At 28.6% G+C, this 57,671-nt stretch carries 54 protein-coding genes, 1 riboswitch and 1 other annotated feature; of the genes, 3 read left to right on the top strand and 51 right to left on the bottom strand.

All coding sequences use genetic code 11. The features are described from left to right. Positions 1-22: 22 nt before the first annotated feature. A riboswitch (TPP riboswitch) is annotated at positions 23-126 on the bottom strand. A gap of 25 nt (positions 127-151) precedes the next feature. From rpe to CLPU_RS06415, 16 genes are all read right to left on the bottom strand, one after another. After that, positions 152-799, bottom strand: a complete 648-nt coding sequence (rpe, locus tag CLPU_RS06490) for a ribulose-phosphate 3-epimerase (RefSeq protein ID WP_050354849.1) — start codon at positions 797-799, stop codon at positions 152-154. 2 nt (positions 800-801) lie between these two features. Further along, the gene (gene rsgA, locus CLPU_RS06485) at positions 802-1,674 is read right to left on the bottom strand and encodes a ribosome small subunit-dependent GTPase A (RefSeq protein WP_050354848.1); all 873 of its coding nucleotides are present in this window, start codon (positions 1,672-1,674) and stop codon (positions 802-804) included. A gap of 86 nt (positions 1,675-1,760) precedes the next feature. Then, positions 1,761-3,686 (bottom strand): Stk1 family PASTA domain-containing Ser/Thr kinase, encoded by a 1,926-nt coding sequence (pknB, locus tag CLPU_RS06480; RefSeq protein ID WP_082154107.1) that lies wholly within the window; start codon positions 3,684-3,686, stop codon positions 1,761-1,763. A 16-nt stretch (positions 3,687-3,702) separates the two neighbouring features. Continuing rightward, a complete protein-coding gene (locus CLPU_RS06475; protein ID WP_050354847.1) occupies positions 3,703-4,437 on the bottom strand; it encodes a Stp1/IreP family PP2C-type Ser/Thr phosphatase in 735 nt (244 codons plus the stop codon). 45 nt (positions 4,438-4,482) lie between these two features. Next, entirely contained in the window at positions 4,483-5,520 is a 1,038-nt protein-coding gene (rlmN, locus tag CLPU_RS06470; protein WP_050354846.1) for a dual-specificity RNA methyltransferase RlmN, read from the bottom strand. Between the two features lie 70 nt (positions 5,521-5,590). Next, positions 5,591-6,928 (bottom strand): 16S rRNA (cytosine(967)-C(5))-methyltransferase RsmB, encoded by a 1,338-nt coding sequence (rsmB, locus tag CLPU_RS06465; protein ID WP_050354845.1) that lies wholly within the window; start codon positions 6,926-6,928, stop codon positions 5,591-5,593. A 314-nt stretch (positions 6,929-7,242) separates the two neighbouring features. Continuing rightward, on the bottom strand, positions 7,243-7,947 hold the full coding sequence (locus CLPU_RS06460) for a zinc metallopeptidase (RefSeq protein ID WP_050354844.1): 705 nt from the start codon (positions 7,945-7,947) through the stop codon (positions 7,243-7,245). A gap of 2 nt (positions 7,948-7,949) precedes the next feature. Further along, positions 7,950-8,705 carry a DUF116 domain-containing protein gene (locus CLPU_RS06455; RefSeq protein WP_050354843.1) on the bottom strand — a complete coding sequence of 252 codons (756 nt, stop codon included), beginning with the start codon at positions 8,703-8,705 and terminating at the stop codon, positions 7,950-7,952. Between the two features lie 17 nt (positions 8,706-8,722). Continuing rightward, positions 8,723-9,652, bottom strand: a complete 930-nt coding sequence (fmt, locus tag CLPU_RS06450) for a methionyl-tRNA formyltransferase (RefSeq protein ID WP_050354842.1) — start codon at positions 9,650-9,652, stop codon at positions 8,723-8,725. Between the two features lie 10 nt (positions 9,653-9,662). Continuing rightward, entirely contained in the window at positions 9,663-10,112 is a 450-nt protein-coding gene (gene def, locus CLPU_RS06445) for a peptide deformylase (protein WP_050354841.1), read from the bottom strand. A gap of 11 nt (positions 10,113-10,123) precedes the next feature. Further along, the gene (gene priA / locus CLPU_RS06440; RefSeq protein ID WP_050354840.1) at positions 10,124-12,610 is read right to left on the bottom strand and encodes a primosomal protein N'; all 2,487 of its coding nucleotides are present in this window, start codon (positions 12,608-12,610) and stop codon (positions 10,124-10,126) included. Between the two features lie 126 nt (positions 12,611-12,736). Then, the gene (coaBC, locus tag CLPU_RS06435; RefSeq protein WP_050354839.1) at positions 12,737-13,927 is read right to left on the bottom strand and encodes a bifunctional phosphopantothenoylcysteine decarboxylase/phosphopantothenate--cysteine ligase CoaBC; all 1,191 of its coding nucleotides are present in this window, start codon (positions 13,925-13,927) and stop codon (positions 12,737-12,739) included. Between the two features lie 13 nt (positions 13,928-13,940). Next, on the bottom strand, positions 13,941-14,150 hold the full coding sequence (gene rpoZ, locus CLPU_RS06430) for a DNA-directed RNA polymerase subunit omega (protein ID WP_050354838.1): 210 nt from the start codon (positions 14,148-14,150) through the stop codon (positions 13,941-13,943). Between the two features lie 13 nt (positions 14,151-14,163). Next, positions 14,164-14,760: a guanylate kinase gene (gmk, locus tag CLPU_RS06425; protein WP_050354837.1), complete on the bottom strand. Its 597-nt coding sequence runs from the start codon at positions 14,758-14,760 to the stop codon at positions 14,164-14,166. A 28-nt stretch (positions 14,761-14,788) separates the two neighbouring features. Further along, positions 14,789-15,052 (bottom strand): extracellular matrix/biofilm regulator RemA, encoded by a 264-nt coding sequence (gene remA, locus CLPU_RS06420; protein ID WP_050354836.1) that lies wholly within the window; start codon positions 15,050-15,052, stop codon positions 14,789-14,791. 13 nt (positions 15,053-15,065) lie between these two features. Beyond that, entirely contained in the window at positions 15,066-15,956 is an 891-nt protein-coding gene (locus tag CLPU_RS06415) for a YicC/YloC family endoribonuclease (protein ID WP_235436122.1), read from the bottom strand. A 429-nt stretch (positions 15,957-16,385) separates the two neighbouring features. Between CLPU_RS06415 and CLPU_RS06410 the strand changes: the two genes are divergently transcribed. Beyond that, on the top strand, positions 16,386-18,161 hold the full coding sequence (locus CLPU_RS06410) for an Rqc2 family fibronectin-binding protein (protein ID WP_050354834.1): 1,776 nt from the start codon (positions 16,386-16,388) through the stop codon (positions 18,159-18,161). A gap of 343 nt (positions 18,162-18,504) precedes the next feature. On the opposite strand, the gene CLPU_RS06405 is transcribed toward CLPU_RS06410, so the two are convergent. From CLPU_RS06405 to CLPU_RS06305, 21 genes are all read right to left on the bottom strand, one after another. Continuing rightward, complete coding sequence (locus CLPU_RS06405; RefSeq protein ID WP_050354833.1) at positions 18,505-19,779, bottom strand: uracil-xanthine permease family protein; 1,275 nt, start codon at positions 19,777-19,779, stop codon at positions 18,505-18,507. Positions 19,780-19,863: 84 nt separating this feature from the next. Further along, positions 19,864-20,400 carry a bifunctional pyr operon transcriptional regulator/uracil phosphoribosyltransferase PyrR gene (gene pyrR, locus CLPU_RS06400; RefSeq protein WP_050354832.1) on the bottom strand — a complete coding sequence of 179 codons (537 nt, stop codon included), beginning with the start codon at positions 20,398-20,400 and terminating at the stop codon, positions 19,864-19,866. A 201-nt stretch (positions 20,401-20,601) separates the two neighbouring features. Then, positions 20,602-21,513: an RluA family pseudouridine synthase gene (locus CLPU_RS06395; RefSeq protein ID WP_050354831.1), complete on the bottom strand. Its 912-nt coding sequence runs from the start codon at positions 21,511-21,513 to the stop codon at positions 20,602-20,604. Between the two features lie 13 nt (positions 21,514-21,526). Then, a complete protein-coding gene (gene lspA, locus CLPU_RS06390; RefSeq protein ID WP_050354830.1) occupies positions 21,527-21,976 on the bottom strand; it encodes a signal peptidase II in 450 nt (149 codons plus the stop codon). 119 nt (positions 21,977-22,095) lie between these two features. Continuing rightward, positions 22,096-22,722 (bottom strand): TraR/DksA C4-type zinc finger protein, encoded by a 627-nt coding sequence (locus CLPU_RS06385; RefSeq protein WP_050354829.1) that lies wholly within the window; start codon positions 22,720-22,722, stop codon positions 22,096-22,098. A 10-nt stretch (positions 22,723-22,732) separates the two neighbouring features. After that, positions 22,733-23,011 (bottom strand): DUF5665 domain-containing protein, encoded by a 279-nt coding sequence (locus CLPU_RS06380; RefSeq protein ID WP_050354828.1) that lies wholly within the window; start codon positions 23,009-23,011, stop codon positions 22,733-22,735. Positions 23,012-23,278: 267 nt separating this feature from the next. Further along, positions 23,279-23,791, bottom strand: coding sequence for a DivIVA domain-containing protein (locus CLPU_RS06375; protein ID WP_050354827.1), 513 nt, complete (start codon positions 23,789-23,791; stop codon positions 23,279-23,281). Between the two features lie 15 nt (positions 23,792-23,806). After that, positions 23,807-24,595, bottom strand: coding sequence for a YlmH family RNA-binding protein (locus tag CLPU_RS06370; RefSeq protein ID WP_050354826.1), 789 nt, complete (start codon positions 24,593-24,595; stop codon positions 23,807-23,809). Positions 24,596-24,619: 24 nt separating this feature from the next. Further along, positions 24,620-24,871 carry a YggT family protein gene (locus tag CLPU_RS06365; protein WP_157857706.1) on the bottom strand — a complete coding sequence of 84 codons (252 nt, stop codon included), beginning with the start codon at positions 24,869-24,871 and terminating at the stop codon, positions 24,620-24,622. 16 nt (positions 24,872-24,887) lie between these two features. Continuing rightward, positions 24,888-25,331, bottom strand: a complete 444-nt coding sequence (locus CLPU_RS06360; RefSeq protein WP_235436121.1) for a cell division protein SepF — start codon at positions 25,329-25,331, stop codon at positions 24,888-24,890. 21 nt (positions 25,332-25,352) lie between these two features. Beyond that, positions 25,353-26,036: a YggS family pyridoxal phosphate-dependent enzyme gene (locus tag CLPU_RS06355; protein ID WP_200898519.1), complete on the bottom strand. Its 684-nt coding sequence runs from the start codon at positions 26,034-26,036 to the stop codon at positions 25,353-25,355. A gap of 31 nt (positions 26,037-26,067) precedes the next feature. Beyond that, complete coding sequence (locus CLPU_RS06350; RefSeq protein ID WP_479691161.1) at positions 26,068-27,180, bottom strand: biotin/lipoyl attachment domain-containing protein; 1,113 nt, start codon at positions 27,178-27,180, stop codon at positions 26,068-26,070. A 343-nt stretch (positions 27,181-27,523) separates the two neighbouring features. Continuing rightward, positions 27,524-27,907: a hypothetical protein gene (locus CLPU_RS06345; RefSeq protein WP_050354822.1), complete on the bottom strand. Its 384-nt coding sequence runs from the start codon at positions 27,905-27,907 to the stop codon at positions 27,524-27,526. A 246-nt stretch (positions 27,908-28,153) separates the two neighbouring features. Beyond that, positions 28,154-29,632 carry a stage IV sporulation protein A gene (spoIVA, locus tag CLPU_RS06340; RefSeq protein WP_050354821.1) on the bottom strand — a complete coding sequence of 493 codons (1,479 nt, stop codon included), beginning with the start codon at positions 29,630-29,632 and terminating at the stop codon, positions 28,154-28,156. A 155-nt stretch (positions 29,633-29,787) separates the two neighbouring features. After that, positions 29,788-30,813 (bottom strand): NAD(P)H-dependent glycerol-3-phosphate dehydrogenase, encoded by a 1,026-nt coding sequence (locus CLPU_RS06335; protein ID WP_050354820.1) that lies wholly within the window; start codon positions 30,811-30,813, stop codon positions 29,788-29,790. A 16-nt stretch (positions 30,814-30,829) separates the two neighbouring features. Next, positions 30,830-31,429, bottom strand: a complete 600-nt coding sequence (gene plsY / locus CLPU_RS06330) for a glycerol-3-phosphate 1-O-acyltransferase PlsY (RefSeq protein ID WP_050354819.1) — start codon at positions 31,427-31,429, stop codon at positions 30,830-30,832. A gap of 1 nt (position 31,430) precedes the next feature. Next, positions 31,431-32,750, bottom strand: a complete 1,320-nt coding sequence (gene der / locus CLPU_RS06325) for a ribosome biogenesis GTPase Der (protein ID WP_050354818.1) — start codon at positions 32,748-32,750, stop codon at positions 31,431-31,433. Positions 32,751-32,764: 14 nt separating this feature from the next. After that, positions 32,765-34,093, bottom strand: a complete 1,329-nt coding sequence (locus CLPU_RS06320) for a DUF512 domain-containing protein (protein ID WP_050354817.1) — start codon at positions 34,091-34,093, stop codon at positions 32,765-32,767. Between the two features lie 238 nt (positions 34,094-34,331). Continuing rightward, positions 34,332-34,526, bottom strand: a complete 195-nt coding sequence (locus CLPU_RS06315) for a capping complex subunit for YIEGIA (RefSeq protein ID WP_050354816.1) — start codon at positions 34,524-34,526, stop codon at positions 34,332-34,334. Between the two features lie 11 nt (positions 34,527-34,537). Continuing rightward, positions 34,538-35,455, bottom strand: a complete 918-nt coding sequence (locus CLPU_RS06310) for a YIEGIA family protein (RefSeq protein ID WP_050354815.1) — start codon at positions 35,453-35,455, stop codon at positions 34,538-34,540. Between the two features lie 413 nt (positions 35,456-35,868). Beyond that, on the bottom strand, positions 35,869-37,095 hold the full coding sequence (locus CLPU_RS06305) for a serine hydroxymethyltransferase (RefSeq protein WP_050354814.1): 1,227 nt from the start codon (positions 37,093-37,095) through the stop codon (positions 35,869-35,871). A 394-nt stretch (positions 37,096-37,489) separates the two neighbouring features. On the opposite strand from CLPU_RS06305, the gene CLPU_RS06300 reads away from it, so the two are divergent. Both CLPU_RS06300 and CLPU_RS06295 read left to right on the top strand, forming a co-directional pair. Next, positions 37,490-38,254: a threonine/serine exporter family protein gene (locus CLPU_RS06300; RefSeq protein WP_082154106.1), complete on the top strand. Its 765-nt coding sequence runs from the start codon at positions 37,490-37,492 to the stop codon at positions 38,252-38,254. Between the two features lie 11 nt (positions 38,255-38,265). Beyond that, positions 38,266-38,739, top strand: coding sequence for a threonine/serine exporter family protein (locus CLPU_RS06295; RefSeq protein WP_235436120.1), 474 nt, complete (start codon positions 38,266-38,268; stop codon positions 38,737-38,739). Between the two features lie 16 nt (positions 38,740-38,755). Here the strand turns inward: CLPU_RS06295 and CLPU_RS06290 are convergent, their stop codons facing one another. The 14 genes from CLPU_RS06290 to CLPU_RS06225 all read right to left on the bottom strand — a co-directional run bounded on the left by CLPU_RS06290 (position 38,756) and on the right by CLPU_RS06225 (position 57,472). After that, the gene (locus CLPU_RS06290; protein WP_050354813.1) at positions 38,756-39,190 is read right to left on the bottom strand and encodes a SoxR reducing system RseC family protein; all 435 of its coding nucleotides are present in this window, start codon (positions 39,188-39,190) and stop codon (positions 38,756-38,758) included. A gap of 33 nt (positions 39,191-39,223) precedes the next feature. After that, the gene (locus CLPU_RS06285; RefSeq protein ID WP_050354812.1) at positions 39,224-39,994 is read right to left on the bottom strand and encodes a tRNA threonylcarbamoyladenosine dehydratase; all 771 of its coding nucleotides are present in this window, start codon (positions 39,992-39,994) and stop codon (positions 39,224-39,226) included. A 547-nt stretch (positions 39,995-40,541) separates the two neighbouring features. Next, a complete protein-coding gene (aspS, locus tag CLPU_RS06280) occupies positions 40,542-42,335 on the bottom strand; it encodes an aspartate--tRNA ligase (RefSeq protein ID WP_050354811.1) in 1,794 nt (597 codons plus the stop codon). Between the two features lie 4 nt (positions 42,336-42,339). Beyond that, positions 42,340-43,605: a histidine--tRNA ligase gene (gene hisS / locus CLPU_RS06275; protein ID WP_050354810.1), complete on the bottom strand. Its 1,266-nt coding sequence runs from the start codon at positions 43,603-43,605 to the stop codon at positions 42,340-42,342. Positions 43,606-43,703: 98 nt separating this feature from the next. Beyond that, positions 43,704-43,938 (bottom strand) — a binding site (T-box leader). 53 nt (positions 43,939-43,991) lie between these two features. Beyond that, complete coding sequence (gene hemZ / locus CLPU_RS06270; RefSeq protein ID WP_050354809.1) at positions 43,992-45,464, bottom strand: coproporphyrinogen dehydrogenase HemZ; 1,473 nt, start codon at positions 45,462-45,464, stop codon at positions 43,992-43,994. Positions 45,465-45,476: 12 nt separating this feature from the next. Next, on the bottom strand, positions 45,477-45,656 hold the full coding sequence (locus CLPU_RS06265; RefSeq protein WP_050354808.1) for a hypothetical protein: 180 nt from the start codon (positions 45,654-45,656) through the stop codon (positions 45,477-45,479). 61 nt (positions 45,657-45,717) lie between these two features. Then, a complete protein-coding gene (locus CLPU_RS06260; protein ID WP_050354807.1) occupies positions 45,718-46,335 on the bottom strand; it encodes an MBL fold metallo-hydrolase in 618 nt (205 codons plus the stop codon). A gap of 10 nt (positions 46,336-46,345) precedes the next feature. Further along, entirely contained in the window at positions 46,346-46,798 is a 453-nt protein-coding gene (gene dtd, locus CLPU_RS06255) for a D-aminoacyl-tRNA deacylase (RefSeq protein WP_050354806.1), read from the bottom strand. Positions 46,799-46,811: 13 nt separating this feature from the next. Next, positions 46,812-48,968, bottom strand: coding sequence for a RelA/SpoT family protein (locus CLPU_RS06250; protein WP_050354805.1), 2,157 nt, complete (start codon positions 48,966-48,968; stop codon positions 46,812-46,814). Between the two features lie 98 nt (positions 48,969-49,066). After that, a complete protein-coding gene (locus CLPU_RS06245; protein ID WP_050354804.1) occupies positions 49,067-49,579 on the bottom strand; it encodes an adenine phosphoribosyltransferase in 513 nt (170 codons plus the stop codon). Positions 49,580-49,589: 10 nt separating this feature from the next. Continuing rightward, positions 49,590-52,097: a single-stranded-DNA-specific exonuclease RecJ gene (gene recJ / locus CLPU_RS06240; RefSeq protein WP_050354803.1), complete on the bottom strand. Its 2,508-nt coding sequence runs from the start codon at positions 52,095-52,097 to the stop codon at positions 49,590-49,592. Positions 52,098-52,205: 108 nt separating this feature from the next. Next, the gene (locus tag CLPU_RS06235) at positions 52,206-53,882 is read right to left on the bottom strand and encodes an ABC1 kinase family protein (RefSeq protein ID WP_050354802.1); all 1,677 of its coding nucleotides are present in this window, start codon (positions 53,880-53,882) and stop codon (positions 52,206-52,208) included. A gap of 1,068 nt (positions 53,883-54,950) precedes the next feature. Beyond that, complete coding sequence (locus CLPU_RS06230) at positions 54,951-56,552, bottom strand: DUF4489 domain-containing protein (protein WP_050354801.1); 1,602 nt, start codon at positions 56,550-56,552, stop codon at positions 54,951-54,953. A 383-nt stretch (positions 56,553-56,935) separates the two neighbouring features. After that, on the bottom strand, positions 56,936-57,472 hold the full coding sequence (locus tag CLPU_RS06225; protein WP_050354800.1) for a DUF4489 domain-containing protein: 537 nt from the start codon (positions 57,470-57,472) through the stop codon (positions 56,936-56,938). Positions 57,473-57,671: the final 199 nt, after the last annotated feature.

Below are 57,671 nucleotides of genomic sequence, written 5' to 3'. Positions count from 1 at the left end.
ATTTAATTTGGGAGGCTAATTGCATGAAAATATTACACTTCCCTCCGCTAGTACTAACTAGATCAGGTTATAGGGTCGAAATTTAAGTAATTTCCTCTCAGCAGATTAGCTCCCCTAGTGAATTTTTAATTTATATTAATTTGTAATAATTTTATATACTCTTAAACTTTTTAGTAGTATCTATAATATTATCTGTACCAAATATTGCTGAACCTGCTACAAAAACATTTGCTCCACAATCTATTACTTCTTTTATATTGTCTAACTTGATTCCACCATCAACTTGAATATCTATATCAAGCTTTTTAGAATCAATCCATTTTCTTAACTCTTTTATTTTTTCTTTCATTTGAGGAATAAATGATTGTCCTCCAAAACCAGGATTAACAGTCATTATTAATACCATATCTAAATCATCAATTACATGTTTTATAGTTTCTAATGGTGTAGATGGATTTAAAGCAACTGATGCTTTTATGCCATAGCTTTTTATTTGCTGTATTGTACGATGTAAATGTAGAGTTGATTCTTGATGTACAGTAATTATATCTGCTCCTGCATCTACAAATTCTTTTATATATCTCTCTGGTCTATCTATCATTAAATGTACATCAAAAGGTAAGTCCGTAACTCTTCTAATATTTTTTATAACAGGAGGTCCAAAAGTTATATTTGGAACAAACTGCCCATCCATTACATCTAAATGTACTAAATCTGCTCCACCTTTATCTATTTTTTGTATCTGTTCTTCTAAATTGCTAAAATCTGCTGATAAAATTGATGGTGCTATTTTTATCATTACTAATACCTCCTATTGTCCATGGTTTCTTTTAAAAAGAGTAAATAATTATTGTATCTAGATCTACTAATTTCTCCATTTTCTACTGATTCTTTTACCGCACATTGAGGTTCTTTGTCATGTTTACATCCTGTAAATTTACATAAATGACTTTTTTCATATATATCATTAAAATATATTTGCAAATTTTCTTCGTCTAAAAAATCAATATCTAAAGAGCTAAAGCCAGGAGTATCTAATACCCATCCGCCCATTTCTAACTCTATTAATTCAACGTGCCTTGTAGTATGCTTTCCTCTACTAGTTTTTTGACTGATTTCTCCAGTCTTTAATTGTAAGTTAGATTGTATATTATTGAGCAATGTAGATTTACCAACTCCTGAAGGTCCTGCAAATACACTTATCTTATCCTTAAGAGTCTCTCTTAGTTCATCTATACCTTTATTTTCTTTACAACTGGTTGTAATTACTTTATACCCAGCTTTTGTGTAATCCTCAATAAGATGCTTAACCTCTTCATTTACTAAGTCTATTTTATTAAAGCATATTACAACATCTAACCCTTGATAAGATGCTAGAAGTAGGAATCTATCTAATAACCATAAATTAGGATCTGGATTTTTAACTGCAAAAACAATTATAGCTTGATTTACATTTGAAACTGGTGGTCTGATAAGTTCAGTTTTTCTTTCAAATATTTTTTCCACATAGCCAGTTTTATCATTTTCATTAGCTCTTATTAAAACTCTATCACCTACTAAAGGTTTGGTTTTTTCTTTACGAAAAACTCCTCTCGCTCTACACTCATATAAATCATCTTTTACTTTTACGTAGTAAAATCCACCTATCCCCTTAATAATTGTTCCTTCTAGCATTATTAATCCTCCTAAAATTACTTATACATCAAATTTATGAGATTTTTTTAATTTTTATATTAATTCAGTTTAGTATACTATATATTTTAGTTTTCAGGTGTTACGCTAGGAGGATTTGTTCCTTGATTTCCTCCCGGATTTGTTCCTTGATTCCCTCCCGGGTTTGTTCCTTGATTTCCTCCTGGATTCGTTCCTTGATTTCCTCCTGGATTTCCTCCTGGATTTGTTCCTTGGTTTCCTCCTGAATTGTTATTTTGATTATTACCAGAATTAGAATTAGATCCATTATTATTTTGATTATTACCATTATTCGTATTATTGTTATTATGATTATTATTCTGATTATTGTTTTGGTTATTGTTCTGATTATTATTTACATTATTATTTGAGTTGTTATCATTTCTATCATTACTGTTATCATTATTTTTGTCATTATTTGAATCTTTGTTTGAGTTCTTATTGTAATTATTGTATTTATTTGGTTTAGTATATTCTTTACGACCTTTACTAACTACTAAATTTACTGTAGTTCCCCTAGAAACCTCATCTGATGGCTCTGGGTCCTGTTCTATTACTGTACCTTCTGGTAATTTACTATATTCGTATTCAACGTCTCCTTTTTCTAATCCTGCTTCTTCTAATAACTCTGTAGCTGCATCTATATCTTTGTTTATCAACTTCGGTACTTTTACATTTTCTTTCCCTTTACTTATAACAGCCCTTATAGTAAATCCTTCTTTTACTTTCTGTCCTTCTTCTTCACTCTGTCTTATTACATCGCCTTCATTATACTCGTCACTATATTCCTTACTGGTGACTTCAAATTTTAGTCCCCTATCTTCTACTTTCTTTTTAGCTGTTTCTTCTTGAAGTCCAACTATATTTGGAACTTGCACCTCTTTAGCTCCTAATAGTCCTTTTGAACCTAAAACTGCTAAAGCAACACCACATACTGTTAGGAATGCTAATATTATAGCAATAAAAGTTAACAGTTTATTAGATTTTCTTTTCTTAGGCTTCTTGTCTTTTTTAGAAGGTGCTTTTGTATTTTTAGCCTTTCTAGGTTTGATCTTAACATCTGATTCACCATCGATATCTCCATTAATATTATCTATCATATCATCATTAACTATAGGCATAACTTGAGTTGGAGAATCGCTAGAGTTATATGGCTCCTTTACTTGAGTATCTCCATGAATCTTAAATTCTTTTAGATCTCTTAGTAATTCTTTGATATTACTGTATCTCAACGTTTGATCTTTTTCTATGCATTTCATTATTATTTTCTCTAATCCTTTTGGAACAGAGCTATTTATTTCACTAGGTAATTTTGGTTGTTCTTGTATATGTCTTATTGCTACTGTTATAGGACTTTCTCCTTCAAAAGGAACAGTTCCTGTTATCATCTCATACATTACTATTCCTAAAGAGTATATATCAGATTTTTCATCTATATATCCTCCTCTAGCCTGTTCAGGTGAAAAGTAATGAGCGGATCCTATTATACTATTTGTATTAGTTATCGTAGTGCTGGTAGCAGCTCTTGCAATTCCAAAGTCTGTAACCTTTACTCTTCCATCCTCTGTAACCATTATATTATGAGGTTTTATATCCCTGTGAATTATTCCATTTTCATGAGCATTTCCTATAGCATCTGCTATATCCATACTTATATTTAACGTTTCTTCTATACTTAGTCCATTTTTTTCTTTTATAAGCTCTTTTAACGTTTTCCCCTTAATATACTCCATAACTATATAATGGATATTCTTATCCTCAAGACCTACATCATATACACTTACTATATTAGGGTGAGATAAACTAGCAGCAGCTTGAGATTCTCTTTTAAATTTAGTTATGAACTCTTCATCATTTACAAATTCTTCTCTTAGTATTTTTACAGCAACATATCTATTTAGGAGAGTACACTTTGCTTTATATACTAAAGCCATGCCTCCATCTCCAATTTTCTCTAAAATTTCATACCTATTACCTAATACTTTTCCTATCACTTATATCACCTCTATTCTATCCTACTTTTAAAACCATAACAGTAGTATTATCGATTCCACCAAGTTCATTTGCTGTATTAGCTAATACTGTACAAACATCTGTAAGATTAGATGAATTAAGTATTATTTCCTTAATCCTAGGATTACTTACCATATTAGTTAGTCCATCTGTACACAATAGGATAATATCCCCTTCTAAAAGCTCCCTAGTGACAATATCTGCCTCAACTTCTTTATCTGTACCTAAAGCCCTAGTTATAATATTTTTTTGAGGATGTACAATAGCCTCTTCTTCTGTTATAGTTCCTGCTCTAACTAATTCTGCTACTAATGAATGATCATGTGTGATCTGAACTAGCTCTTTGTTTCTTAATAGATATGCCCTACTATCTCCTACATGTCCAATGTATATTTCTTTTTCAAATACTATTCCCATAGTTAAAGTAGTTCCCATTCCTTTAAAACTAGGTTCTTTCTCAGCTTCACTTCGTATTTCTTCATTCGCTCTTTTTATTGATTCATTAATAAATTGAGCAATTTCTACTTCTTTGTTTAATATTTTTTCTTTATACTTTTCGTAAACTTCTTTCACCGCTCTAAGTGATGAATTGCTAGCAATCTCTCCAGCTTTATGCCCTCCCATACCGTCAGCTACTATAAAGATAGGAAGTTTTTCATCATCTAAATAATAATACGCATCTTGATTTATTTCTCTCATTTTTCCTATATCTGAACAAGCACAGATAAACATATTTACACCTCGCATTCTTTTACAACTATAAAAGCTAATTAGTTCTTATTTAGAAGATATGTAGTCTCTTCTTAATTGTCCACAAGCAGCATTTATGTCTGAGCCCATCTCTCTTCTAATTGTAGTAGCTACACCACCTTTTTCAAGTATGCTTTTGAACTCTTTAATTGATTTATCAATTGATTTTTTATGTTTAAACTCTTTTATAGGATTTAAAGGTATCAAATTGACATGGCACAACATACCTTTAAGAAGTCTTGTAAGTTCATTAGCATATTCTTGCTTATCATTAACATCCTTTATTAATGTATATTCAAATGTGACTCTTCTATTTGTCTTTTTAATATAATATTTACATGCATCTAGTATCTCAGATATCTTATATCTATTAGCTACAGGCATGATTTTTTTTCTTTCCTCGTCAAACGGTGAATGAAGGGATATAGATAAATTTATAGGTATTTCTTCATCTGCTAGTTGGTACATCTTTGGAACCAATCCACATGTAGAAAGAGTTATATGTCTATAGCTTAGATTTTGTCCTTTCTCATTGTGTATTATTTCTAAAAATTTTTTAACATTTTCATAGTTATCTAAAGGCTCTCCACTTCCCATGAGAACCACATTACTAATTTTGTTTCCTATATCTCTTTGTACAGAGTAAAACTGATCCAGTATTTCCCCAGGTGTAAGATTTCTAACTAGTCCATCCTTGGTTGAAGCACAGAAAGAACATCCCATCCTACAACCTACCTGAGTAGATATACAAATAGATATACCATGTTTATATTTCATCATCACACTTTCAATAATATTATCATCTTCTAGCAGAAAGAGATATTTTTTAGTTTCGTCAATATTTGAATCATATCTTTTTAATAGTTTTAGGCTCATTATATTACAGTCTTTATTTAGCTTGTCCCTTAGGTCTGTAGACAGTACAGTAATATCATCTATAGACTGTACTAGTTTATCATGTATCCATTTAAAAGTCTGCTCTCCCCTAAAGGCTTTTTCATTCATATCTAAGAACAATTGCTTTAGCTGATTTATTTCCATTGACTTTAAATCTATTTTTTTCAAAGAATCCCTCCTATGAAATATAAACACTATAATATTATATCATAATAATTAAAGGGTAAAGTTCAGATAATTACATTTTTATAAGTTTTGCTATGAAAAATCCATCTGTAGCATGAACATTTGGAAATAACTCTATATATCCTTCTTTAGGAGTTATTTTCTCAGAATTTTGAATCAAGTCGCTAAAATCTAACAATTTGAATTCAGTATTATTATCCAAAAATTTAGTTATTACATTTAAATTTTCTTCTTTATTTATAGTACATGTACTATAAATTAATATTCCTCCCTTTTTTAAGTATTTACTAGTGTTTTTTAATATTTGGTATTGTAGACGGCTAATTTCATCTATATTACCTTCTTCTTTTCTCCATTTTATATCAGGCTTTCTTCTAATAAGTCCTAGTCCTGTACAAGGAGCATCTACCAAGCAATAATCTGCCTTGTTTATAAGTGACTCATCTATATGTAATGCATCAAATTTTTGGGCGTTGATTATATTTATACCTAGTCTACTGGCATTTTCGTTTATAAGCTTTACTTTATGTTCATGTATATCTCTTGATATAATTTTTCCTTCATTATTCATTTTTTGAGCTATATGAGTAGATTTGCCACCTGGAGCACTACAGACATCTATTATAACACTATTTTTTTTAGGATTCATAATCTGAGCTACTAACATTGAACTCTCATCTTGAATCTGAAAGAGACCTTTCTTGAATTCTTCTGTTTCTGTTATATTTTGTGGCGAATTAACTACTATACCGTCTTCTGCATAATAGGTTTTTATAGCATTCATATTTTTTTCGTTTAATTTATTTAGGAGTTCATCTCTACTTATTTTTAATGTATTAACTCTTATGTTTAGTTTAGGTTTATCATTATTAGCTTTACACAGTTCTTCTGTAAATTCAAGTCCAAAGTCTTCAATCCATTTATTTATCATCCAAATTGGATGTGAATACTTTATTGACAAATATTTCTTAATGTCTTTTGATTTATCTGGTAATTTTATATCATTTTTATTTCTAACTATAGTTCTTAATATTCCATTTATAAAACCTTGAGCTCCTTTATTACTATATTTTTTACTTATCTTAACACACTCATTAACAGCTGCACTATCTGGAACTTTGTCCATAAACAATATTTGATATATTCCTATTCTAATAATTTCTTTAACAGTATTATTTATTTTTTTCAACTTAATTTTAGAAAAGCTTTCAATAACCCAATCTATATAGAGCTTGTTTTCTATAACTCCATATACTATTTCTCTTATGAAAGAAGAATCTCTATAATCCATACCATGTGTTTTTTTATTTATAGATAAATTGGAATATGCCTCTTTTTCATTTATTTCTATTAAAATCTTCAATGCTACTTCTCTTAGGTTTTTACTCATACGTATTCCTCCAGAACTAAAAACTATTATATTTATTATAGACAAAATAATCTTTTCTAATAGTATCTTTAAATGATTAAAATAGCAAAACTTTTTTTAGTATTCTAATTATATTAGTTTAAATTTTTAGTTATAAATTATAGTAGTTAATTTTTTAATAATTATATTTTTAAATAACTCTAATTTAATGTTGTGAATCCTATTGTATCATAAAATTACACTAAACTTGATTACTAATCTTTATTTAAAATCATTCTCCTATTTAAAAATTATACAATAAAAAAGGGCTAAAGCCCTTTTTATACAATTTCTTATTAATCTCTTCTATTAGACATAGATATAAGTCTAAACAATTGTGCAAGTGCAACTAGTGTAGCTGCAACATAAGTCATAGCTGCCGCACTTAGTACTTTTTTTGTAGGAGCTATTTCCTGCGGACTCAATATTCCCTGCTCTAAGTTAGCCATAGCTCTATTACTAGCATCAAATTCAACTGGTAATGTTATTATCTGAAATGCTACTATTGCAGCATAAAGTATGATTCCTACTTTAACTAATGGAGATGATGCTATTATTAATCCTAAAAATATAATCACCCACACAAATCTTGAACTAAACATTACTACAGGTACTATAGCATTTCTAATAGTAAGTGGTGCATATTCTTTAGAATGTTGTATAGCATGACCTACCTCATGTGCTGCTACTCCTAATGATGCCACTGATGTTCCATTATACACCTCTTGTGATAATCTTAAAACTCTTTTACTTGGATCATAATGATCTGTTAGCTTTCCAGGAGTCATTTCTATAGGAATATTATACAGACCATTTCTGTCTAGTATCTTTCTAGCAACTTCTGCCCCAGTATAACCTGACATACTTCTAACTTTTAAATATTTGTTAAATGTACCTTGAACTTTCGCTTGAGCATATAATGAAAACATTATGGCTATCATTAATATTAGAAATGCCATATTAAATCCTCCGCCATAAATACCGTAAAAACCAGGACTCATTTTTATACATCCTCCTTTAGAAAGAACTTGATTGCCTCTTCAAGTTTATCTATACTTACTTTAGTATTAAAACATGAACCATTTGGTCTATCATTTATTATACCCAAAACAGGTATTTTTTTCACATCATTTATGCCACTTGACAAATCTCTTTCGCATGCCACTGCTATTATACATTTTGGTTTGATTCTCTTTATCCATTCTCTAGCAAGAGTTCCTCCTGTAGCTACTATAACTTTTACATTATACTTTCTACTAACTTCTAAAATTTTCTCTATATCACATTTACCACATAATTTACAGTTATTTATGTCATGTGTTATTTTTACTTTACAATTAGAATCTTGTAAACAATGAGGAAGTAAAATTAAAATATCTTTGTTAGTCACCTCCACAGGATTAGCTGTTACTAGCAAATTATTTACTCTAGCATGTACCCTTCTTATACTATCTTTATCTTTTTTCATAACTTTAGCTACGAATAACAATAGTGGATAAATTGCTCCCATTATCTTACTTAGAAATCTATAGCTGAATCTTGAAATTTTTTTATTATTAGCTATTCTATGCAAAATAAATAAACTTAATACTATACTTATAGTATAACTTAAAGCTAAAATTATAACTATCAGCAAAATTATTTGTAGTGTTATGATACTTTTATTAACTATAAACATGATTCCTACTATACTGAGTAATAATAGCGATAGAATTATAAGGTTAGCAGTTACTATGAATACTTTTTCATCATTTTTCATTTATTTCACTTCCATTATTATTTTAAAGAAATTCCACACTCAAACTTATTTCCTCTTAAAAATTCTTCTATACTCATAGCTTTTTTCCCTGGAAATTGTATACGCTTTATTATCACACATTTATCTTCAACATTTACAAAAATACCATCTTTATTTACTTTGACGATTTCACCATTTTTTCCTTCTTTAAATTTATTATCAACATCAACTTCTAGTATCTTTACATTTTTGCCTTCATATTCAAAAAAAGATCCTGGCCAAGGTTGAGTTCCTCTAACTAGGTTTTTTATCTCACTTCCACATTTATCCCAGTTTATTTTACCTAAAGACTTAGTCATTATAGGTGCATATGTTGATTCTTCATCATTTTGAGGAACTTTAACAATATTTCCTTTTTCTAATTCATTTAACGTTTTAGTAAGCAAGTTTGCACCTATACTCATTAATCTATCATGTAAATTTCCAGCCGTTTCATCTTGACCTATCTCTATTTCTTCTTTTAGAAGCATATCTCCCGTATCAAGACCCTTACTCATTTCCATAATAGTAACGCCTGTCCTATTTTCACCATTTATTATTACCCAGTTTATAGGAGCTGCTCCCCTATATCTAGGTAATAATGATGCATGTACATTTATACACCTATACTTTGGTAAGTTAAGGATTTCTTCCTTTAATATTTGCCCATATGCTACAACTACTATGACATCCGGCGATATTTCCTTTAACATAGTAATTGTTTCTTTATCATTTACATTATGTGGCTGATGAACTTGTATCCCAAGTTCCAATGCTTTTTCTTTTACTGGAGGAGGTGTTACTTTCTTTCCTCTCCCTTTTTGCTTATCAGTTTGAGTTATAACTAAAGGAATTTGATGTCCATTATTATATATTGCTTCAAGTGTTGGTACAGCAAAGTCAGGTGTACCCATGAATACTACTTTCATCTTCTACCTCCTATTCTTCTGCATCAACTAATTTGTCAATATAAAGCACTCCATCTAAATGATCTATTTCATGACAAAAAGCCCTTGCTAAAAAACCTTCTGCTTCTACTATTTTCTCATTACCATCTATGTCAGTATATTTAACTTTTATTTTAGCTGGTCTACTAACTTTTCCACTTTGACCAGGTATACTTAAACATCCTTCGTAGTCAATAATTTCTCCTTGTTCTTCTATTATTTCTGGATTTATTATTGTAAAAAGACCTTCTCCTACATCTATAACTACTACCCTTTTTAATATTCCTACTTGAGGCGCTGCAAGTCCAACGCCTTCTTCTTTGTACATAGTTTCTATCATATCTTTTACCAATGTTTTTATCTTATCATCAATTTTTTCTATTTCTCTAGATTTCTTTCTTAAAAGTGGATCTCCTTCAAGTCTTAATTGTCTTATAGCCATGTAATTTCCTCCTATACTATTGAAATTGGATTTATATCTATATTTATTTTAATATCATTTTCTAAATTTTTTCTTCCTTTTGTGCATACTTTATCTATTATACATTTTACCCTATCTAACTCCCATTTTTCACATTTTAATATTATTTGCCATCTAAACTTGTTCTTAAGCTTATATATAAGTGCTTGATTGGGTCCTAATATTTTTTCTTTAGGAAATTCCTTGCCTGTCTCTGATTTCATATTTGAAATTATTGAATCAAATAAATTCTTAGCCATATTAAAAGCTTTTTCTTCCTTTTCACTAGAAATTACAATACTTATTATGTCCTTAAATGGTGGATACCCAAACTCTTTTCTTAGTAAAATTTCTTTATCATAAAAAGAGTTATAATCATGTGTTTTAGCTGTTAATATGCTATAATGTTCAGGTTCATAGGTTTGTAATATAACCCTTCCTTCCAAATCACTTCTACCTGCCCTACCACCTACTTGAGTTAAAAGTTGAAATGTTCTTTCTGGTGACTTAAAGTCTGGAAGATTAAGACTAGTATCTGCAATTATAATTCCTACTAAAGTAACATTAGGAAAATCTAATCCTTTAGATATCATTTGAGTTCCAATTAATATATCAACTTTACCTTTTTTAAACGTATCTAATATTCTTTCGTGGCTACCTTTTTTAGTAGTGGTATCTATATCCATTCTAGCTACTCTAGCTTCAGGAAAATATTTTTTTATCATTTCTTCAACTTTTTGAGTTCCTATTCCGAAGTGCCTTATATACTTACTCTTACATTCTGGACATAGACTAGGTAACGTCATAGTTGTTCCACAATAATGACATATAAGTCTATTTAATGATGCATGATAAGTTAACGATATATCACAGTTTTCGCATTTAGCAACATAACCACACTCCCTACAGGAAACAAATGTTGAAAAACCCCTTCTATTTAAAAAAAGAATAGTTTGATTTTTATTTTTAAGATTGTTATATATCTCTTCATATAATTTTTTACTAAATATAGACTTGTTTCCATTATGAAGCTCAGTTCTCATGTCTACTATTTCTATATGTGGAAGCTTCTTATTATTAATTCTGTTAGGTAAAGTTAATAATTTTAATTCACCCTTTTTAGCTCTATAGTAGCTTTCTATGTCAGGAGTTGCTGATCCTAGTATTAAAGTAGCTCCTTCTATATTACATCTTTTTTCTGCTACTTCTATAGCACTATATTTAGGATTCATACTAGATTTATAGCTTGTTTCATGTTCCTCATCTATTATAATAAGACCCAAATTTTCAAATGGAGCAAATATAGCTGATCTAGCTCCTACAACAATTTTAACCTTTTTCTCTTTTATCTTACGCCATTCATCATATCTTTCTCCTAAAGAAAGTCTACTATGTAATACAGCTACTTTATCTCCAAACCTTCCAACAAATCGCTCTACTGTTTGTGGTGTTAGAGATATCTCAGGAACTAAAACTATAGTTTCTTTTCCTAACTCAAGTATTTTTTCTATTATTTGAAGATACACCTCAGTTTTTCCGCTTCCAGTAACTCCATGTAATAAATATTTATTATTCTCCTTATTTAAGAAATCATCATATATCGTATTTACACACGATTCTTGTTGATTTGTAAGTTTAAACTTTTTATAAGTAGATATATCTCTCGTTATAGCATTTCTAGTTTCTTCTTTTTCTAATATTTTTAAATATTCTTTTTTTTTCAAAGAATTGATTGAAGAAAGATTGCTATTTGTCTTCTCTATTAACTCTTTTAAAGGTATACAATCTATATTCGTAATAAATTTCAAAATATCAATTTGCTTAATTGCATTTTTGCTAAGAGTATTAATTATGGATTGTAAGTTTTCTTTTGAAAAATTTCTATATACATATTTTACATATTTTTTATTTACTTCTTGTCCTACTTTTTCTATAACTTCTATAAGATTTTTTTTATTCAAAGCATCTATACTGGATAATATATTTTTTATCTGTAATTCTTGAGATAATGTTTGTAATTCAATTTCACCATGTTCTTGTAAATATATCAGTATATTTTTTTGATTTTTAGAAGTTATACTATTTAGTCTTTCATTTTCTATATTTTCTACAAGCTTTACATATTTTTTTGACTTATTCATAATACCTGTAGGGATAACAGTTTTAAGAACTTCAATATATCTACATAAGTATTTATCCTTCATCCATTTAATTAATTCTATCATATTTTCAGATAAAATTGGAATTTCATCAATAAAATGCTTTATAGATTTTACTTTACTCGACTCAAACTGAATTTTATCTGTTATATTAACTATTACACCTTCTATAGTTTTATTTCCCATTCCAAATGGTACTAGAACTCTCATACCTTTCTTAGCTTTATTAATATATTTTTCTGGTATGAGATAAGTATATAACCTATCTGTATTAACACTCATATTGTCTATAATAATTTCTGCGTATAGTTCCATCTTCATTTAACCATACCCTTCATTTAAAGTTATAAAATAACTTTTTATTCTTACTATTTAAGTTGACAATTAAAATATTTAAAAGCTAGATAGCAATTTTACAATATAATTGTATAGCTATCTAGCTTTACTTTAAAAGTAACTTACAACTTTGTTTATTATTAACTCAGATACTTCTTCTTTTTTCATAGTAGGATAGTTATTTATCTCTCCATTTTTATCAATGATAGTAACAGTATTATTATCTACTTTAAATCCTGTTTCACTTTGTGTAACATCATTTGCAACTATAAAGTCTAAGTTTTTCGTAATAATTTTTTTCTTAGCATTTTCTATTAAATCATTTGTTTCAGCCGCAAATCCAACTAATATTTGATTATCTTTTTTAGTTTTACCAAAGTGTAAAGCTATATCAACATTTCTAGTAAATTCTATATTCATATTATCATCATCTTTTTTTATTTTTTTATCACTAACCTTCACAGGTCTATAGTCTAAAGGAGCTGCTGCTTTTATTAATACATCACAATCATTAAATTCTTTTTCAATTGCATTAAACATTTCTGTGGTTGTATTCACTTTTATTAATTTAACGCCACTAGGATCTTGTAAATTAGTAGGACCTGTTACTAGAACAACATCCGCTCCTCTTTCTTTAGCTTCATTAGCTATAGCATATCCCATTTTTCCACTTGAATGATTAGTCATATATCTTACTGGATCTAAAGGTTCTATAGTAGGTCCAGCTGTAACTATTACTTTCTTACCTTCTAAATCTTTTTTAGTAAATTTATTTACAACATAATCAACAATGTCAATCGGTTCTGCCATTTTTCCTTGACCATATACTCCACAAGCCAATCTGCCGTATCCTGGTTCTATAAACTCGTATCCAAGTTTCTTTAGTTCTTCAACATTTTTTTTAAATACAGGGTTATTATACATATTAGTATTCATAGCAGGTACAAATACTACTTTAGCTTGAGTAGCCATGATAGTAGTTGACAGCATATCATCAGCTATGCCATTAGCTACTTTACCTATGATATTAGCAGTAGCAGGTGCTACTAAAAATAAGTCTGCTTTACTGGCTAATGATATATGTTCTATATCCCATGTTTTTGGTTCTTCAAACATATCTGTAACAACATAGTTTTGTGATAAAGATTGAAACGTAAGTGGCGTAACAAACTTAGTAGCTGAATTAGTCATTATAACATTTACATCAGCACCAAGCTTTTTAAGTCTACTCACCACATCTACTGCCTTATATACAGCTATTCCTCCTGTTACTCCTAAAACTATGCTTTTATCTTTAAGCAATACTTACACCCCTTTATTCCTCTTCCGTTGTATCAAGTCTTGAATAAGTTATCTTATCATCTGCAATTTCTTCAACAGCTACTGTTACAGGTTTTGTAGAAGAAGATTCGATAAGAGCTTCTCTTCCATCAACAAGCTGTCTAGCTCTTTTAGACACCATCATAACAAGAGTATATCTGCTATCTACTTTATCTAATAACTCATTTATTGAAGGATATAACATGAAATACCTCCTTTTAAATTCCATCTATAGTATCTTTTTGTCTATGAACTCTATATTTTTCTGCTGAAATTATAGATTGTATTTTGTTCACTGCTAAATCTACTTCATCATTAACTACTGCATAGTCATATTTGAATGCAAATTTTATCTCTTCATAAGCACTTTCAAATCTTCTTGTTAAAGACTCTTTTGTTTCTGTTCCTCTTTTAACGATTCTGCTTTTAAGTTCTTCCATTGATGGAGGTAATATAAATACAAATACTCCATCAGGATATATTTCTTTTATATTAAGTGCCCCTTGAATATCTATCTCTAATAATACATCTTTTCCACTATTTAATTGTTCTAAAACATATTGCTTCGGAGTTCCATAATAATTCCCATAAACTTCTGCATATTCTAAAAATTCATTTTTCTTTATCTTTTCTTCAAAGTCTTTCTTATCTAAGAAAAAATAGTTAACACCATCTACTTCTCCTGCTCTAGGACTTCTAGTAGTTGCCGATATTGACAATTTTATATTTTTATTTTCACTCAATAATCTTTTACATATAGTACCTTTTCCTGCGCCTGAAGGACCTGAAACCACTAAAAGTAATCCTTTTTCCATATAATTTTCTCCTTTTTATCTATATATATTACTCTATTTCTGTATTATGATCCTTGTTGTTAAGTCTATGTGCTACAGTTTCAGGTTGTACTGCTGATAATATTATATGATCACTATCTGTTATAACTACAGCTCTAGTTCTTCTTCCATAAGTAGCATCTATAAGCATTCCTCTATCTCTTGCTTCTTGTATAATCCTTTTAATAGGTGCTGACTCAGGACTCACTATTGCTACAATCCTATTTGCTGAAACTATATTTCCAAATCCAATATTTATAAGTTTAATCCCCATAATTTACCTCCTGTTATTCAATGTTTTGTATTTGTTCTCTAATTTTTTCTAGCTCGCTTTTAATTTCAACAACACTATTAGTAATGTCTATGTCTCCCACCTTTGAACCTATTGTGTTAGCCTCTCTATTCATTTCTTGAACTAAAAAGTCCAGTTTTCTACCAACAGGTTCATCAGATTCTAATGTTCTTAACAATTGATTAATATGACTATAGAGTCTGACAATCTCTTCATCTATACCATATTTATCTGCGAAGTAAGCTACTTCATTAGCTAACTTGCTTTCATCAATTTCATATTTTTCTTCTAATAGCTCATTTATTCTGTTCCACAACTTTTCTTTGTGTTCTATAACTACTTGTGGTGCTCTAGTTTGTACTTCTTTTACTAGATTTTCAATAGTAGTCACTTTTTCTTTTATATTTTTAACAAGCTCTTCACCTTCCACTTGTCTCATAATCATTAGTTGATTAAGTGATTCGTCAACAGCTTGTTTTAAACATAACCAAACTTCATCTTCATTTTCTTCTCTCTTTTCTGTTTTCAATATATCAGGAAACTTAGTTATAAGCTCTATTCCTATATTATTATCTAGATTAAGCTCATTACATAAACTTTCCATAGCTTTTTTGTAAGACATAGCTAAAGGCAGATTAACCTTAACTTCCATATTAGAATCAGCTATATATTCTAAACTTATGTATAGTTCCACTCTTCCTCTAGTTATCTTTTTTTTTATAACTCTTTTAATTTCTTCTTCTAAATAGTTTATATGTTTCGGCATCTTTATTATTATATCATTGTATCTATGATTAATGGACTTTATTTCTACTGAAAAATTCCTTATACCATCACTACTTTCACCCCTGCCAAAACCTGTCATACTTTTAACCAATATTCTCATCCTTCCTAAACTATTATAATCAATTTTACCACAAATTACACTAGTGTCAATTAAGTTATATTATCTAGCTTTTGTTTTAGTTTTTGCATTTTATATACTCACTTTATAACTTTTTCATAATAATTTAACCTGTAATTACTTCTACTGAGCATTTCATTTATAGATTATTAATATCTAAGTACCTACATCAAATTTAACAAGAAATTAACAATCTCTATCTTTATAACGAAAATTATAATGACTCATATAATCTAAAATAGTTGTCTAATACAATAATTAATTATAGAACTATATATCTATTATTAAATATTATAATGACACCTCTTTTTCCTTCTATTTATTACAAAAAGTTAATAATTATTTTTTATTACTTTATCTCTTATCATCAAAAATGTTATACTTTATTAAAACTAACTTGGAGGAATAGATATGTCTTTAGATGGTGTAGTATTAAAATCTATTTGTAACGAACTAAATCAACTAATACTAGATGGTAAAATTGATAAAGTATACCAACCTGAAAATGATGAAGTTATCTTAAACATAAGGAGTAAAGGAAGTAATATAAAGTTACTTATGTCAGCTAGTAGTAATAACCCTAGAGTATATGTAACTGATTCCTCTAAATCTAACCCAGCAAATCCCCCTATGTTTTGTATGCTTCTTAGAAAGCACATACAAAATGGAAAAATTATAGATATTGAACAAATATCAATGGAGAGAATCTTAAAGATTAGTATTCAATCTCTTAATGAACTAGGTGATTTAACTACAAAAGAACTTATAATAGAGATTATGGGTAAACATAGTAATATAGTATTAGTGGATAAAAATAGTAATAAAATAATAGATTCTATAAAAAGAGTTCCATTATCGTTAAGTAGTGTAAGACAAGTTTTGCCAGGTCTTGAATATAAGCTTCCTCCTTCTCAAAATAAGTTATGCCCAACAGAAATAAACAGGAATGACTTTTTTAATATCATAAATAGAGATAATAAAGATTTTAAAGTATATAAGTTCTTATATAACAGCTTTATAGGTCTAAGTCCATTACTAGCTAGAGAAATATGCTTTATATCAAATATAGACGTTGACAAAACTATTAATTCTTTATGTGATGATGAAAAAGAAAAGTTATATTTAGGATTTGACAAATTTTATACAGATATTAAAAATAATAACTATAATCCTACAATAGTAAAAGATAGTAATAACTATGAAGTTATATCTTTTTCTTGCGTAGATTTAAATCAATTTGGAAACTTACCTAAAATACATTACGATTCAATAAGTGTAGTACTTGAAGAGTTTTACTTAACTAGAGATAAAGTAGACAGAATAAAACAAAAATCAACTGATTTAAGAAAGTCAATAACTACAAAACTTGAACGTGCTTTAAATAAATTATCAAAACAAAAGCAAGAACTTATTGAAGCAGAAAAAAGAGAAAAGTTCAAAATATATGGTGATTTATTAACTGCCAACATATATCAAATTCAAAAGGGACAAGTGGAAATAGATGTTCAAAACTTTTACAGTGAAGATTTGGAAACAATCACTATCAAACTTGATCCTAGACTTTCTGGATCAGATAATGCACAAAAATATTATAAAAAATATAATAAATTAAAAAGTGCATACGAGCTTATAAGTAACCAAATGATAAAAACTGAAGAAGAAATAAATTATCTTGAAAATATATTATTATCTTTAGAAAATTGTATAGAAGTAAATGAACTAGACGAAATAAGGGAAGAGTTAGTTAATGAAGGTTATTTAAAGAGAAGTTTAAATAAGAATAAAAAGCATATAAAAAAGGATACTTCAGAACCATACCACTTTGTTTCATCAGATGGATATGATATATTCGTTGGAAAAAATAATAAACAAAATGATTATCTAACATTAAAATTTGCTTCTAAAGAAGATATATGGCTTCATACTAAAAATATTCCTGGTTCTCATGTTATTATAAAAAGTCAAAATAAAGAAGTTCCTGAAAATACTATAATAGAAGCTGCCAAATTAGCCGCTTATTATAGTAAAGCTAAAATGTCAAGTAATGTTCCTGTAGATTATACAGAAAGAAAATATGTTAAAAAGCCAAATGGAGCCAAACCAGGTATGGTTATATATGATACTAATAGTACAATATACGTTACTCCTTCTTTGGACAAAATAAGTAAGATAAAAAAGTTAAAATAATTCTAACTTAAAATATAAATAAAAAATTTATATCACATTTTTAAAATCATATTCATAATTTAATTAGGTATAATAAATCACTATTAATATTATTGTCTTAAATAATATTAATAGTGATTATTTATAATTATGTAATCAAAGCATTAATTTTTCACTAAATGTATATCTTTACAAATTTCTCAATTCTAAATCCGTCATTATTTGCCTCAGACTTAACAGGAATTATCCAAGTGATTAGTAAAGCATAAATAGCCGTATATCCTTAAAATTAAGGATATACGGCTATAAATTATATTTTTCATAACGTACTATTTATTAAGCTTATTTTATAATATCTATAGGCTTACGCCTCTTTTTTCGTTTCTGGAAGAACTTTATTAATAATAACTCCAATTAATGCTGCTAGGCTTAGTCCAGCTATTTGTGCACCATTTCCAAGTTGTATTCCTACTGCTCCTTTGAAATCTGGGTTCATCTTTAGAAACTCAGTGCCTATCCCAGCAACTAATATTATTCCTGATATAATTAAATTTCTATTATCTGAGTAATCTATTTTAGCATTAGATATAGTTCTTATACCAACGCTTGTAATCATACTAAATAATATGATACTTACTCCACCCATTACTGGAGTCGGTATAGTTTGTAACACTGCCCCAAATTTACCTATGAATCCCATTATTACAGCTATACAAGCTGCTATTCTTAATATACTTGGATCATATACTTTTGTAACTGCAAGAACACTAGTATTTTCGCCATAAGTTGTGTTTGCAGGTCCTCCTACTAGTCCAGCAAACATAGTTGCCAAACCGTCTCCCATTAATGTTCTATGAAGTCCTGGATCTTCAAAGAAGTTTTTACCAACAACTGCTCCATTTGTTGTTATGTCTCCAATATGTTCCATGAATGTTGCTAAAACAACAGGTGCTATTACTGCTATAGCCCCTAGGCTAAACTTTGGTAAAGTAAATTGTGGTACGCTAAAGAAAGTTGCTTTAGCTATAGGTGTAAAATCTACTAACCCTAATATTACAGATAAGATGTAACCTACTATTACCCCTATTAATATAGGTATAACTTTTAGAAACCCTTTTGCGAATATTGATATTATAGCAACAGTGGCTACTACTATAAATGCAACTAACCAATTTGATGATGCCATTTCTAAAGCTGTTGGGCTTAGTGTAAGTCCTATAACTACTATCATAGGTCCTGTTACTACAGGTGGGAAAAAGCTTTTTACTTTGTCAACTCCAAATACCATTACTAATGAAGCAAGAAGTAAGTATAGTCCACCTGCTACTATCACTCCACCTTGTGCATAAGCCAAGTCTCCATATTGTTTACTGACTAATTGAATAGCTGTTATAAAAGCAAAACTTGATCCTACGAAAACTGGTACTTTCTTTTTAGTACACATATGAAATATTAAAGTTCCTATCCCTGCAGTAAATAGTGCAACCGAAGGATTTAACCCTGTTAACATAGGTACTAATACTGTAGCTCCAAACATTGCGATAACATGTTGAATACCTAATATCGTTTTTTTACCTATATTTGATATGTTTTCAGTTGTACTTAAATTAGCTTTTTCTATAGTTTCGTTTTTGAGCATAAAAAAACCTCCTCGCGCATTTTAGGAGGGAGATATTATCTCCCTTTTTCAGTCTCTCTGTACTGATTTAAAAGGTAACTAAATTTATTCATGTTTTTGTATTACTACTTGGTTAGATCCATCGATCTCTTCAAACTTCACGTTCACTATTTCTTCTAAAGAAGTAGGAACATTTTTTCCAACAAAATCAGGTCTTATAGGTAGTTCTCTATGTCCTCTATCTATCAAAACAGCTAGTTGAACTTTTTTTGGTCTGCCTTTATCAACTAATGCATCAAGTGCAGCTCTTACAGTTCTTCCTGTGTACAAAACATCATCTACTAATACTACAGTTTTGTCTGTAATATCGTTGTTAAATTCTTCATTTATTACTGGTTTATCATCTATTTGAGATAAATCATCTCTATATAGAGTAATGTCTAAAATTAAAACTGGAATTTGCTTTCCTTCTATTTGATTTATTTTATCTGCTAATCTATTTGCAAAAGGTATTCCTCTTGTTTTAATTCCTACCAATACTAAATCTTCTGTACCTCTATTTTTTTCTAGTATTTCATGAGCTAGTCTATTTATAGATCTACTCATTGTACTTTCATCCATTATAATAGCTTTTGTTTTCATAATTAGTCCTCCTTGTATCTACTATTATATTAGTATTATAAAAGGACAATATAAAACTTCTTATCATGTTGATAAGAAGTCATTAATTCATTATTGATTCTAGTAAATTAATTTTTCCTTATCAACCTCTCGGGTTAACTTAAAGGATTCTTTTTTCCCTAACCCATATTATCATAATTTTTTTATATTGTCCAATGGTTTTTATTTCCTTATTCTATTCAAAATATCAATGAAATATTTAGGAAGTTCTGATGTAAACTCCATATATTCTTTAGTACGAGGATGAACAAATCCTATAGTCTTTGCATGAAGGAGTTGTCCGTTTAAATTAAATCTTTGACTTTTATACCCATAAACAGGATCTCCTACTATAGGATGATTAATAAATGACATGTGAACTCTTATTTGATGTGTTCTTCCAGTTTCTAGTTTTGCTTCTATTAAAGTGTTTTTTTCAAATCTTTCTATTACAGAAAAATGCGTAATTGCCTCTTTACTATTTTTATCAGTTACAGTCATTTTTTTTCTTTCAATATTATGTCTTCCTATAGGAGCATTTATAGTTCCTTTTTCTTCTTTTATTACACCTTCCACTAATGCTTGATATCTTCTATTAATTGTATGTTCTTTGAGTTGTAAAGATAAATCAGAATGTGCAAGATCATTTTTAGCTATCATTAATAATCCAGATGTATCTTTATCTATTCTATGTACTATTCCTGGTCTTATTATACCATTTATAGTAGATAAACTATTTAAATGATATAGTAATGCATTGACTAAAGTCCCATTATAATTTCCTGGTGCAGGATGAACTACCATACCTTGAGGCTTATTTACTACTGCAACGTCTTCATCTTCATATACTATATCTATAGGTATATTTTCTGGACTAATTTCTAAAGATTTTGGTTCTGGAAAATTTATGGTTATATGGTCACCTTCTTTAACTATGTATTTAGGTTTTATTTTTTTTCCATTAACCTTGACTAGTTCATCTTTAATCAATTTTTGTATAAAAGATCTCGATCCTTCACTTAACTCCTGTGCTAAATATGAGTCAATTCTTTCTTTATCATCTTCCTCATCTACGATTATCTCCACAAATTCCATAACATCACTCTTCCTATTTTTCATATTTATCTGTAATTATCAAGTACATCAATAAAAAAGTTCCTATTACAATAAATATATCTGCAATATTGAAAACTGGAAAATCATAAACTTTTCCAAATTTAAAATCTATAAAGTCTATAACATACCCTAATCTTAGTCTGTCTATAAAGTTTCCAACTGCTCCTCCTAGAATCATACCTAGAGAAGTTTTACTAGCTTTGCTTAATTTTTTATTAATTTTAGTATATACAATAATTCCTAGTATTACTATTAAAGTAAGCATTATAAAAAATAATCTTTGTTCCTGTAAAATTCCAAATGCTGCTCCACGATTTTCTACATAACTAAATTGGAAAAAATCTTTTATTATTATAAATGGTTCTTTTCCTGCCAAGTGACTAACTGCATAATATTTAGTTAATTGATCTAAAATCACAATTATAAAAGCTAATATGATCATCTTTTTCCTCCTACATAGTTGAGTATATATATTATTTTAAGGTATATTCGCTATATTTACAATATCAATAGAAAATATTAAAAGGCTAGGATTAACCTAGCCTAAAATATAAAGTAATTTTATAATTGATCGTCATAATAATCTTGTGATATTTTCTCTACTTCTTGTACGATTCCCTGCTCATAGTCATCAAAAACTCCTAAATAATCCCCTGTTCCAAAAGATGGATCTTTTTCTACTTTATTAAATTTAGCAACTGACTGCCAACTATCTTCTCCATCAAACTCATTTTGGCTCTTATCTTCATCTTTAAATGTTCTTCCAAATGGATATTTTAAAGCGTGCTCTTCTGCAGGACGAAATTCACTATCACTTTGCAATAAACTTGTTTCCTCTTGACATCTAATACAATTAGATGCATAAGGAAGTATTTCTAATCTATCAGATTCTATACTCTTTCCACAAATTTCACACTCACCATAGGTTCCTTTTTCTATTCTTTCCATAGCATAATCTATTTTTTGTAAAGTCATATTTTCGTTATTTCTGAGATTCATATTTTGTCCCATCATATACATTTCAGTACCTATATCTGCAGGATGATTATCATACATAGATAATTCACTACTATACTCTACCATAGGATCATTACTTCCATTTCGATCCATAAGATTTAATGTTTTGAGTACTTCTAATTTTTCTTTTAGTAGAAGTTTTCTGAAATATTCTAACTTCTCTTTGTCCATCTTCTTCCTCCTACAAATTGTTTTGAACTATCTTCACAATTTCAGCTATAAAATCCCCTATAAGTGGAATATTCCATGTTATTATTTTCTGTAAAATGTATATTCCTATGGCACCTAATAATGTAAATCCCACTGCCATTCCAAATCCTCTTGCTATACCACTTATAAAGTTAATATATATAAGTCTCTTTTTATTACTTATAAAGTCAACATACTCATGAATTTTTGTTTTTTCTAAGTTGATAGCTATTTCTTCTAGCTTTTTCTCCATGTCATCCTTCTTAGACATTTTTCTCCCCCTTATTATTAATCTCCTATTAACATATATTTTATTAGTAACATTTTAGTTATAATATATTATTTTTGCCTAATATATTCAAAATAAAAAAGACTAGAAAATTTTTATAACTTTCTAGCCCAGTATATCTTTTTCAGAGATGATTATTATTTTTTGTATTAATATACCTTTCTATCATCTCATATTCTCAAGTTTTTAATTTTATAATTTACTTAATATTATTACAATATGTAGAGAAAAAAGATGATAAATAATTTTCTAAGTATGCTGTATCAAAGCTTCGTTCTCTTCATTTTTTTCATCAAGAACTGCTTTAGGAATATCACCATCTTCAACATAGCTATCTATGGATTCTATTTGTGATTTTAATAAAGTTTTAAATCTAGTCTTGAAAAGCATCATATCTTTTCTTATTACTTCATACTCATTCTTTATTCTTAAAACTTCATTTTGCGAATTATCTATTACTTTCTTAGCATTTTCTTCTGCTTCTCTCACAATAAGATCAGCTTTGTGTTTTGCATTAGCTGTTACTTCTTCAGCTGCACTTTGGGCTACAACAAGTGTTTTTTGTAAAGTTTGTTCTAAAGAACTATAATGCTTCACTTGATCATTAAGCATAGAAATTTTATCTTTTAATTCTACATTTTCTTTATATATTTTTTCATAGTCTAATATTATTTCATCTAAAAAACTATCGACCTCAGCTTCTCTATAGCCCCTTAATCCTTTACTAAATTCTTTGTTTTGAATGTCAAGTGGCGTAAGCATTTTATCATCTCCTTATCATTTTAAAATTCTAATAGTCATCTTATCTCTGCCTTTTTTTGTTATACCTAAATCTTTGGCTATTTTTATTCTACCAAATCCTCTTATAGATATTGTATCTCCTTCGCCTACCTTATAGGAAGAATTAGTAATAGGTTGCCAATTTACTTTTACTTTACCTTGAGTAATAGCCAGAAGACTTTTGGATCTTGACAGATTACATACTTCACTTATAAAAGCATCTAGTCTAGGTGATGCTATCGTAATATTTATCTCTTTATATTCTTGATTAATTTCAATAACACTATCTAACTTAATTTCATCAATTTTTACTGGTTCTTTTCCTATATACTTTAAATTATATAATATATAATCTACTAAGTCTTCGTGAACTATAACTTGACTAAAGTCCTCATGTATTAATATATCTCCAACTTTTTCTCTTTTTATACCTAGTCCAAGTATTGCTCCTAAATAGTCTCTATGTGTTAAGTCTGTAAACTTAAAGTTTCCTGAAATTTTCAAAGCTTTTATAGGTATTTCTATAGTATCTTTAGTCATATATTCTGGAAATATGACTAAAGATTTTCTTTCTGCACTATTTATTCCGCCTTCTTCATAAAAGTTTACATCAAATCTATTTAGAATAGAATGAGATAGTCTTACTTGATAAGGATCTAAGAAATCAGTACACTCAACTTCATGATATTTTAAAACTCGTTCTACTTTATCAACTATTTTTCTCATTGGTAAGTGTTGAGTTTTATCTTGTATATGTTCTATATATTTTACTTTATCTATTATCATCTATATCACCGAATTAATACTTTCTTAAATAATTGACCTAATTAAGCTAAGAAAAATTATGGCCAATAATGGTGAAATATCTATCATTCCAGTATCTATTCTCAACCTTGATACTAAATTCCTGAAAGGAGCAATTATAGGTTCTGTAAGTTGATATATTATCTTAAAAATAGGATTATAATAATCATCTATTATAAAAGATAAAATTCCTCTTATAATTATCAACCAACTCAGCACATTAATAAATAGGTCAAGAGAGTGCCTTAATATATTCAAAAACTTCACCTCTCATCTACTTCTGCCATGGAAATAAGCCTTTATTCTTTAACTCTTCTTTCAACTTAGCATCAATTTCAACATTACTAGGAGCTACTACAAATATATCCTTTGATACTTTTTTTATATTACCTTCCAAAGCATAAACAGCTCCATTAATAAAGTTAAATATCTGCTTTTTAATTTCTGCTTCTATTTCTTCTAAGTTTAAAACTATGAGCTTTCTTATCTTTAAATCTTCTACCATTTTTGTTACTTCTTCAAACTTTTCTGGTTCATATACTACTAGTTTTATATTGCTATTTGTATGAGTGTGTATACTTACTACTTTACTTCCTTTATTAACTTCTTTCTTAAGAGGAATTTCTAATTCTTCAAAATCTTCTGCTTCTTGTTCTTCCTCTTCTTCAAAGTCATCCAATCCTATGATGTACTTCATTTTATCAATTATTTTACTCACAAAAAGCTCCCCTTTCTTGGTTTAATAAACTCTTTTTCCAAATATACCTGTACCTACACGTATCATATTAGCTCCTTCTTCTAACGCGATTTCATAGTCATTTGTCATTCCCATAGAAAGATATTTCATGTCTACGTTTTTATAGTTTCTTTCTTTGATTTCTTCAAACAATGATTTTAATTCTTTAAACACAAATCTAATATCTTCTGGATTCTCTGAGTAAGGAGCAATAGTCATCAAACCTTTTATTTTTATATTTTCAAACTCTAGTATACTTTCTATAAATGGAGCTACATCTTTTACTTTGAGTCCAAATTTACTTTCTTCTTCAGCTACATTAACTTGTATTAATACCTCTGCTATAACATCATTCTCACTAGCTCTTTTTTGTATTTCTTTTGCTAAACTCATTCTGTCTAAAGAGTGTATCAATCCAACTTTATCTATTATATATTTAACTTTATTACTTTGTAAGTGTCCTATCATATGAAGCTTAGGCTGTCCTTGAATATTCTCATATTTTTCTTGTATTTCTTGAACTTTATTTTCTCCTATATTTGTAACACCTAAACTAATTGCTTCATTTATTCTATCTATGTCAATAGTTTTAGTGACAGCAATTAGTGTTATATCATCTGACTTTCTATTTTGTTTTTCTGCTATTTCATTTATTCTATGTCTTATTGTTGATAGATTTTCTTTGATACTAATAGCTAATCCCTCCCTAAACTAAACTCTAATTAATGATTTGTCCTTCTTTAACTTTACTACCATTTATGAATACTTCATCAAATGATTGAAGTGATCTTCTTAATTCTTTTTTACCATTTATAGTAACTTCTATATTTTTCCTATCTTCTTCTTTGATCATTGCATATTTATCATTTTGGTATAAAATATTCACTGCTCTAAATCTAACTATACCACTTATATCTTTAATATATACTCCTTTTATACCATCTTCTTCTACTATAGCTTCCTTAGGAACCTTAAGTCCTTCGTATTTATTTTTTATTAATTTAAGATTCATATATCTATCATTATATAGTTTGTGTAAGTAATCTTTAAACTTAATAATTACTATCATTTCATTTCCTTGTTTTTTAACTTTCTCTATCTTACCTTTTAGTTCAATATTATCTTTATTTAGTTTTACTAATACAACATTACCTTCTTTCAATTCTTTTTCATGCTCGATACTAGTTTTACTCATTATATACCAATTATATGTATCTATTATTTTAAAAAGTGGTGTTCCCACTTTAACTTGTCCATTTTCATTTTGTTGTTTATTCTCTTTATTTACTATATCAAAGTCTTCTAATTTATAATTAGATATTCTTTGTGCAGAAAACTTTTCTTCAAGGCCATCTATTTTTGTACTTACTATACCTGGTGATTCTGAATAATACTGTATATTAGCTTTTTTCATTTTGCTAGTAACCTCATTTTTTTTCTCCATTAAATCATAAATTTTTTGGTAAACAGGATTTTTTTCTCCCAATATCTTATCTTGCTTATCACTTTTAGAAATAAGATCCTCTTTAAGATTACTAGCTTTTTCATAATCTTTACTTGCTATATTAGATTGAATTTCACTTATGATCTTATCCATCTCTTTTTGATTTTTCTGTATATCGCCTTTAAACGTATTTTGTGAAGCAGAATTCATTTCTTTAAATTCTTGTATTTGTTTATCTAAATCTGATATTTCTTTTTTATATTTATCTAAATGTTCATTTTGAACTTCAGCCACTTTTTCATTTTTTCCTATTTTTTCTCCATCTTTTATATTTATATTTAACTTGCCATTAGCCTGAGATTTATAAACCTTTTCATCTTTTAATATAATACCTTTTAATTTAATACTATCATCTACATTACTTCTTTCTACTGTTATTGTTTTAGAATAAGAGGCTACTAAAATAGGTACTGATCTAAAAATAAGATACCCAAGTACTAGAAGTATTAATAATAATCTTAAAGCTTTGAGTTTTTTTCTTTTTTTTTTCTTTTATATTGCTTCATACAATCACCTCATATATCATATAGGTTATATTTCTTCAAACTTTAGTAATTTCCTTCATTTATTTTAAAAATCAATTTATTTTTTATCACAATCATCTTTTTAAAACAATATATTTATTTTAATACTTGCCATTGATAAGATACAAAATGATTACAAAATAATCCTAAAATATTTTAAAGAACCTTCCATATTTACTTATAATTTTTATTCTCTTTATAGTATCTACTTTAAATTTTTCTATTTCATCACTATGAGTTACTATTACTATTTCACTTTTAGACATTTTTGCCCCTATTATAATTCCTTCTACTCTCTTATTACTAGAAAGAGTTACTTTTACTTCATCACCTGCTTTTATTTCTTCACCATCTAGCATAAATACCTTCACTTCAGCTTCATCTATTTGATCTTGAGTAACTGATTTCTTATCAATAATTATAGTATTTGACTTTAAATTAATTTTTTCTTTTATAACGACACATATATAGCCGATAATGCTAGCTACAAAAAAAGTTATTAATAATATTTGTAAATTTGTAATTGTCATTAATATACCCACCTTCTATGAGTTTACATGTATATAGTATATCATAAAAATCTTTGTAGATTCAATTTAATCATTTTTACAAACTTTTATGTTTTATTTTGTTAACATTTCAATTACTATCATTTATATCATGTAAATGTAACTTTTGACAACATCTTATTTATCTAATTTTATATCAAAGTATTAACAAAAAAATTTAGCCTATGTCTCACTTATAAATGAAACATAGGCACTGATACTAAAACTTTATATTATAATGCAAATTAATCCACCATTACCTTCATTTACTATTCTTTGTAATGTTTTTTGCATTTTTGCTCTTGCATCTTCTGGTAACATATTTAATTTACTTTCTAGTTGCTCTTTAACCAAATCATGTAAAGACTTACCAAACATATTTGATTCCCATATTTTTGATGGATCAGTTTCAAACTCATCTAAGAGATATTTTACAAGCTCTTCGCTCTGTTTTTCTGTCCCTATCAAAGGTGACACTTCTGTTGTCACATCTGCTCTAATCAAATGTAAGCTTGGAGCCATAGCTCTTAATTTAACGCCAAATCTATTTCCTTGTTTAAATATCTCAGGTTCTGCAAGGTCTAGCTCTTCCAAGCTAGGTGGAACTAGTCCATAACCAGATACTCTAGCATCTATTAATGCACTTTCTATCTTGTCAAATTCTCTTTTAGCCTTAGCTAAGCTAGTAACTAATCCTAATAGTTGGTGTTCACCATCTATCTCATATCCTGTAAGTTCATTTAATATATTATAGAAAAGTCCATTTTCTACTTGCATTTCAATGTTAGCTACACCTTCACCTAGCTTTATTTCTTTAACATTTACTTCATTTATTATATCTAAATCATTAAATTTAGTAATTACATCTTCAACTTCACTAAGTCTTTGTAAATTTTGCACTACATCTTTTATAGAGTCTAATATACTAGATTTAACCCAGTGTGTTTTTGGAAGTCCCTCTATCCATTTAGGTAAATCAATATTTACTTCCTTAACAGGGAATTCTAGCAATACTTTTTCCAGCATAGTATGTATATCTTCTAATTCCATATTTAAACAATCTACCGCTATTACTGGAACTTTATATTTTTCTTCTAAACTTTCTTTTAATGCAATTGTACTATCTAGATTAGGATGTCTTGAATTCAATAGTATTACAAATGGCTTTTCTAGTTCCCTCAGTTCATTTATAACTCTTTCCTCGGCCTTTATATAGCTTTGTCTATCTATATCTGTTATTGTTCCGTCAGTAGTTACTACTATTCCTATAGTAGAATGATCAGCTATAACTTTTCTTGTTCCTATTTCTGCTGCTTCTTCGAAAGGAATTTCTTTCTCATACCAAGGTGTTGTTACCATTCTCGGCATATTGTTCTCTTCATGTCCTAATGCCCCTTTTACTAAATATCCTACACAGTCAACCATTCTTACTTTAAATTTCACATTATCTTTTAATGTTAAGTCTATTGCCTCATTAGGTACAAACTTAGGTTCTGTAGTCATAATAGTTTTACCTGAGCCACTCATAGGAAGTTCATCATTTGCTCTCTCTTTCTTATATCTGTTTTCAATGTTAGGAATAACTAGTTTTTCCATAAATCTTTTTATTAATGTTGATTTTCCTGTTCTAACTGGTCCTACTACACCTACATATATGTCTCCATCTGTTCTTTCTGAAATATCTTTGTATATATTAAATTTATCCAAAGTATTCCCTCCTTCATATAAAAATTTTGGATAATTAAAATCATTATTAAAATAGTAAACATTTGGATTTCAATTGTATGGTATATGTATATGATAAGTGTTAGTAAGAATATGACATGCTAAAATAAAAAAAGACATACATTACGTATGTCTTACTATTCCCAGTTATTTTCCTCAGCTATATCTTCTATTTCATGCTTTTTATTTCTCATCATTAGATTAATTACCGCATTTTTTACATCTGAGTTTTCATATAATACCTTATATATTTCCTCGGTAATAGGCATCTCTACTCCTAACTTTTGTGATAATTTATATCCTGCATTCGTAGTTTTTATTCCTTCAACAACCATACCAATTGATTGTATTGATTCGTCTAGACTCTTACCTTGTCCGATAAGCATGCCTGCCCTTCTATTTCTACTATGCATGCTTGTACACGTTACTATTAAGTCTCCGATTCCTGATAGTCCTGCAAAAGTTGCTTCCTTTGCTCCCATTTTACTTCCTAATCTTGCTATCTCTACAAATCCTCTATTCATAAGAGCTGCTCTAGTATTATCTCCATATCCTAGTCCATCAGATATACCTGCCCCAAGAGCTATTATATTCTTTAAAGCTCCTCCAATTTCTACTCCTATTACATCTGGATTTGTATAAACTCTAAACTTTGGAGTCATAAATATATCTTGTACATATTCAGCTATCTTTCTTTTTTGTGATGACACTACAACCGTAGTAGGAACATCTTTAGCAACTTCTTCTGCATGTGAGGGTCCAGACAAAACAACATATTCATTTTCAGGAAGCTCGTCCTTTACTACCTCAGAAATTCTTAATAAAGAGTCTACTTCTATTCCTTTAGAAACATTTACAATTATTTGATCCTTTTTCATATCTTTTTTCATGTCTTTTAGAATATCTCTAACCGTATGAGACGGTACAGAAGATATTATTATATCCTTTTTGTAAATTGCTTCTGATATATCATTAGTAATATCTATACTATTAGGCAAAACTATTCCTGGTAAATATTTCACATTTTCTCTTGCATATTTTGCATGTTCACATTGTTTTTTATCTCTCATCCATATATCTACTTCAAAGCCCTTTTTACCTAATACAATAGCTAAAGCAGTTCCCCAGCTTCCACCGCCTATAACTGCTATTTTACTATCCATTTTTATTCCCCCTTGATTAATTTAACTTATTTCCTAATTTAGATTCTTGTCCACTTAATAATCTTCTTATATTGCTTCTATGTTTATAAAGAGCCATAATAGCTAGTAAAGTTGTAAGTATTAATAAACTTAGATTAAAAGGTTTGTATACTATAATCGTAATCACAGGCCAGATAATTACAGCTAATAAAGATCCAAGAGATACATACTTTGTTTTAATTACAATTAATATACCTAAGATAATAGATATTATTCCTGATAAAAATGTTATAGTTAATCCTACTCCAATAGTAGTAGCAATTCCTTTTCCGCCTTTAAATTTAAGAAATACTGGCCAATTATGTCCAATTACAACACTAACACCAGCTGTAATAGCACCAATATCTCCACTTATTTCTCTTCCTATCATAACAGCTGCTACTCCTTTTAACGCATCTATTAAAAGTGTAGCTATAGCTATTTTTTTACCAAAAACTCTTAATGCATTAGTTGTACCTGCATTTCCACTTCCAAATTTTCTAATATCAGTCTTTTTAAACACTCTTCCTAAAATATAGGATGTTTGAAAGTTTCCTAACAAATATGAAATTAAAATAATTATAATAATTTCTTTCATCCTAATCCCCCTTTTTCTCGTTGAACTCAAACTGTAATGGAGTTCCTTCAAAACCAAATGATTGTCTTATTTGATTTTCTAAATATCTTGCATAAGAAAAATGCATTAACTCTTTATCATTTATGAATATGACAAACTTAGGTGGTTGTACACCAACTTGAGTTCCATAAAATATCTTTAGTCTCCTTCCTTTATCTGAAGGTGGCTGATTCATTAAAACAGCTTCTCCTATTATATCATTTAAGACTCCTGTAGTTATTCTCATAGAATGATTGTTTGAAACTATTTTTACAAGTTCAAATAACTTATTAACTCGTTTTCCCGTTTTTGCTGATATGAATATAATTGGTGCATAAGTCATAAAAGATAAATTTCTTCTAATTTCCTGTTCAAATTGAAGATATGTTTTATCTTCTTTCTCTACCAAGTCCCATTTATTCACAGCTATTATAGAAGCTTTTCCACTATTATGTGCATATCCTGCTATCTTTGCATCTTGTTCTGTTACCCCTTCTGTAGCATCTATCATTATAATACATACATCTGCTCTTTCTATGGCTGCTAGAGTTCTTATAACGCTATATCTCTCTATATTTTCATTTACATTTTTTCTTCGTCTAAGTCCAGCAGTGTCTATAAGTACATACTTATCATCACCTACAGAAAAAGGAGTATCTATAGCATCTCTTGTAGTTCCTGCTATATCACTTACTATTACCCTATTTTCTCCTAATATGTTATTTATAAGAGAAGACTTACCTGCATTTGGTTTCCCAATAACAGCTACTTTTATAACATCTTCATCATATTCTGTATCTTTATCTTCTGGAAAATTCTTTATTACTTCATCTAGTAAGTCTCCAAGTCCTAATCCTTGTCCAGCAGATATTACCATAGGAGTTCCTAGTCCTAGCTCATAAAATTCATATATAGTATCTGGTGTTTTGGGAGTATCTATCTTATTACAAACTAAAATAACTTTTTTCCTTGATTTTCTTAACATCTGAGAGATTTCTTTATCTGTAGATGTAAGTCCTTCTAATCCATCTACAACAAACATTATTACATCACCAGTCTCTATTGCTACTTCTGCTTGTCTTCTCATTTGGGAAAGTATTATATCTTCACTTTCAGGCTCAATTCCACCTGTATCAATAAGTGTAAAGTAATTGTTTAGCCATTCTCCCTCTGCATAAATTCTATCTCTTGTTACACCTGGCTTATCTTCAACTATTGATATTCTTCGTCCTGCTATTCTATTAAAAAGTGTTGATTTCCCAACATTTGGTCTTCCTACTATAGTAACTATAGGTCTTGCCATATACATCACCTCTTCTATTTTTTTAATATATCTACAAAATCTTTTCCATCAACTTTTGAAACGGTAACCTTAGATTCTAGTTTTTCTTCTAATTGCAATAAAGTTAAATCATCTAAAAATATATCTTCATCTCTTTTTAACATACATTTTGGTATTATAAATCCGTCTTTAGGTTTATAATTTTTTAATTCATTATATAGATCATTTCCTGTTACAAGTCCAGAAACTGTTATAGTATCTCCAAAGAATTTATTCTTTATAGGAATTACTTTAAGTCTAATACCTTGTATGCTATCCATTATTAATTCACTTATACTTTTCATAAAATTATATGATAGTTCCCCAGTAGCTATAATATATTCGTTATTTGAGGTACATTTTCCTTTCATATTTTCTAAAGCCTCTTCTACTTCTGATTGAAATGATCTTATAAGTCCAACACCATTTTCTATTTGAGGAAATCCTTCATAATTTTTATATTTAGGTATTTCTCTTTCCGATAAAACATAGAACTCATCAGATGGAAATACAAATCTCGTTCCAATAGTATTTAGAAAACTTTTTTGCATTCCATCAATTAACTTTAATACTTCATTAGCACTGTTATAATTATATATATCAACTTCACATAATCCCTTTCTGTATTTAGTTACTCCTATTGGAACTACAGCAACACTCGAAATATTTGGATGAAGTTGTGATAAGTCTTTTATCGTACTTTCTAATTCCAAACCATCGTTTACATTAGGAACCAATACTATTTGACAATTCATGTTTATTCCTGCTTCATTAAATCTTTTAAGGATATCATATATTTTACCTGCATTCTTGTTTTGCAGCATTTTTATCCTCAATTCAGGATTAGTTGTATGAACTGATATATTAATGGGACTTAGTTTATATTTTATTATTCTATCAATTTCCTCATCATTTAAGTTCGTAAGAGTAATAAAATTACCTTGTAAAAATGACAATCTAGAGTCATCATCTTTAAAATATAAGGTGTTTCTCATTCCTTTAGGTAGCTGATCTATAAAACAAAACATACATTTATTTCTACAGTTTTTAGCCTTATCTATAAGTGGATTAGTAAATACTATACCAATATCTTCATCAAAATCTTTTTCTATTTCTAGTTCCCATACTTCTCCATCTGGTTTCTGTATTGTCATTGTAACAAAATCATCTGTTATCATATATTTATAGTCTATAATATCTTTAATACCTTTATCATTTATAGATAAAAGTATATCTCCTGGCTCTATCTCTAATTCTTCAGCTATACTATTAGACTCTACTTCTTCTATTATATTAATATTTTCACTTAAGTTTTTTAACTCCATGCTATCCCCTTCTAAATAATTATTTATTGTCTTAAGTATAAGATAGTTACCTAGCTTTAGTATTGTATCATAGTTTTAAAATTATCAAATAGTTTTTAATATATTCTCTTATAATAATAGTTGAAATTCAAATACAAATAAATATTATGATATTGCAATTTACATCTCTATATTATAGCATAAATAAACGTAAGGTATAATGATAATTCATTATACCTTATAATTTATTATAACTATATCAATGTTTAACTATTACATAACATCCATTTTCTAAATCGTGTATCATTCCAGTGGTTATTTTTGATATTAATATAGATACTTTTTCCTGTTCTTCCTTATCCTTAGTATAGAATACTGGAACACTTCCTCCTGATACTGAATCTTTATTAGTAGTAATTATGGCTAATATATATTCTTTTATTCCTACATCCACTATTTAACCTCCTATCGTTGTGATCTTCTACCTATTTTGGAGTTTAAAGGCTTTCTTCTAGAGCTTTCTAATACTATTGTTTGCTTTACAGCTTCTACAAGACAATCTTCATCTGGGTCCATAGCCACTATAGACATTACAACTCTCCCCGTATGTGGATCTCTTCTAGCTATAGGAGTAAAATCAGGCTCATCCACATCTTTTCTTATTCCTAATAATGCCGCAGCATTATGTTGTATTGCTTGCCTTTGGCCTGTATTAGCAAGAGTTTCAATTCCATTTTTGTCATGTGGAATTATCTCTACTGCTATTCCATTTTCCTTATAGATCTGTCTAGATTTTTCAGATCCTATGTTCATTATTACAGTATCATTAATCCTTAATAAAGGTCCTTCAAAGGAAATTTTTGCTATCTTGACTTCAGCTATATCCTCCAATGTTTCTCTAGATATTGCTTTATTTAAGTAAATAAGTGATACTATTCCTACAATTAGACCTATTGATATAGAATATACTAAACCTATATTCATTCTTGTCATCAAATATATTACAATGCTAACTATCAAAGATACTATCATAGTTACGTAATTCCTTGCCTCGAAAGCCTTAGCAATATCTTCTATGTATGCTGTTCCTCTTGCTACAAGTTCTGTAGGCTCTATGTTATCCAAACTTTGTCTCTCTAGATTTCTTACCTCTCTAAATTGTTGTGCTGCTAAAGACAAAAAAGTCACAGCAGAAAATTCATTATCTGCTAAAGCAGGCACCGCTACTGCTCCTAAAGCTGAAGCAATAATTCCAAGAGTTAGATGAGTAAACACCCCTTGTGGATAACTAGGATACTGCCTATAGTCAATTTTTAACATGGCTAATCTTGAAATAAATCCTACTAAAATTGCTGGCACTATAATAAAACCATATTTAAACAATTTATCACCCACTTAAAGACTTTTCTTTGCTTTAAAATATAGTTACTATTTTTCCCTCATTACTTTTTTATATTCAGATATTATATACAACTTTAGTTAAGATTTCCTATATAGAAACGTATAATATTTTATTAACTCGTCATGCTAGTTAATTTTTTATATTGAATTTACTGGTTTTAAATTACTAAACACTTAGGGAGAAAAGTATCAGCACAGTATTATCAATACTAGTGAGATTTAACTAACACTTCAAATTCTATTAGATAACTTATAGAGTTTTACAAATATAAATATAATCAATTAAAAAGGATTGTCTCGAAACACATATTTAATTTAAATTTTCAAGTTAAGATAAATAAAAAAACAGAAAGGTTTAATAACCTTCCTGTTTTCTATTTATTCTAAGTAAGCTCTTAGTATAATGGATATTTTTCGCAAAGAGCGCTTACTCTTTTTATTGCTTCTTCTTTATTTTTATCAAGTAAAGCTAATTTGATTATAGCTGCGATTTCTTTCATATCGTCTTCTTTCATTCCTCTAGTTGTAACAGCTGGTGTACCTATTCTTAATCCGCTTGTTACAAATGGGCTTTCTTGATCAAATGGAATAGTATTTTTGTTAACAGTTACTTGTGCTTCATCAAGTAATGCTTCTGCTTCTTTACCAGTTAATCCGATAGCCTTAACGTCAACTAACATTAAGTGAGTATCAGTTCCACCTGAAACAATTCTGAATCCATTTTCTTGTAATGATTCAGCTAATACTTTAGCATTTTTAACCACTTGTTCTTGGTAACCTTTGAAATCATCTGATAATGCTTCTTTGAATGCAACAGCTTTACCAGCGATAACGTGCATTAATGGACCACCTTGTAATCCTGGGAATATAGCTTTGTCTATCATTTTAGCATATTTTTCTTTACAAAGGATGATTCCACCTCTTGGTCCTCTTAATGTTTTATGAGTTGTACTAGTTACGAAGTCAGCATGTGGAACTGGGTTTGGATATAATCCAGCTGCAACTAATCCAGCAAAGTGAGCCATATCTACCATTAAGTAAGCTCCTACTTCGTCAGCGATTTCTCTGAATTTAGCGAAATCTAATTTTCTTGGATAAGCACTCCATCCAGCAACTATCATTTTTGGTTGCTCTTTAACAGCAATTTCTCTTAATTTATCATAATCAACTACTTCTGTACCTTCTTCTACTCCATAGTCAACGAAGTTATAGTAAATTCCTGAAATATTTACAGGGCTACCATGAGTTAAATGTCCACCATGTGATAAATTCATACCAAGAACTTTATCTCCAGGTTTTAATACTGAGAAATAAACTCCTAAGTTAGCATTAGCTCCTGAATGTGGTTGAACGTTAGCATGATCAGCTCCGAATATTTCTTTCAGTCTGTCTCTTGCTAAATCTTCTACTACGTCAACGAATTCACATCCACCGTAGTATCTTTTTCCTGGGTAACCTTCTGCATATTTATTTGTTAGATAACTACCCATTGCTTCCATTACACTTTCAGTTACAAAGTTTTCTGAAGCTATTAGCTCAATATTTTGTTTTTGTCTTTGTAATTCCTTATCAATAGCTTCCATTATTTGTGGGTCACTTTTTCTTAAATTGCTAAAATCCATACTTATAATTCCCCTTTCTTATGTTAATTAAAAATTTAACTTAATATAATGCAACATTTCATATATAATATAACATTATAATCAAATATTATAAAGACCAAAAAATTATTTTTTGTGATTTTTTTGTTACTATTTGATATTTTAATTGCATTACATAGAACAATTTGGTTAATCTATAATAGAAATAGAGAAAATGTTATCATCCGTGTTATACTACTTATTGAATTGTGACATAATATTTACTCTATTTTCTTTAAATAGTGCTTATAGTTAGATTACACAATAAAATAGAAACTTACAATTGTAAGAACTCTATAAACTTAAAGTATCCAATATAGATTTTTCTGCTAAAATATACATTAAGATATATTTTTTATGTAAGGGGGTATGTATTTTGTGCAAAAAAGATAAAGCTAGAAAAGTTTTAGACATGTCTGTACTTGCAGGTGAAATAATGCTTGAAAATGGTGCTGAAACCTACAGAGTAGAAGATACTATAATAAGAATATGTAACGCTATAGATATAATAGACTATGTAGATGTTTTTGTAATCCCCACTGGAATATTTCTCACTATAGGCTATGATAATGAAATTATGACCTATATACAAAGGACTAAAACTAAAAGAATAGATTTAAATAAAATTACACTGGTAAATGAATTCTCTAGAGAATTTGTAAGCTCAAAGATGACTGTTAGTGAAGGAGTCGAAAGACTGGTATCTATAAGAAACTTAAAACCTTATTCTGATTTTACTAAATCAGTACTTGGTGGTGGTTTAATAGGTGGATTCTCTGCATTACTATTTAAAGGTAGTTTTTCAGACTTTTTAGCTGCTTTCTTAGTCAGTGTTCTAGTCGTTAAAAGTAGAGAAGTTGTAGGTAGAAAAGTTAATATCATAAGTTATGTGAAAGACTTTATGGGATCTCTTGTATCTGGTGCGTTAGCTATATTATTTGTAAAAATAGGAATTGGTAATAGCATTGATAACATCATTATAGGCTCTATAATGCCTTTAGTACCTGGTTTTGCTATAACTAATGCTACCCGTGACTCTATAAGTGGCGACTTTTTAGCAGGAGTTTCTAGAGGTTTAGAAGCAATATTGTGTGCATTATCAATTGCATTAGGTGTAGGTATTATACTTTATTTTTACTAGGGGGTATTTAAATGATCTTTTACATAAAACAAGCTCTATATGCTTTCTTATCTACTGTTGGATTTGCTGTTCTCTTTAATGGACCTAAAGATACATTAGTGAATGCAGGTACATGTGGTGCAATAGGATGGTTAGTGAATATTATAGCAAAATATCTGTCTAATTCCTCAATAGTAGGTACTTTTTTAGGGGCTACAACTGCTGGACTCCTTGGTGAAGCTTATGCTAAAATTTTCAAAAAACCAGCAACTGTTTTTATAGTTCCTGGTATAATTCCTCTTGTTCCAGGCGCAGGTATGTACTATACAATGCTTGCTCTTATCAAGAAAAACTTTATAACTGCTGCTGATATAGGAAGTCAAACTATCTTTACTGCTTTTTCTATAGCTATAGCAGTAATTGTGTCGTCTTCAATTAATAGAGCAATTATGAAATATAGAGAGTATATTAAGCAAAAAAAACAACTGCCTGATGGCAGTAATTAATGTTAAAATAAATATTTTATTTTTTATCTCTAAGAATCTCAATCATTTCAAATGTTTTATTGCTATTCTTAGAGATTTTTTTATCTATTATTCTTAAAAGTACATAACTTATTCCAAGAAAAATTATACCCATTAAAAATCCTAATGATTCATATTCTTTAAATCCTAAATTTTTAAATAGACTAACTCCTAAAAAAACACCTATAACCATTAAAGCTAGTGGAATAAAGTAAGCTATAAAAATTGATTTTAATACAGATTTTGTTCTAGTTCTTATTTTAATATAATCTCCTACTTTAGCATCTAAAGTATTTTCTATGCTTATAGTTATATTTGATGTACTACAGTCAGATGAACATGATGCACAACTATCACCACATGCGGATACTCTTTTTACAATGATTCCTGCCGTCTTATCATCAGTTTTATATACATATCCGGTTTGTTCCATAAAAAATACATCTCCTCTCGTAAATTATATTTACTATCTCTCTATATCGGATACATCTTTTATTATATCTTTTATAACCTCTGAAGCTATTATTAATCCTGACACTGATGGCACAAATGAAACACTTCCTGGAATTTGTCTTCTTTCAACACATGTTCTTGCATCTTTATTAGGACATATACAGTTTGTTTTACAACCACCATCTAATTCTTTAGGCTTTATAGGCTTTTCTTTAGAATAAACTACTTTTAAACTATCTATATTTCTTCTTCTTAACTCTCTTCTCATAACCTTAGCTAGTGGACATATAGTTGTTTCATATATATCTGCTACTTCAAGCATAGTTGGATTTAATTTATTTCCGGCTCCCATAGCACTTATTATTGGAATATTTCTATTCTTACATTTTTCAATTAAATCTAATTTTGAAGAAACCATATCTATAGCATCTATAATATAGTTATAATCATATGCTAAAAGTTTGTCTGATGTTTCTTCATTATACAGTTCTTTAAATGTTATAACTTCTGATTTTGGATTAATATCTAGTATTCTTTCCTTCATCACTTCTACTTTAGATTTTCCTACAGTCTTTCTAGTAGCATGTATCTGTCTATTGATATTTGTCAGACATATGTCATCATCGTCTACTAAAACGAACTGTCCTACTCCTGATCTAGCTAATGCTTCAACAGCAAAAGTTCCTACTCCACCTATTCCAAAAATTCCAATTCTACTATTCTGTAGTTTTGTTAAAGCTTCAGTCCCTATAAGCATCTCTGTTCTTGAAAATGAATGTAACATAGTTCTAACGCTCCTCTTTTGCTAATTTTTATGCTCTATGTTGAATGTATAAATCATTTAGTTTTTAAGTTACGTTGATTTAGTTATTTTTACTCATATTATAAGCAATAAAAATTTAAAATATGAAATCTATAATATACAATGTAATTTTTATGAAAATATTTATACAAGTATAATCTTATTTTCATTATATATCTAAAAAGATAAACCTTCCATCATAATATAGTCAAAAATGATACCATAATTTTAAATATATATCAATTAGATAGGAATAATGGTATTTATTTTATTATATTAATTATATTAATAATTCTATATTTTTCTTTTGTTAAATTTCTACAAACATATTTTAAAAATTAATTAATTTTTTTAATAACTATTAAATATTTGAATTATATTGTCATTTTTAAATCTTTTTTGTAGAATTTATAGATTTATTTTCTTTTATTTTGTCAAATCCAAAAAAATTAGAAATTAATTTTCATCTCTAATAATAAATATATTAAAGCAAAAAGTTAGAGTTTTTAAGCTCTAACTTTTTACTTTTTTATTTTTCTACATCTTTATTTCCCATTAATTTTATATGAATTTCATCTAATTGTTTTTCTGTAACTGATGTTGGAGCCTCTGTAAGTAAACATGTAGCACTTTGTGTCTTAGGAAAAGCTATAACATCTCTTATATTATCACTATCTGTAAGTAACATTACAAGTCTATCAAATCCATATGCAATTCCTCCATGAGGCGGTACTCCATATTTAAAACCTTCTAATAAAAATCCAAATTTATCCCAGGCCTCTTCCATGCTAAATCCTAATGCCTTAAACATCTTTTCCTGTAATTCTGAATTATTTATTCTTATACTTCCTCCGCCTATTTCATCTCCATTTATAACAATATCGTAAGCTTTAGCTCTTACTTTTTCTGGAGCTGTTTCTAAAAGTTCAATGTCTTCATCTACTGGATGTGTAAATGGATGGTGTTTAGCGACATATCTATCTTCTTCGTCGTCATATTCAAACAATGGGAATTCTGTTATCCATACTAGATTAAACTCATCTTTATCTATTATATTTAGCTTATTAGCAACTTCTATTCTTAAACTTCCCAATGCATTAAATACCACTGAAGACTTATCAGATACTATAAGTATTAAGTCTCCTTCTTTTCCATTCATTCTTTCTATTATTCTATTTAACTCTTCTTCTGTTAAAAACTTAGCTATAGGAGATGTTACTCCTTCTTCTGATATTTTTATCCAAGCTAAACCTTTCGCTCCATGAGTCTTTGCAAAGTCTTCTAATTTAGATATGCTTTTTCTAGTAAATTCATTTCCATATCCATCAATATTTATAGCTCTTACTTCTCCACCATTCTTGATATTGTCACTAAATACTTTGAATTCACTGTTTTCTACTATGTCTCCAATATTTTTTAGTTCAAATCCAAACCTCAAGTCTGGTTTATCTGAACCAAATCTCTCCATAGCTTCTTCATATGTCATTCTCTTAATAGGAAGTTGTATATCAACATTTTTTATGTCTTTAAATATTTTTTGTATAAGCTTTTCATTTATACTTATTATATCTTCAATATCAACAAAAGACATTTCTATATCTATTTGTGTAAATTCAGGTTGTCTATTAGCCCTTAAATCTTCATCTCTAAAGCATTTAGTAATTTGATAATATTTGTCCATACCAGCTACCATAAGTAATTGTTTTAATGTTTGAGGTGATTGAGGTAGTGCATAAAACTTCTCTGGATTTACTCTACTAGGTACTAAATAGTCTCTTGCTCCCTCTGGTGTTGGTTTTGTAAGTATAGGAGTTTCCACTTCTATGAAGTCATTTTCATCTAAAAACTCTCTTACTATTCTAGTAGCTTTATGTCTGATTTTTAATTTATTTTGCATTGAAGATTTTCTTAAATCAAGATATCTATATTTTAAACGCATAGCTTCTGAAACATCATCGTCATCTTTTATATAAATAGGAGGAGTCTGTGCTTCGTTTAATATTTTTAATTCTTCAACGAATATTTCAATCTCTCCAGTTGGTAATTCACTATTTATAGATTGTCTCTTGTGTACTTTTCCTCTAACTGCTATAACGTACTCTCCTCTTAATTTATCTCCTTTATCAAAAGCTTCTTGAGACACATGACTATCAAATACAACTTGAACTATTCCTGTTGTATCTCTTAAGTCAACAAATATTAAAGAACCTAAATTTCTTCTTTTTTGTACCCAGCCCATAAGTACAACTTCTTGTCCTTCATTTTCTAATCTTAATGTACCACACATATGCGTTCTTCTTAAATTGCCCATACTTTCTGACATTTTTTTACCCCCTAGTTTTAATACTTAACTTTTCTATTAGTTCATTTATTTTAATTTCTTCTTGTTCACCATTGTTCATATCTTTAAGTGTAACTATGCCTTTCTCTATTTCGTCTTCTCCTATAACTACAGTATACTTTGCATTTATTTTGTTGGAATATTTAAATTGTGCTTTTATACTTCTTCCTAAGTAGTCTTTATCTCCTGATATTCCATTTGATCTTAACTCTGATAATAGTCTAAATGCTTCTTTATCAGCTTTTTCTCCGATTGATACTATAAAAATATCTATTTGATTTTCTTTAGGAATTTCTATTCCATTACTTTCTAGTGTTAAAAGTAATCTTTCAACCCCCATGCCAAATCCAACAGCGGGTGTATGTGATCCTCCTAACTCCTCTACGAGACCATCATACCTTCCTCCACCACTAACTGTTCCTTGAGCGCCTATATCATTAGATATAAATTCAAAAGCCGTTTTTGTGTAATAATCTAAACCTCTTACTATTTTAGAATCCACAATATAATCTATATTAGCTATACTTAAATACTCTTTTACTTTTTCAAAATGTTGATAACATTCCTCACACAAGTTATCTATCATAACTGGTGCATCTGATGTTTTTTCTTTGCAATCTTCATTTTTACAATCAAGTATCCTCATAGGATTCTTTTCATATCTAGATTTACAAGTATCACAAAGACTTTCTATTTTAGATGAAAGATATTCCTTTAATATATTATTGTATCTTTCTCTACATTTAGGACAGCCTATGCTGTTTATGTGTAATTCTATGTTTTTAAGTCCTAATGTTTTAAAGAAAGTCGATATAAGAGTCATAATCTCAACATCTATTGAAGCGTCTTCACTACCAAAAACTTCTGCCCCGAATTGGTGAAAAGCTCTCAACCTTCCTGCTTGCGGTCTCTCATATCTAAAACAAGGAGTAATATAGCACATTTTTACTGGTTGAAGTTCAGCGTATAATTTATTTTCTATATATGAACGTACTACAGGAGAAGTTCCTTCTGGTTTCAATGTTATACTTCTTCCACCCTTATCTTCAAAAGTATACATTTCTTTTTGTACAACATCTGTAGTTTCTCCTACTCCTCTTTCAAATAACTCAGTATGCTCAAATACTGGAGTTCTTACTTCTTTATATCCAAAGTTATTGCAAACATCTATAAATACTTTCTCTATATACTGCCATTTATATGATTGTGAAGGTAATATATCATTTGTTCCTCTAGGTGCTTTTGTTAACATAAATAGACCTCCTTACATTTTTTATTTATCTTTAATACTTTATATAACTAATTTGACTATCTATGTACATAAAAAAACACTTCCGTTCCTATAAATATTATAGGGACGAGAAGTGTATTATTTTCCCGTGGTGCCACCCTTTTTGGATATACAAAAAATAATTAAATGCTTATCCCACTCTAAGTCTTTAACGCAGACAAACGTATAAACCTACTATAAACTTCAGCCTATCTACTCCAAGATGTGTTCACTAAGTATTGATATCAGATTTCCACCATCTCTGACTCTCTATAATCAAGTGATTTAGTTACTTTTTCTCTTCATAGTATTTATATTGTCTTTTACATTTTTTATATTATAATTGATGTATCAATTTATGTCAACATTTAGATATACTTAGACTTTCTTTCTATCATCTCATCTACTCTTTTTATATACTCCTCTAAGCTTTTAACATTAGGAACTCTTTCTAGTCTATCTTCTTTTGGAAAATATATCTTTGATGTTCCTCCAGCTCCTACTGCCATTATACTTTGCTTTTCTTCCATTATTAAAATATTATATATACATTCATTTTGGGGTGTTGTATATCCTACATTTTCAAAGTTGCCAAGTATTTGTTTTTGTCTATACATATAGTATGGTATCATTCCCATTTTTTTAGCATAATACTTGGTAATATTCAACATTTCTTCTATGATAGCTTGTTGGCCTAAGCTATAATTGTCTATGCTTTCTTTAAGCTTTGAAGCTCTTTTTATTGCCATAGTGTGAACAGTAAGATTTTCAGGCTTTAGCTTTTCTATTTCTCTCATAGTATATTCTATTTCTTTTAATCCTTCACCTGGTAATCCAACTATTAAGTCCATATTTATAACTTCAAAACCTATATCTTTAGCTAAGTTATAGGAAGTTATAATTTCTTCTGTCTTATGATCTCTTCCTATTAATCTTAACGTACTGTCATTCATAGTCTGTGGATTTATGCTTATTCTTTTTATGTTATTTGACTTAAGCATATTAAGCATTTCTCTATTTACAGTATCTGGTCTACCAGCCTCTACTGTAAACTCTTTAATATATTTTTCTCCAAAACACTCATATATTTTATTTATAATCTTATCAAGATTTTTAGGTGGAATAGCTGTAGGTGTTCCTCCACCTATATATACCGTATTTATTGTTTTGTTTTTAATGATTTTAGATAGTCCTTCTATTTCATATAGTAATTTTTCAGTATATGCATCTATCAGCTTTCCATATTTATCTGTAGAATTAGAAGGAAATGAACAATACAAACATCTAGTAGGACAAAAAGGAATACTTACATACAAGCTAAATTTATTTTCATCTATAGGGAATATAATATCTTTTTCTACCTCGGCAATATCTATAATCAAATTTGCCTTTTCAGAATTAAGCTTATATTGATTCAACAATACATTTTTTATTTCGTTCTTATCATAACCTTTAAAAATAAGATCATGTACTATTTTTGTAGGCCTTATACCTGTAAGTATACCCCAAGGAACTTTAACATTAGTTATTTTTGTTAAAGCATCGAATATACTTGTCTTTATTCCTGTCTTTATTATTTTCTTAGTATCATTAACTTTAATATCTATTAAATCTATATTATTTATTAACGTTTGACTTATACATTCATTGTTCTTCACTATTTTAGTTTCTATATAATAGTTATTGTTTTTAATTCCTAATATATTTTCTATGAAAAGGCTTTGGTTATCTACCAAAGCCTTTTCATCTATAAAGTTAATTTCTTCATTAAAATAAAATAATTTTAACAATGCATTAACTTCATATTTAAAATCATGTCCATTTAAATAAACATATATCATAATAAAATCCCCTTAAAAATCTCTTCTATGTTGCTCTAGTAATTCATCTATGTATGACTTAGGAATACCTAATTCTTCAGCCATTTCTTTGTCTTTTAGTCCTTTATTTTTTAAGAGAATCAAATCGTTTATCTCTAAATCCCTTACTTGCTCCTCATAATACTCTTCATTATTCCTATGGAAGCCTTTCATAAAAAACCCTCCTAAAGATATTTTCCATTATTTTGCCTCATATCTCTAAGAGTATTCTATATTATCTTAAAAAAGGATTTGTTAATTTTTCTTCTCCTATAGTTGTAGATATACCATGGCCTGGATGTATCAGAGTATTTCCTTCATATTTTAATAGTTTAGTTTTTATAGAATTTATAATATCATTAGAACTTCCATACAGATCAGTTCTTCCAACTGAACCTTTAAACAAAGTATCTCCTGTTAGAATATCTTTGTCTATTTTCAAACATATGCATCCTTGAGTATGTCCTGGTGTATGGATTACTTCAACTTTAATTTTTCCAAATTCTATAATATCTCCATCTTCTAAAAGTTTATCTGGATTAATTATAACTTCTTCAATTGGCATAGACGCAGACAAATTTTTAGAAGGATCTAAAAGCAACTCTTCATCATTCTTATGAATCAATATAGGACATCCATATACTTCTTTTAGTTTTGGAACACCTGCTATATGATCTCCATGCCCATGTGTCAAAACTATATATTTAATTTTAAATTCATTTTCTTCAAGCACTTTTATAATATCTTCAGCTTCTCCACCTGGATCTACAACTATTGATTCTTTACTATCCTCACAAGTTACTATATAACAGTTAGCTCCATATACTCCTAACGACATCCTTTTTAAAAGCACATAATCCCCCCTAGAATCCTTTATTACTATCTAACAATATTGTTACTGGTCCATCATTTACTAAACTAACATCCATATTTGCCCCAAAAATGCCTGTATCAACTTTATTCAGACCTAAGTTTTTACATTTTTCTATAAAGTCTAAATATAATTCTTCAGCCATTTTAGGATGAGCCGCATTAGTAAAGTTTGGCCTTTTTCCCTTTCTAACATCACCAAATAATGTGAATTGAGACACTATCAAAAGTTCTCCCTTAATATCTATCAATGATAAATTCATCTTTTCATTTTCATCTTCAAATATTCTTAAATTTGAAATTTTATCACTTAAATATTTTACATCTGATTCACTATCTTCATTTCCAACTCCTAGTAAAACAAGTAGCCCTTTTTTTATAGATCCTACAATTTCATCATTTACTGTAACCTTAGCCTCAGAAACTCTTTGTACTACCGCTCTCATATTTTCACTCCTCTTAGGTGATTACCCTGTATACGTCTATTACTCCACTTAATGCTTTTATCTTTCTCATAAGATTAGTTAATTGCTCAACATCTTTTATTTCAAGTGTCATGTTTATAATTATTATTCTTTCTTTACTTGTTCTTGCATTTAAAGAATTTACTGACAATTTTGCATCTGTCAAAAGCTGTGTTATTTCTGTTAAAAGTCCTGTTCTGTCAGTAGCCTTAATTTGTATTTCTGCATTATAAGATGTTTTCTTGTCAGAAGCCCATTCAACATCAATGAACCTTTCATTTATATTAAGTTCAGCAATATTTGGACAGTCTCTTCTATGAACAGAAACTCCTCTACCTCTGGTAACATACCCCACTATGTCATCTCCAGGAACAGGACTACAGCATCTTGAAAATCTAACTTTAATATTATCTATTCCTTTTATACTTACACCTTGATTAGGTGTACGAGATTTCTTTTCGTTAACATGATGACTTATTTCTTCTTTAGGTTCTGTCTTAATATCATAGTATTCTCGATAAAATTCTTTAAGTCTTGTTGTAACCTGTGATAGAGTTATACTTCCATATCCTAGAGCTGCATATAAATCATCTATATTGTTAAAGCTTAGTTTTTTGCTTATTTGTTTTAACCAATCTTCTTTTAGTATTTCAGTTAGTTTAAATCCTTGTCTTTTAACCTCTTTCTCTAATAACTCTTTTCCTTTATTTAAATTTTGATCACGCTCTTCTTTTTTGAACCATTGCTTTATTTTAGCTTTCGCTTGACTACTTTTTACTAGCTTTAACCAGTCTCTACTTGGTCCCGCACTATTAGGCGATGTTAATATCTCTATTATATTTCCATTTTTTATTTTAAAATCTATAGGTACTATTCTTCCGTCAACTTTTGCTCCAACACAATTATTTCCTACTGCCGTATGAACTCTATAAGCAAAATCTATAGGAGTAGATCCTGCTGGCAAATTAATTACATCTCCCTTAGGAGTAAACACAAATACTTCATCATTAAAAAAGTCTATTTTTAATGATTCCATAAACTCTTTAGGATCTTTTAAATCTTTTTGCCATTCTAATAGTTGTCTAAGCCATGAAAGCTTATTTTCAAAATCAGTACTCTTATCTACTCCCTCTTTATACTTCCAATGAGCTGCTATACCATATTCAGCTATTTTGTGCATTTCAAAAGTTCTAATTTGAATTTCAAAAGGTTCCCCTCTTGGTCCTATAACAGTTGTATGGAGAGATTGATACATATTTGGTTTAGGAACTGCTATATAGTCCTTAAATCTTCCTGGTATTGGCTTCCATAGTGTATGGACTATTCCTAATACACCATAACAATCTTTAACATTGTCTACTATAACTCTTATCGCAGTTAAATCAAATATCTGCTCGAAATTTTTGTTTTGATATACCATTTTTCTATATATACTATAGAAATGTTTTGGACGCCCACTTATTTCACTAGTTATTTCCATTTCATCCAGCTTATCTTTTAATACCTTTATCAAGTTATTTATATAAGCTTCTCTTTCTTTTCTTTTTTTAGATACTTTTTCTACCAATTCATAATACCCTTCAGGATCTATATATCTTAAAGCAATATCTTCCAGTTCCCATTTTATTTTAGAAATTCCAAGTCTATGAGCTATAGGTGCATATATTTCTAATGTTTCTAAAGCTTTTTCTTTTCGCTTAGCCTCTGGCATATAGTCAAGAGTCCTAGCGTTATGCAGTCTGTCAGCTAATTTTATAATAATAACTCTTATATCTTTTGACATTGCTATTATCATTTTTCTTAAGTTTTCAACTTGGTTTTCTTCTTTAGTTCTAAACTTAAGTTTTTTTAATTTAGTTACTCCATCTACTAAATTAGCAATTTCTTCACTAAATTCATCAGCAAGAACTTCAAAAGTAACATCTGTATCTTCTAAAACATCGTGCAAAAGCCCTGCTGAGATAGTAGCAACGTCCATATGAAGATCCGCTAGTATCATAGCGACATTAAATGGATGAATAAAATACTCTTCCCCAGACCTTCTTAATTGTCCTTCGTGAGCTTTTTCAGCATATTTATAAGCTTTTATTACTTGTCCTATATCTCCTTGGGGGTTATATTCTTTTATCTTAGATATTAGTTTTTCTAGCAATTTACTCAACCTCTCACTAAAGTCTACTTATGCCTAAAATTATATAAATATAGTATACCACAGTCAGCTCAATTCAAAGCCATTTAATAAAATTTTATTTAATATTTTATTATTGATTCAACTTTGTAGCCTTTAAGTACTTCTCTTCCATTTAAAAATTCGAGTTCTATAAGAAAATCAAAACCTACTACTTCTCCACCTAAAGTCTCTACCATTTTAGCCACAGAATATGAAGTTCCTCCTGTAGCTAATAGATCATCAACAATAAGAACTCTATTTCCCTTTGATATGGCATCTTTATGCATTTCAAGAGTATCCGTACCATATTCAAGTTCATATTCATATTTTATAGTATCTGATGGAAGTTTTCCTAACTTTCTAACTGGTACAAATCCTGCATTAAGTTCATAAGCTAAAGGTGCACCTATTATAAATCCTCTTGCTTCAGCTCCTACTATAATATCTATTTTTTCATTTTTAAATTTATTAGCCATTTGTTTTATACATTCTTTAAAGGCTTCTTTATCCTTTAAAAGAGTTGTTATGTCTTTAAAGTCTATACCTTCCTTCGGAAAGTTTTGTACACTTCTAATCTTATTTCTTAAATCCATAGTATTCCTCCTAGGCGTTATAATATTGACTAAAGTACTTTTCAACATCGTAAATCTTATTTAACATTTCATTTACACTTTTATATTTAGGAAGAGCCTGTATATCTATTTTATTTTTCGGTTTTTCTAACATCATAACGTATAGATATCCTCCATCTATTTTATAATCAATAAGAATTGCTTGTTTTAAAATTTCCAATGAATTTTGCAACTTTCTTATATTTAGGTTATATTCATTTCTAGCATTAATATTCATTATATATTTATCAATATCTATTTTAAGCTTTTCTCCTTTACCAACAAAGGACTTGTATATAGTTCTTATTTCAGATATATCTGGAACCAAACTTTTAACAATTTTTCTATTGAATTTTAAATCTTCTTCAGTTAATAGTATCTTAAGCTTTTCATTACTCTTAACCACTATTTCATGAAGATAATCCTTATCAAAACATAAATCATATAAAATTATATTTTCATATTTTCTAAAATCTATATCTTCTACATTTGGATTAAGTAGTATAGAATTGTTATTCTCATTATCTAAATTTAAATAACTAATAAATGTCTTTTTTATTAAATCTCTGCCTTCAAATCTTATATCATTTATTATTTCTATAAAATTAATATAGTTGTTCACTATAATTAGCGTATTATTTTCATTTTTTATATATTTTATCACTTTTTCTCTTCTTAGTTCCTTGTCTAATATTTCAATTTTATCAACTTTTATCTGGTTATCAAAGTGTACATTTGAAGGATTTTCACATTCTAATTTATTATAGAATTCTTCATTTAAATCTTCTATATCATATGGAATTATAATATCTTTTATATTAAGTTGAACACTTAGTTTATTTTGAAAATCATTAATATCTAAATTGACAACTAGATCAATTACATCATTGATAGATATATTTTCTATATAATATCCCATATTAAATCCTATACATTCGCTTATCAATCCGTCTTTTTCTACAGTCATTTTTAAATGATTACTATCTTTTCCTACAGTTCTTATATACTTTATATTTACTCCTTTATATAAAAATATAGGAGTAGAGTTCTCTATCCCAAAGGGTTCTAAAAGCTTTAATTCATTTACAGTTTTAATGGATATTTCTTTTTTTTCTAGTTCTCCATCTACTATTATCTCAGGAATCATGTCAATATCACTAAGTAAATCATTTGCTATACTATTTATTCTCTTTCTAAATTCCTTAATATTTTCTTCTTCTATTGATAGTCCTGCTGCTTGACTGTGCCCTCCAAACTTTAAAAGAAGATCTTCACATCCTGATAATCCTTCATAAATATTAAATGTAGGAATACTCCTAGCTGAACCTCTACCTTCTCCACCTTCAATAGAAATCAAAACTGAAGGTTTCCCATATTTTTCAGTTATTCTAGAAGATACTATTCCGATTACTCCCATATGCCAGTTTTCAGATGCAAGAACTATTATCTTATCTTTTTCTAAGTTTATTTCTCTTTTAATCAGCTCTTCGGCTTCATCAAGTATATTTTTTTCTATAATCTGCCTTTTTGTATTTTCTTCGTCTAATTTTTTAGAAATATTCAAAGCTTCATTATAATCTTTGGATATAAAAAGTTCTACGCCATATTTAGCAAATCCTATTCTTCCTGTTGCGTTTATTCTTGGACCTATTACAAATCCAATATGTCCACTAGATATTTTCTTATTTTTAAGACCTGTAGTTTCTATCAATGCTCTTATGCCTAAATTATTAGTTTCATGTATAATATCTAGACCACTTTTTACTATTATTCTATTTTCTCCTGTTAAAGAAACAACATCTGCTACAGTTCCTATAGCAGCTATAGGAAGTATTTCGTTATAATTTATATCTTTTGCTAACTTAATTGATAACGCTTGTACAAGTTTTAATGCTACTCCTACTCCGGCTAATTTATTAAATGGATAAGAACTATCTTTTCTGTTAGGATTTATCACTGCTATCGCATTTGGTATGTTTTCTTGACATGTATGATGATCTGTTATTATTATATCTATTCCTAAACTATTACAATAATCTACTACATCAAATGAAGTTATCCCACAGTCTACAGTAATTATAAGATTTCCTCCATTTTCCTTTATGTGATCTATGGCTTCCTTATTAAGTCCATACCCTTCCGACATTCTATATGGTATATAATAATCTATTTCGTATTCTATATCAGAAAAAAATATTTTTAGTATAGATGTACTAGTAATACCATCTACATCATAATCTCCATATATCCAAATATTTTCATTATTTTCTAAAGCCTCTATAATTCTTTCACTAGCTTTATCCATATCATTTAATAAAAAAGGATCATGAAAATCCTTTATATCCGGCTCTAAAAATATTTTGCATTTTTCAATATCCTTAAGTCCTCTATTTAGAAGAACTCTAGAAGCTAGCTTTGAAATATTAAGTTCTTTATGTATCCTATCTATTTCTTCTTCTTCACATCTTAATACTTTTACTATTTTATTTAGTTCTATCATTGAACTTTCTCCCTTAATGAAAATATAATTACATTATATCTTATAGTAATTTTCTATTCAATAAATATCATGTACCTCATTGAATAATCTCTGAAATATATTGTTCTATTATTTGTTCTTTTTTCTTTCTAATAATATTGATAATAAAAGTCCAAAACCTAAAACTACTCCTCCTAAATATCCCACTATTCCAAAAGCAGATATACCATATATTTTAGGGTTTATATCAGAATGAATAACTATTGAAGACCCTACTATTATAGCTGCTGTCAAAATACTTAAAGATGTTCTTGTAGTCATGTTGTTTACTTCTTCTTCTAGTTGTTTAAGTCCCTCTTGTTTCATGGTTATCTTTATCTGATTTTTTTCTATTTTACTTAGTATAGTATTTATCTGTCTAGGTAAATCTTTAAGTCCCTCATATATTTCAAATGATATTTTTGATGCTTTCATAAGACCTTTATTTAATTTTAATTTTTTCTTACTTATCTCCCTTATTGTTTCCTCAGATATTTCAGAAAAACTAAAATTAGGATCAAGCTTTCTAGATGTACCTTCTATTGTTATTAGAGATTTTATTAAAAGTGTAAGCTGAGACGGTATCTTAAGTTTATGTTTATAAGATATTAACAATATCTCATTGAGAGCTTCTCCAAAATTTATTCTATTGATAGGCAAGTCAAAATAGTATGTTATGATATAATATATATCCTTTCTTAAATCTAATTCATCAGTTTCTGTAGTAATAGCATCCACCTTAAAAAGAGTATCTACTATTTTATTTACGTCTTTTTCTTGGCTAGATTTAAGAAGAGATATAATGAAGCTAAGCATACCGTCATCCATATATCCTACTATTCCAAAATCTATAAAGCCTATTTTTTCTTTATCAACTATCAATATATTCCCTGGATGAGGATCTCCATGAAATAAACCATGTATAAAAACTTGCTCCATAAAGAGACTTGCTCCTATTTTTCCTATTTTACTTTTATCCCAATTTCTTCTTTCTATCTCCTCTATATCACTTATTTTTATTCCTTTAATTTCTTCCATAACAACTACTCTTTTAGTAGTATAATCCCAATATATTTTAGGAATCACGGCATTTTTATTATCTTTAAAATTTTCTCCAAATTTGTGTGCATTTTGAGCCTCATATGTGTAATCTAGCTCTTTGTGTATTGAATATGAAAGCTCTCTTATTATATCCACAGCTCTTATCATTCCTGTTTTATTAAATCTTTCATCTACGATATGTGCCATACTATGTAAAACTTCCATATCTTTTTTTATTATTTTAGCTATATTTGGTCTTTGAATCTTGATTACAACATTTTCTTTATTTTTTAAAGTTCCTCTATATACTTGACCTATAGATGCTGCGGCAATAGGTTTTTGATCAAAAATTTCAAAAACTTCATCTATTGTTTTTCCGGTTTCATCATAAAAAATTTCTTTTGCAGTTTCAAAGCTAAATTCTTTTACCTTATCTTGTAGATACATAAGCTCTTCAACTATATCTTCTGGCAATAAGTCATATCTTGTACTTAATATTTGTCCTAATTTCACAAATGTAGGTCCTAATTCTTCTAAAGCCATCCTTATTCTTTGACCTCTTGTATACTTTTTACTTACTCTTAATATCTTTGTAAAAAATAAACTTCTAATAGGACTATCTATATTTATCTGCTCTACTAACATCGTAAAACCATATTTTGATAACACATATAATATTTCTCTATATCTTTTTATATTTCTATGCTTTCTCCCGAATATTTCCATAAGATATTACACCTCTCAATATTAACTCTTTAGTATATAGTATTATTACCATAACTTTAGTATATTTTACTTCTTTAATCTACTTATATACTTATATTATCATCATAAATATATATAGGTATAAAAAATATATTTAAAAATTAAAAAAACTTTTAAAATAGTTTTAAGAAGCTTTTTGTGATATAAAGAATCTATTTCTCCATTATAACAATTTTTAATACTCTAAATAACGCTAAATCACATGTGTCAAAACATAGTTTTTTAAATTATGGACGAAAAACTCACACCATTTGTATTTAAATATGTTATTATACATCAAGAAATAATATATTAGCATGACAATTCAGCAATTGATAATAATCAGTATTAAACTAGATATTTCTGATTTTTTCACAATCTACTGGAACCCAATGTTCTTTATCTTGTTTAGTTTTCTCTTTCTTTGTTTTATGTACAGATCTTCTATAATTATCATAAGAACCACTTGTATTATAGCATTATAATTATCTGACATATCCTAACCTTCTTCCTAACAAAATTTCAATATCTTTAGGTACTTTATTAATACTTATTTCTTAGCAAGTAGTGAATTTGATACTTGTTAATATTGAAAATTCTTAGAATTGATAGAATGGGTAATAATTCTATAGTTTTTCCTTTTATTCTATAAATATAGTAGTTTGAAAATATTCATTGGAGTAATAAAATATAAAGGCAACTGGAATTAAAATTCATGAAAGAATAGTTGATGATATTTAAGGTAAGTTAAACATTTGTATTTCTGTATAATATTTTTCTAAGTTACTTATAATATTAATGTTTATTATATTTACATTCTATTGGAAATCAATATTCATTTATTCATTTTCTTTTTTAGGTTAATATTTCATGTTTTATATATGCTACTTGTATAATAAGAATTACTTAAACTATAGTTTAAGTAATTCTTATTATTATCTGACATATTCTATTTTTCTTCTTTAAAAGTTTCAATGAGAATTATTCAATATAATTTCACTTGTTATTTTTTTAAGCTTAGATTAAATATATATTCTTGAAATTTTCTTATTAACATTCATCATCGCATTCTCCTGCAATTAGTGAAATCCCTCCTTGAACAACATCAAAAAATGGTGTTTCTGTTTCTGGAGGATTTATAGCTTCTATTGTTATTCTATATGTGCAACATTTTGAACAACATTCAATATGATCACAAACTACAAAAGCAACTGGAATTGAAGATCCTGGAGCAATAACTGATAATATAGGTAGATTAATTGATTGCACTTCTGTTTCACTACCATTATCACAACGTCTAAATACTCTAAATGTTATTACTGTGCCAGGTGGAATCTCTGAAGCAGAAGCTATAATTATAGCCGAAATCTCTAACTGTACACATGTCTTTTTAAAGCAATCCAAGTCTGTTACTGATATAGTTCCTATAGTTGTTGGAACTGGAATAACAGGTAAATCTCCATCAATAGGAATAGCATTTATGCCAGTTGTTCCTATAAGACTATTACATCTAAATTTATTTTTTTCAGGTTCACAGTCTACATCGCATTCTCCTGCTATTAATGAGATTCCTCCTTGGCCAACTTCAAAAGCTGATGAAGCTCCTACATCCCCTTTAGCTTCTAGTGTTACTCTATATGTGCAACAATTTGAACAACATTCAATAAAATCACAAACTAAAAGATCAACTGGAAATGAAGATCCCGGAAGAAGAATTGTTACTAAGTTAAATGCTCTTACTTCTGTTTCACTACCATTATCACAGCGTCTAAATACCCTTAATGTTGCTAGTATTGAAATCCCAGTAGTCAACAAAGCTGTAATTATAAATGAAATTTTTAACTGTACACATGATTTTTTAAAGCAACTTAATTCTGTAACTCTTATAGTTCCTATAGTTATTGGAGTAGGTATAGTAGCTTCGAATATGCTAGGAGCATTTATACTACTTGCTCCTATAAGACTGTTACATCTGAATTTAATTTTTTCAGGCTTACAATCTACTTCTTCGAAATATTGATGTTTATGATTATTACATTCATTATCACACTCCCTTGCTATTAGTGAGATTCCTCCTTGACTAACAGTAAGAGCCATTGCAATTGGAAATGGTCCTATAGCTTCTACTGTTACTCTATACGTGCAACAGTTCGAAGAACATGCAATATTATCACAAATCGTAAAAGAAACTGGGGTTGAAGCTAACGGAATAGTAGCTATATCTCCTAAAGATACATTAAATGATTGTACTTCTGTTTCACTACCATTATCACAACGTCTAAATACTCTAAATATTACTGTTGTGTTAATACTAATAAAACTAATTGTTACAATTACAGCTGAAACATTTAGCTGTACACATGGCCTTTTAAAACAACATAAGTCTGTTACTGATATAGTTCCTATAGTCATAGGAGTTTGAAGAGTAGCGTCATTTATATCGATGACGTTTATTCCAGTCGTTCCTGTAAGATTACTACATTTAAATTTAATTTTTTCAGGATTGCAGTCTATCTTTTCACAACATTCTGTTTTTTTAAAACACTTATTATATTTATGCTCATCACATTCTATTGAAAGTCCATGTTTATTGTCTTGTTCAATTTTCTCTTTCTTTGTTTTATATACAGGTCTTTTATAGTCATCTGACATATTCTAACCTCCTTCCTAGCAAAATTTCAATATCGTTAGGTATTTTATCAACACGCATTTCTTATAAGTAGTAAATTTCATACTTGTTACAATAGTATTTCTCTAAGGTAATTACAATGTTGATATTTACAATTTATATATTTACATTCTATTTAGAGTTTATATTCATTTTCTTTTGTTGGATTACTATTTCATGTTTTATATATGATACTTATATAATCATGATAAGAATTACTTAAACTACAGTTTAAGTAATTCTTATCATGATCTAACAGATTCTATTTTTCTTTTCCAAAAATTTCAATAAGGATTATTCAACATAATTTTACTTGTTATCAATTTTCAAAGATCTTAGATTAAAGATGCTTTTCTAAAGTTTTCTATTAACATCTACTTCCTGCTATTAGTGTAATAGCTCCACCACTAACATTGAATCCTGATGCTAATGCTAATGTTGCTGTAGCTTCTACTGTTACTCTATATGTGCAACATCGTGAAGCACAAAGACCACAATCACATACTGAATGACTAACTGGTATTGTAGTTCCTACTACACCTAAGACTGTCTGTGTTAATTGTAATGAATCTACTTCGACTTCTTGAGAATCATTTGAACAACGTCTAAATACTCTAAATGTTATTACTGTTCCTATAGCAATAATCCCTGTAAACGTTATTAGTGTTGTAAACTGTATATTTACACAGCCTACTGACATACAACTTAAATCTGCTGTTATAGTTCCTATTGTTGTAGGAGTTACCACACTACCTATAGCAATGACTGGTACACCCATTGCTCCTGTGATAGGGTTACACTCAAATATAGTTTCACTAGTTCTACAACAGTCTTGTCTACAACATGACCTGCAACATGATACCTCTTCACCAAAATTGCAGAAGTTCCCACAGCATCTCGACACTTTACATACTCCCTTTTTTAAAAATTTTATTAGGAACTATACCTAGGTATAGTTCCTTTTTTTATCTTTAACAAATATATTAATCTATATTGTCAAGTATCTTATTATTAACATCCATCTCCTGCAAGTAATGAAATTCCTCCCTGACCAACATTGATAGCTGATGCTACTGCTACCGCTGCTGTAGCTTCTACTGTTA

Origin of the sequence: Gottschalkia purinilytica (genome assembly GCF_001190785.1) — a bacterium.
Classification (GTDB): domain Bacteria; phylum Bacillota; class Clostridia; order Tissierellales; family Gottschalkiaceae; genus Gottschalkia_A; species Gottschalkia_A purinilytica.
This window is presented reverse-complemented; position numbering and strand designations above follow the sequence as displayed.

Excerpts from the sequence above, each read along its gene's own strand:
- CLPU_RS06405 (WP_050354833.1), bottom strand. The coding sequence starts at position 19,779 with ATGCTCAAAAACGAAACTATAGAAAAAGCTAATTTAAGTACAACTGAA.
- CLPU_RS06295 (WP_235436120.1), top strand. The coding sequence starts at position 38,266 with ATGATCTTTTACATAAAACAAGCTCTATATGCTTTCTTATCTACTGTT.
- rpe (WP_050354849.1), bottom strand. The coding sequence starts at position 799 with ATGATAAAAATAGCACCATCAATTTTATCAGCAGATTTTAGCAATTTA.
- CLPU_RS06455 (WP_050354843.1), bottom strand. The coding sequence starts at position 8,705 with ATGAAAAATGATGAAAAAGTATTCATAGTAACTGCTAACCTTATAATT.
- CLPU_RS06290 (WP_050354813.1), bottom strand. The coding sequence starts at position 39,190 with ATGGAACAAACCGGATATGTATATAAAACTGATGATAAGACGGCAGGA.
- dtd (WP_050354806.1), bottom strand. The coding sequence starts at position 46,798 with ATGAGAGCGGTAGTACAAAGAGTTTCTGAGGCTAAGGTTACAGTAAAT.
- CLPU_RS06230 (WP_050354801.1), bottom strand. The coding sequence starts at position 56,552 with ATGTCAGATGACTATAAAAGACCTGTATATAAAACAAAGAAAGAGAAA.
- CLPU_RS06460 (WP_050354844.1), bottom strand. The coding sequence starts at position 7,947 with ATGAGTCCTGGTTTTTACGGTATTTATGGCGGAGGATTTAATATGGCA.
- CLPU_RS06305 (WP_050354814.1), bottom strand. The coding sequence starts at position 37,095 with ATGGATTTTAGCAATTTAAGAAAAAGTGACCCACAAATAATGGAAGCT.
- remA (WP_050354836.1), bottom strand. The coding sequence starts at position 15,052 with ATGGGGATTAAACTTATAAATATTGGATTTGGAAATATAGTTTCAGCA.
- CLPU_RS06265 (WP_050354808.1), bottom strand. The coding sequence starts at position 45,656 with ATGAAAGGCTTCCATAGGAATAATGAAGAGTATTATGAGGAGCAAGTA.
- hemZ (WP_050354809.1), bottom strand. The coding sequence starts at position 45,464 with ATGATATATGTTTATTTAAATGGACATGATTTTAAATATGAAGTTAAT.
- CLPU_RS06385 (WP_050354829.1), bottom strand. The coding sequence starts at position 22,722 with ATGGACAAAGAGAAGTTAGAATATTTCAGAAAACTTCTACTAAAAGAA.
- rpoZ (WP_050354838.1), bottom strand. The coding sequence starts at position 14,150 with ATGTTATATCCTTCAATAAATGAGTTATTAGATAAAGTAGATAGCAGA.
- pyrR (WP_050354832.1), bottom strand. The coding sequence starts at position 20,400 with ATGAAAACAAAAGCTATTATAATGGATGAAAGTACAATGAGTAGATCT.
- rsmB (WP_050354845.1), bottom strand. The coding sequence starts at position 6,928 with ATGAGTAAAAACCTAAGAGAAGTAGCATTGAAGATTTTAATAGAAATA.
- CLPU_RS06345 (WP_050354822.1), bottom strand. The coding sequence starts at position 27,907 with ATGACAATTACAAATTTACAAATATTATTAATAACTTTTTTTGTAGCT.
- recJ (WP_050354803.1), bottom strand. The coding sequence starts at position 52,097 with ATGATAGAACTAAATAAAATAGTAAAAGTATTAAGATGTGAAGAAGAA.
- fmt (WP_050354842.1), bottom strand. The coding sequence starts at position 9,652 with ATGAAAGTAGTATTCATGGGTACACCTGACTTTGCTGTACCAACACTT.
- CLPU_RS06235 (WP_050354802.1), bottom strand. The coding sequence starts at position 53,882 with ATGGAAATATTCGGGAGAAAGCATAGAAATATAAAAAGATATAGAGAA.
- CLPU_RS06370 (WP_050354826.1), bottom strand. The coding sequence starts at position 24,595 with ATGATAATAGATAAAGTAAAATATATAGAACATATACAAGATAAAACT.
- CLPU_RS06335 (WP_050354820.1), bottom strand. The coding sequence starts at position 30,813 with ATGGATAGTAAAATAGCAGTTATAGGCGGTGGAAGCTGGGGAACTGCT.
- aspS (WP_050354811.1), bottom strand. The coding sequence starts at position 42,335 with ATGTCAGAAAGTATGGGCAATTTAAGAAGAACGCATATGTGTGGTACA.
- def (WP_050354841.1), bottom strand. The coding sequence starts at position 10,112 with ATGGCTATAAGACAATTAAGACTTGAAGGAGATCCACTTTTAAGAAAG.
- plsY (WP_050354819.1), bottom strand. The coding sequence starts at position 31,429 with ATGAAAGAAATTATTATAATTATTTTAATTTCATATTTGTTAGGAAAC.
- CLPU_RS06285 (WP_050354812.1), bottom strand. The coding sequence starts at position 39,994 with ATGTTACATTCATTTTCAAGAACAGAGATGCTTATAGGGACTGAAGCT.
- CLPU_RS06245 (WP_050354804.1), bottom strand. The coding sequence starts at position 49,579 with ATGGATTTAAGAAATAAGATTAGAAGTGTACAAAACTTTCCGAAGGAA.
- CLPU_RS06475 (WP_050354847.1), bottom strand. The coding sequence starts at position 4,437 with ATGTTTATCTGTGCTTGTTCAGATATAGGAAAAATGAGAGAAATAAAT.
- CLPU_RS06320 (WP_050354817.1), bottom strand. The coding sequence starts at position 34,093 with ATGGAGTTAAAAAACTTAAGTGAAAATATTAATATAATAGAAGAAGTA.
- priA (WP_050354840.1), bottom strand. The coding sequence starts at position 12,610 with ATGAAGATGGAACTATACGCAGAAATTATTATAGACAATATGAGTGTT.
- CLPU_RS06410 (WP_050354834.1), top strand. The coding sequence starts at position 16,386 with ATGTCTTTAGATGGTGTAGTATTAAAATCTATTTGTAACGAACTAAAT.
- der (WP_050354818.1), bottom strand. The coding sequence starts at position 32,750 with ATGGCAAGACCTATAGTTACTATAGTAGGAAGACCAAATGTTGGGAAA.
- lspA (WP_050354830.1), bottom strand. The coding sequence starts at position 21,976 with ATGATCATATTAGCTTTTATAATTGTGATTTTAGATCAATTAACTAAA.
- hisS (WP_050354810.1), bottom strand. The coding sequence starts at position 43,605 with ATGTTAACAAAAGCACCTAGAGGAACAAATGATATATTACCTTCACAA.
- rsgA (WP_050354848.1), bottom strand. The coding sequence starts at position 1,674 with ATGCTAGAAGGAACAATTATTAAGGGGATAGGTGGATTTTACTACGTA.
- CLPU_RS06395 (WP_050354831.1), bottom strand. The coding sequence starts at position 21,513 with ATGGAATTTGTGGAGATAATCGTAGATGAGGAAGATGATAAAGAAAGA.
- gmk (WP_050354837.1), bottom strand. The coding sequence starts at position 14,760 with ATGGAAAAAGGATTACTTTTAGTGGTTTCAGGTCCTTCAGGCGCAGGA.
- CLPU_RS06380 (WP_050354828.1), bottom strand. The coding sequence starts at position 23,011 with ATGTCTAAGAAGGATGACATGGAGAAAAAGCTAGAAGAAATAGCTATC.
- CLPU_RS06375 (WP_050354827.1), bottom strand. The coding sequence starts at position 23,791 with ATGCTTACGCCACTTGACATTCAAAACAAAGAATTTAGTAAAGGATTA.
- CLPU_RS06415 (WP_235436122.1), bottom strand. The coding sequence starts at position 15,956 with ATGAGAATATTGGTTAAAAGTATGACAGGTTTTGGCAGGGGTGAAAGT.